Raw genomic sequence first — 57,671 nt, forward strand, 5'->3', positions numbered from 1 at the left:
AGGAGGTGCCTAAATTCATTCGGGAATTTGTCCCAAAACTATTGACAAGTTCCGTGTTCTGCACACCCGTTGACTACAAAGCTCATTGAGGATGCTCTCTGGCCCTGATGCAGGGGAAGGTCCTGTTCAAAGCGCTTTTAAAGCACTAAAGCCTTATATAATCAATAAAGGAGGAGAGAATTATGAAAAAGCTTCTGGTCGGGTTACTTGTGTTCATGGTGCTGTCGGCCCTTGTCCTATCGGGCTGCGGCGGCGGCAGCGGCGGCGGAGGGAGCGTCGGCTACAGCGGCGGAGGCGGCTCCACCGCGAATCCTTCCACTTCTGGAAGCACGACGACCTTCACCGGCACCAAGGGCTATGTTTACACCGTATCAAGCGGGAAAGCCGCATCAAGCCAGATCATAGTGCTTCCCACGAACTCAAGCGTGCCCTCTGGTTTCACTCCCGCCGTGGGATACACGGTCCGCTCGGCAACAAACTCGCTCATATCCACCATAACAGATGCAAAGGGCTACTTTGATCTCAGCACATCCAGCGAAACAGCGGTTTCCCAGGATGGGGAAGGCGTGGTCGTCGAGGATCCCGCCACAGGCACTTCAACTTCGCCGATATGCTTCCCGATCATGAGAGATCCCATGGCTCTCTCGGAGCTTACCGATGTGAGAATCGTGCCCCCCTTCGACACGACGCAGAACTCCTGGTCCCTTATAGCAAGCGCCTACGAGATGTTCTTCCTGATCGGCAGATCAGGCGACACCTGGCACCCCGTTTCTGACAGCGTCACCTGGTCGGTGAGCGACGAGAACCTGGGCTCATTTGTCGAGAATTACGGCCTTTTCAAGTCCAGCACCGACCTCTCTACCACTACCACGGGAACGGTTAAGGCCACATGCTCCGACTCCACCTTCTCGCTCTCCCTCAAGGTGGTGGCCATCAGTGATCTGGGAAGCATAGAGGGCACCGTGAAAGATGAAAGCGGCAATGCAGTCCCATGGGTAATGGTGAGCGCGGTGCCGTCATCGACGGCGACAAGCACAGTGGACAAATCATCACGGTCGCAGCATTTCCACCAGTTCCCCTATTATTCACGGTTCATGGCAATGACGGACAAAGACGGCGCCTACACTATTTCATATGTTCCCCCCGATACCTACACGGTAAAGGTAAGCTCCTACTATGGGTCAGGCCTTGCCGAGGACACTGTCACCGTCGCGGCGGGCAAGAACCATAAGGACTTCACTGTCTCGAGCGTCTCCGCTTACATAACAGGTGTGGTGAATTACGATAAATACGCCTACAAGCCGGGAGACACAATGAAGGTACAGGTGGTGCTCTGGAACAAGGGAGGAAGCTCTGTCGATATCAATTACACCAAAGTGGACTTCGCCCTCAAGTACTGCGCAAGACCAGCCAAGACCTCAACGACCTCGACGACAGTTCCCGAACCGGTCACCGTGGCTGCCGCTTCTGACACCACCGGTGGAACGGCAACGGTGCCCAAATACGGCAAGACCCTCATTCCCACCAGCACGGTCTCCCTGGCAATTCCCTCAGACCAGGCAACGGACGGCTACTTCTACCTCGAGGGGACTGTCACTACGACACCTTCCATAAAGGTTGAGCCCTGGTACGTGAAGATCACAAGCAGCGGTCCGTCTCCCACACCTTCTCCCACGGCAACAGTGTCGCCCTCGCCATCACCCACAGCTTCGGCTTCACCATCACCGTCACCAAGTTCGACAGCGTCCAAGGCCCCTTCCAGGAAAGGATAACCGGCCCCTTACCTGCGAAGAAAGGCTTTAAAAGATCTGGCCACAGGATTTCCCTGTGGCCCTTTTTTTGAGGTGCGCTCAGGGGTGTCTCTCAGTCTCTTATAGAAGGAGTAAGGACAGGCTCGAGCGTCCTGGATTATAATCATGACACCTTCTGCAAGGTCGCCTGACCCTCTGTTGAGACTGCAGGCAATGTTATGCCGAAGTTTGTCCACGCGCCCTATGTGCCTTTCTGTTCGGCATGATCAGCGCCTGTGAGGGCTGTGCTGCCACAATAGAGGAGGATTCCAGCGGGGAAAATACCTGAAAAAAGCTATTATTGTCACTTTATAAAGGGATCGCGGCGCTTAGGGAAAAGACTGCCGGGAGCGCGGGCACTGGCAGCGGCCCGGGTTAAGGCGTTGCGGTCCCCGGGCCGGTTTTGAGAAACTTTCCGCATTCTAAAAATTTTAACAGAATGCTTACAATTTGGCAATACAGGTATGGTATATTATAAACATAAAGAGATGTTGACAATAAAAAATGTCATCAATGAGGGGGAGGAGTCCACAGTGCATATCAGAGTCAAGGCTATCAGCATTGAGATCGGCACCGGTTCTCCGGAAAAAGAGAGAGGGAGCACCAAGGGCACGCACGGCTTCAGATGGAATTACACGCAGGCAGGCAACGCGGAAAAAGCGCCGCCTTCTCAGGGCGTGTATCACGGTTTCCCCCCCTCCCGGCCCCGTCTTGCAGGCCCGGACCCGGATTCCGAAAGCACTTTCGCCACAGGAACTTCAGGGGAGTCACAATATTTTGATGCCGCCGCCTTCAGGGGCACTGGGAGAGAATGTGCTGCGGGAAAACAGGGAGGGAAAGGCCTCATCCTCATGATTGTCGTCCCCTGCGCCCTGTTCTTCATGCTGGCTCTCTACAGCATGGTGAAGAACGAGGGCCCGATGGCTGCTGGACCAAGGGTTTCCCAGGACCTCTCTGCCCTCCCGACGGCCTATGCCGCCATGGAAGATGCTGCAAAATACCAGGCCGATAGCGACGCCACACACCCGGGAGTACTGCTGGTGAGAGAAAATTTCCGGGCCATCAATGCAAAGAATTTTCAGCATGTCTATTCCATCCGCGCAAGGAATATAAGAGAAAAGAGAGATGCGGACTTCTACAGGGAGCTTTATGCCAATAACCTCTCCATAGAGGTCACCGGCGCTGAACTCGGCTATAGCAGCAAGAGCCAGGCCCTTGTGAACATCAAGCTTTGCTCCCGGGACGAATACAGGAACAAAATGGAAAAGGCTCTCTACACGGGATGGTTTATCGTGGTGAAAGAAGATGACCGCTGGAAGATCTGTGATTCCCATATAAGGAAGGTCAATGACCCGGGCGGTTTTCTTGCAAAGAGCCTCTAAAGGCGATGCTGCTTCTTAACAAGAATAGACCGGAGAAAAGATGGTGACGTCTCCACAGGTGAGGGTGAGCATGCCGCCGGCGTATTCGGCCCTGAGAGAGGCCCTGTCGAAAATGATCCGGCAGAGGGTATCGACGAAGTCTGCCTCAAATGCCTTCACCACAATGGATGCGCCACCTTGCCTCTCCCTGAGGAAGAACCTTGCAAAGCTTTCAGCCTCATGGTGAAGCCTCTTGAAAACCACTACCTCTGCCTGCGGAAATCTGCCGAGGACTCTCCTGAGCTTTGAAGGAGCAGTGTCAGCGCATTCAATCCAGCGCTTTACGGCGCCCTTTTCATCAAAAACCGTCACGTCGGGCCGATATTTCCATCCCGTAGGATGCTCCACCTCGGGCTTTTCATGGGCATAGAGCAGAGAGGCGATAAGCTTGAGGACGACGTGATCCATCGACTCACCCGGCCTTATGGAAAAAAAGCGCTTGCCGTAATGTTCTCCGTTTACCGTGATAGTGAACTGGAATTCTTTTTTTCCCATGGAGAGGGTTTCCAGGGCCGGCCGGCTGTTCCCTCCAGGGCCTGCAAGGACATCCCGGTAGGAGCGGCGGGACCGTGAGGGCATAATGTGGAGAAGGCTTCCTGTTGACGACCCGCTGGGAGAGACTTTTATCTTCACCTCTCCATTCCTTACGATACTGCAACAGACGGCTACTTTTACCTTGAAGGGATCGTCAAGGTGAATATTGTTCCATTGTCTCTCTCCACCTGGATTTGGGCTGAAATCTGGCTGGAAAGGTCACTTACGAGCTGGAGACCCAGCGTGGAGCAGTTCTCAATGTTGACGGATTCGGGGAGGCCTGTGCCGTCATCGCAGACGCGAAGAACAAGCCGGCCCTCCTGTGAAGCTGTTAAATGCACTTTGATCTGGCCTTTGTCTCTCCCTTGAAAGGCATATTTCAATGAGTTTGATACGAGCTCAAGCACGATAAGGCTGCAGGGGATGGCCATGTCGAGAGAGAGCTCAGTGCGTTCTGCTCTCACGGAGTAGGTGATGCCCCTCTTGCCATAAGAGGCGAACAATGATGAGAGAATGCTCTTCAGATAATCCCCGAAATCTATCCGGGAGAAACTTTCCGTGCCATAGAGCTTTTCATGGACAAGGGCCATGGAGCGCACCCTCTCGCGGCAGTCCCTGAGGGCGAGCTTGAGCGTTTCATCGCTGATGGCTCTCTCCTGGAGGCTGATCAGGCTTGAGACGAGCTGCAGATTGTTTTTCACACGGTGATGAATCTCCTTGAGGAGCACCTCCTTCTCCCTGAGGGAGGCGCGGAGGGATTCCTGGGCCTTGAGCCTGGCCAGGGTGCCCCCGATCTGCAGGGCGATAGATTCAATGCCTATGCGGGCCATCTCAGAGATACCCGGACAGGTCCGCGAAGCAAGATTCAGCGACCCGAGAAATATACCGTCATTTTGAAAGGGCAGGACTGCAAGAGATTTGAGCCCCTCAGCCATGAATAATTCCGCCATTCCTGAAAAATTCTCTTCGCAGGTAATGTACAGAGGCTGGCCCTCTTTGACAAAAGCCGCCTGGGGTGTATCCAATGAATAAGAATCTGCGGCATTTACAAAGGCTTCCGACAGGCCCTTGTGCATGACGAGCAGGAACTCCCTGCGACCTTCATCGAAAAGGTAGATTCCTCCGCATTCAATGCCCTTGAGGGAGAGGGCGGCGTCCAGGATGAGAGAGAGGGCTTCATTGAGAGTGCCTGTCGATGAGAGTTGGAGGCCCAGGTCACGCTGGGCCGCCATGAGATTCTCCCTCTCGCTCTCTTCGGTGACATCACGGGTTATCGCGACATAACAGCTTCTTCCCTTGAGAATGATGCACCGGCCGGAAAGCTCAACTGGGAACAGGGCACCGCTCTTTTTCCTGTGAAGGCGCCTCAGGAAACAGGGCTTCCCTATTTTCTCAAGGGCTTCGGGAATCGACGCAATGTCAGCAGAGATTTCCCTGACGGTCATTGAAAGAAACTCATCGCGGGCATAGCCGTAGAGGAGGCACATCGCCTCGTTGACCTCCACGAAGCGGAGGGTATCGAGGTCTACTATGTGGACGGGCAGGTTAAGGGACTCAAAAAGGGCCCGGTATTTTGCCTCGCTCTCCCTGAGGGCTTCCTCTATCCTGCAGATCTCCGTGATGTCGCGGAGCACCCCTACCACCTGAATAACCGTTCCGGCGTCCCCGAGGATGGCTTTCCCCCTGCTCTCCACCTCCCTGATGGTTCCGGCGGGGAGCAGGATCCTGAATCTCAGGAGCCTGCTTTCACCGGTAAGGAGGGTCTCTGCAAATTCCCTGCCGACCCGCTCCCTGTCAGCCGGGAGCACAAAGTCCAGCAGGCTTTTCCCTGTCACTTCCTGCGGGGTTACCCCGTACGCCTTAATGCTGCCACTTATGAAAGCGATGGCTCCCTTGGAGTCAACCACATAAATGATGTCAGTGGTATTATCCAGTATGAACTCTGGTAAGCTGTTCTCTTCAACGATATGAGAGGATTCTTTCATAATAATGATAATTGCTTTGACTATTGCAGGCTTTTTTACTGCTCAAAGTATTCAACCAACGATGGAATAGTCCTTTCAGGAAACCATGGCTTTTCAATGCTTCAGCTTGATGATTATCTCGTTCTTCCCCATATAGGTGCCGGCATAGCCGGGCTTGGTGAAAAGCACCGCGGGAGTGAACCATGAGGGCACGATGTAGAGGAGGCTCCCTGCTGCCGATCCGCCGGGAGAGACCTTTGAATCCATGGGGAAGGCACCTGAAAGCACAGAGGACAAGTCCCCCATTTTCCCTATTGACTGGGTGAAATCCCCGTAAAAGTTGTTCTTGTTGGTGGAAGTCTGTTCGCTTCCCTCGTCGCCGCGAAGATAAAAATTCCCCGGCGACGCCGGGATTGTGCACCACCCTATGTTGCGCATCGAGGTGCTCGTGTTCTTCACTTCAGTGGTGACAAGCACGATCTTGGCCTCGCCCTTGTCCATCATTGCCTTGATAGATGAGAATGAAGCCTCCTTGGCAGGCGTGTAGCGCTTGCTGAAGGGAAGGGAAGACCAGGCGGTCACTTCCTGGACCTTTGAGACCTTTATCTTCACCTCGCCATTGTCAGCCCATTCCCCGACAACTGCCTTGTTGGTGCTCTGAACAGCGCCTTTTGACGTGCCCTTTGATGTGCCAGGGACCTTTGGTGCAGGTGACGCACCGAGGGCCTCGATGGAAAGTAAAAGGATGAGAGCTCCCGCGATAATGAGAGCCGGGCTTTCTTTTTTCATGTGCAAAGTGCTCCTTTCATCAATCTCATAGAAGGCAATTCATCACGGAGAGGGCCCGATGAGGAAGCCCTCCCGCGGAGCTAAGCTCCGGTGGGGGAAACGTGCCACTGCTCCCAGCCTCCGGAATTGGCGTTCGTCTGGAGCCCGAACCTGGAGGCATTCTTGCTGAGCCACTTGTAAGCGCCCGGCGTATTGGCGAAATCTACTGCCAGTCCCTTTTCATGGTTGCTTGTCCCCGGTTTTGCGGCCCTTCCGGGGCCATACTTGGCATAGAGGGCCTCCTGTTCCCCGCGAGACCGGAATCCCGATATAATGTCGAGGTTCACGCCGTCCTGTTTTGCCGCGGCAATCATTGCCTGCAGGTTGGAGGCTATGCCTGAGTCAACCTTCTCCCCCGAGACGGTGACAAGCTGTCCCGTGGCGCTCCCCACGCCGCCGGTTTTCCCGCCGCCGCTCCCCTGGTAGCCCTGGCCACTGGTGGAGCCGACGCCGGGGAAGCTGGGAAAGCCCACGCCGGGGAAGCAGCCGCCGTTCATGCCGTTGCCGCCTATCCCCTGAATCCCGCCAGGGTAGCCGCCAGACATTAAGCCCCCCGACACAAGCATCATCATGAGCAGCATGTTCTGCATCTGCATCTGTTGGTACATAAGGAAAAACATCATCATCTGGGAGTTCTGCATCATCATCGAGTTGAGATCGGGAAACGCGGTGCCGTAGCGGAGCTGGCTGATCGAGCTGAGGCAGCCGTTATAATACCCCTGGAGCCCTGCGATCTCCTCCATTGAGGGCTGCGCAATGGGACAGAGGGCATTTTCCGCAAGGACATTCTGCCGCTCCTGGAGGCGCTGCTGAGCAGCAACCTCCCCGTAATAGCCGGACTGCTGCACATATCCCGAGCCTTTGATTATGTCGCCGCCCATAACCGTTGCCTCCGCAATATTTAAACTTCTTGTACTGTAATCACTTTTTTCTGTCTTCTTAAGTATAACGTACTCACCTGATTTTGACAAGAGGATGTCGAACTTCCGGGCCTTGACCCTTTGGCATTTTTCTGCTACTATCTCCTCAGATGAAGGAGTTCCGATGCCTGCCATCCGAGATGGTCCGGAGGGAGTCAACCTGTGAAGATCGAATACGGCCCCAGAGAAAGCTCGGGAATTGATCGTCCGGCACCCAGGGAGAGAATCGCCGGGGAGCACACAGAGCCACGGGACATGGTGAATATCGGGGGTGTCCTGAATCAACCGGAGGGCCTCCTGTCATTGGCCCAGGCTCTCAAAGCCACGGCAACACCTGCAAAATCAGCCGAACTGGCGAAAAAAATCCTGAATACGCCCGAAATCACTCTGCGATCCGATCTGCCTTCCGGCAATCCCCCCAGGGGCTCAGACTCTTTGACCAATATAGTGGACACCTCGGAAGGAAAGCCTGCTCTAAGAAGCGATTACGGCACTGCCCCAGGGGGATCAGTGCCCCTTGACAAGAGAATGCTGAACGGAATGCTCGAGCTTCACGACAAGTATGGATTCAGCGTCAGGATCTCCAGTATCGCAGGAGGCTCCCATTCGAAAAATTCATTTCACTATTCGGGAACCGCCTTTGACATTGACAGAATCAACGATATAGAAGTCTCAAAAAAAGACGGGCTTCATGATAAAGTGATGGCTGCGCTCAAAAAACTCGGCGCCATTGAAATTCTCGGCCCGGGAAATGCCAATCATGACCATCACATCCACGTTGCATGGTCACGAGCCGATGGCAATGATGAACCGCCGAATGAACAGGATCAGCTGGCCAAATATGAAGATGGCTATTGAGGTTTCGAGGCTCTCCCAGGCTTAAATCTCATTCCCGTGAGGAATCCATATCTCATCCTCACCGGGAAAATTACAGGCACTCTTCCTGAAGGTGAAATGAAAGAACCTGCTTTCATATCCAGAATTGCCCTGCTTGCGAAGACTGCCCTGCTTCTGTTGCTGCTGGCCTTGTTTCCCCTGCCGCTCCATGCGGCCGAAGCCCGGAAAGAAGCCACTCTGCAGCAGCGCGAGGAGGACCTGGCCACCTGCTACTTCAACCTTATCGGCTCGTCACCGGTACGGTGCACCTCGCTCAATGGATCCGAGAGGAAACGGCTCTACGACTTCGTGGCGGGACACAGCGTGGCGCGGCTTTCGGAGCTGAAGCGCTATGATCCGAAGAACAAGATGGGATTCTGCTATGGCAGGGCCATGGCAGTGCAGCTCGCCGCCCGGCGCATGGGTCTCTCCCCGAAATCGATCGGCAAGATCTTTACCATCGGGAGGCTTGGGGAAGGGACCGTCCCCGAGTGGCGATGGCACGTGGCGGCACTGGTCCTGGGAGATGACAGCCGCTGGTATGCCATGGAGTTCAACCTTGCACAGGAGCCCTGCACCATGGAGGAATGGATCGGGAAGGTGCATGCTGAGAAGGACCGGGACAGAAAAGCCCTCTTCTACCTCACCTCCACCGATGCGGTGATGCCCGACCTGAGGGTCTTTCCCCCCATTGCTGAGGAGACAGGCAGACGTATCATAGAGCTTTCCTTCAATCCCGCCGGCAGGGTGGGCTTTGTGCCTCTCGACAGGGGTGAGACCAGGATTTTCCGGGTCTATGACTCGGTCCTGAAAGATTATTTCAGCTGCCTGGGCAGCAGGGAAGGAAAGAGCTTCGACTTCACCCAAGTCGTGGTAAACGGTACCCCACACTCCAGCAACAGCTATTTTGACGATCTTCTCAAATCTATCACCACGGCGCCGGAAGAGGATTTTTAGTGCCTGCGTATGCAAAGGCCCTCAGATACGATGGCCATACCGGAGATCAGGGCCCGCCGAGGGCAGCGCGCAGGGAGTTTCCCGCATCCTTGAGCTTCTTTACCGCCTCACCGGCGGTAAGGCCGGTCTTCAGCATCACGAAGGCAGTCATGGTATCCATCCCGGCGCTTTTCAGGGACCTGGACGCCTCCTGGTAACTTACCTCCGCGGTCTCCGCCAGGATGCGGCACGCCCTGTCCACCAGCTTGCTGTTGAGAGGCTTCACGCTGATCATGTAATTGCGGTATACCTTTCCCATCAGCACCATGCTTGCAGTGCTGAGCATGTTGAGCACCATCTTCTGGGCTGTTCCCGCCTTGAGCCTGGTGGAGCCGGTTAGCACCTCCGGACCCGTGGGCACCTCGATTGCCACGTCGGCCACCGAGGAAATCATTGCCGGGCTGTTGCATGCCAGGGCGACTGTGTGTGCGCCTTCCCTCCGGGCATAGGCAAGAGCCCCGGCCACGAAGGGAGCCTTCCCGCTTGCCGTGATACCCACTACCACGTCCTGCGCCGATATTGAGAGGCCGCGAAGCTCTCTCCCACCTGCCTCGCTGTCATCCTCGGCGCCCTCGACAGCATGCCGCACGGCAGCGTCACCGCCCGCTATGACGGCCACGACCAGGCCTTCTTCAGCGCCGAAGGTAGGCGGACATTCCGAAGCATCGAGAAGGGCAAGCCTTCCGCTCGTCCCGGCGCCCACGTAAATAAGGCGCCCCCCTCTTTTCATTGATTCTGCAATCATTTCAACGGCCCGGGCTACCTGGGGAAGCACGGTGCCCACCGCCTGGGCCACTGTCATGTCCTCGGAATTCATGAGCTGCACTATCTCGTATGCGCTCATTATGTCGAGATTGGCTGATTTCTCGTTCTGCTTTTCCGTGTTAAGTGAATTTACCGGCATGGTGCTCATAATGACTCCTTGCTTTTCAGGCGGCTGTTCCGGCGGCCCTGCGGGGACTGCCAGGGGCTTGTTATTTTATCTGATTGAGAGCTTCTTTAAAACCCGGTGACTCCGCATCGCCGGAGAGCTGGTGAGCCAGGAGGACGGAGCCCAGCACCGGGGGGTGGGCTATCTTCACTACTTCTGCCCTGTCATGGAGCCTGCCCCGGATCATCCCGATAAGGGGGCTCCCTTCATGGAAGAGCCCGCCGGTAAGCACTATGGTTATGCGCTGCCCCTCGGGAAAGCGGAGGCGCTTGAGGAGAACGTCCACAAGTCCGTAAAGCTCATCGGCCGCCTGGGTCAGGAGCTGCCTCGATATCTCGTCTCCCTCCTCGGCAGCCTCGAAGACAAGCTCGGCCACCGAGGCGATAGTGTTCCTCGTGAAGTCCTTGTGATATACGATGGGGACCATCTCGTTAAGAGAGGGAATATCATATTTTTTGAGCACTTTTTGCACCAGGAGGGTGTCAGGCCCGCGGTAATCATAGCAGCGCATCACTGACTGCAGGGCGCGCCTCCCGATATCATAGCCGCTTCCCTCGTCGCCAAGGAGGTATCCCCAGCCTCCTACCCTCCCCTGCTTTCCTCCCTCGTTGATGCCGAAGGCGAATGCTCCCGTGCCGCCGATAAGCACCACGCCCTCGAGCTTTCCTGACGCGCACATGAGGGCAGGTATCGCGTCATGGCCGAGGCCCACGAGAGTCCCCGGCCATTGCGCCTGGATGAGCTCATAGACATTGAGCCATGCCTTGGGCCGGTCCACCCCGGCAAGCCCGCAGTAAATGGCAGCCACTGATGCTCCCTGCGGCATCCTGGCACGCAGTGAAGAGAACAGCTCTTTCATTATCTCCTGGAAGCGCTCCCATCCATAGTGGTTAAGGTTGCTTCCCTGGGTTATCGTGTCCACAAAAAGGGTGCCATCGGAGGAGACCAGCACGGACCTTGTCTTCGTTCCGCCCCCGTCAATTCCTATATATACACGCATTGCTCCCATCCCTTTATATGATTCTGCGGATTAACCTCATTGGTAAGCCCTCGGAGAGCCCGGGGGCCTTTTCTCATGACTCTTCTCTCTTCAATGAACAAAGTCCTCGTAGAGGCGGCCCGCAATTAACCCCGCGACTGCAGCTTGAGGAACCGTAAGAGTAGCCTGCTCCGAACCGTGGCAAAATGTTAAACAAAAATTTCTTGAATTCTGGAGGGCGATAGGGTACAATAGGATAGAATCTGGATATATTTTACTACAGCGGGAGATAACTGCCATGGACATGAGAATAAATGATTCCACACCTTCCCTGCCTGCCAGGATGGCGCAGCATGGCGCTCCCTCAGGGCAGGAGGCCGAAAGAGACCTTTTTCAAAAAGGGGTGAGGGACCTCGACCCTGGCGATGCTTTAAGGCGCCAGCAGCTTAAGCCCGTGGACGGCAGCTCCCTCAACACAGAGTGGGGCTACGGCAAGAATGAGAATGCCTTCAACGTGGCGATACTTAACGGCATAAAAGAAAAGTGGGGCGATTTCCAGCCTTCCGTACCGCCTCTCATCATCAAATCTGACATTGCCCAGGAAAGTGCTTTTGACCCACGCGCCGTGAGCAAGACCGGTTACGTGGGCCTCATGCAGGTGGGGAAAAAGGAAGCCCTCGCCCAGGGCCTTTCCCTTGAGCCAGTGGATGAGAGGTACATCCCCGAAAAGAATATTCTGTGCGGTGTGGGAACTATGAAGACCAAGATAAAGGTCATCATTGCACCTCTTGATTTTTACGGTGCCGAGGAATTTGGGAAAAGCGTGGCCTCCTATTACAAGGACAAGGGAGACCCTTCAGAGATCCAGAAGTGGCTCCTCTGCCTGGGAGCTTATAACGGCGGGGGCGGAACGGTCCTGCGCGCGATGGATTATGCCATCAAAGATAACAAGGACCCGAGAGAGTGGAAAAATCTCATTGAGCCCAAGGAATCGCTCAAAAAATCCCCCCTGTACCGGGGAATCGTTGACGTGTTCGGCGAAAAGTTCGCCACCGGCAAATATTACGAAATGGGAAAATACCCGGGAGAGGTGATGAAAAGGGCGGGGCTCATCTCTTCCAGCGAGGCCTCCGAGCTGGAGATCCCTCTTCCCCCGGGCTATGAGAACGGCAGCCAGGTGCCGCCTGGCAGGGAAGATGTCTACTAGAGCAATCTCTCCGCATCTCACGGCACAAGGCTTCTCATGGCCGTGAGACTGGCATCAGACACGTATTTCCCGGGGTCGTCCAGGAAGTTTGACAGGGCCTGGGCAGGGTTCTCCATGAACTCCCTTTGAAGCTGCGGCGAGTTCGCCGCCCTGGTGCCTGTCACTCCGGGCTCCATCTCGTTACCTGTGAAGATTTTGAGCAGCTCAGCCCCCGGGCTGCTGGCGGCGTCGGCCCAGAATCCCTTGTTTACTTTTCCTGCATCATTGGGGGCCAATTCATTCATCAGCCCGTTCATCAGGTGGTTGACGCTGGGCTGATATTCCTTGCCGTTTTCGCCTGTCGCGTTGATCTTGTCGGGAAAAGAGCCCAGCATCCTCACGGTGTTGTCATCTTTGAAGGAGGGGTCTATGTTATCCTTCTTGATCCCGAATACACTGTCTGAATAGCCCTGGTAAGGCCCGTAGGCGGCAAAAGCCCTTAAAGCCTCTTCCTTGTGAGCCTTGTCTATTTCCTCTTTTGACGCATCGGGGTGATTCTTCAGGTAGTTCTCGGCAAAGGAGTCTTTTGTCCTGTCCAGGATGTTCTGCATATTCTGAGAGACGGCGTCCTTGCTCTCACCATTCTTTGACATTTTGGCGATTTCGTCCGAAACCTGGTCGCGAGTGGCCTCCTTGCCTGTCCTGGCTTCGGCTCTGTCGGCAGCGGCCTGCCTGAGCTCATCACCCTTGAGCTTGCTCACATCAACCCCTTTTTCCTTCTCATAGGCCTTCAGTGTTTCATCATTGCTTGGCGGCCTGCCGTGCTCCTTCATGTAATTGCTTCTGAAATCCTTCCCGAACTTGTCAAAGTCCGCTTTCTTTTCGCCCGGGGTCTTTTCCCCCTTCTCCTTGAGGTCCTTCGCCTCCTCCTTGGCCTTTTCCGCCTCGCCCTTCTCCTTCTCCGCCTCGGCTTTCTGCTTTTCCGCCGATGCAGGGTCACCGGCCTTGTCGGCATCAGCCTTCTTCCTGTCTGCATCTTCTATCGACTTATCGGCCTTGTCGGCCACCTCGTCGGCTTTTTGCTGCACATCCTGCGGGGAGGACTCCGGTTTCGACTCCTGCGATGTGGTGTTCATATCTCCAAGCTTGGCGAGCTTGTCATCAAACCATGACTTCGCGTCATCGGCACTGCCGGTCTCCTTGACCTCGCCGGCGCCTTTTTCTTCCTTGGAGCCGTCGCCTGCCTCGCTGCCGCTCCCTGCCGCCGACTTGCCGGAGCCGGCCGCGGAGGCCTCCTCTTTCTCGCTGGTTCTCTCTTCCTTGGCGTCGCTTGATATATCTGAAGAGTCCTCGGGATTGTTCAGGCTCTCGTTGATTTCTTTTGAATCGGCCTCTTCTGTCTCTTTTGTCCCGGCTTCGGATACCTCGTTGCCTTCGTCGAGCTGCGAAGAATAGTCATCACTGATGTCTCCCGCATCGCTTACTTCGCCGACTTCTTCTACTGCAGTATCGTCATCCATGGTATGCCCCCCCTATGCCGGTTTCTTCCCCGGACAATTAATGGCGTATACTTATATATCACATATCTTTAAGAAAAGTATAGGGCGAACTATTACCGCGATGTAAAAAAAATGTGTCCAATTACAGATTTATTGTTGCAATTCCGTAATAATTACAGGCCAGTGAAGCCGGGGATAGGCCCCACCTCACTGATTTTCCATTCTGGGTATATCAGGAGCTTATATTTCAATTGGCTCCTGACATCATTATCATGTCAGGTGAGCTTTGCAGCGGCACCCTGTTGGCACTGGGACATATGCTTGAGACAGCGGGAGGCGGAAGGCTTATCGGTGTCCATACCGGTCAGGAGAATATCTCTGAAGAGGTGCTTTCCACGCCGAAAATCAGCATTTTTTACGAAAGCTCAGAGCGGAATTATCAGGAAGTTGCCAGTTCCATCGGCGAGAGCGAGCGGGTTCTCAGTATCCCACCGCCCGCTTTATCCCTTGAAAATAATTGTAAAATTTATTGAAGAAGGAACAGATTCCCGGTGACAGAGAGGACTGGCAACGGGTACTGCAGCCTTTGTCAAGAGGAAAGAAAGAAATGATGGTGTATATTTATTACAATGAGTGAAGAGAGCACAGAAGACCGGACCGCACCGACAAATAAGAGAATTCAAAAGTGGAAGGCCTTCTTAACAGGCCCGGCTTTCCTTCTCTTCCTTGCCAGCTTTATCTCTCTTTTCCTTGAGCTTCTTTTTATCCGCCTGGTTCCCTCTGTTATCCATGTCGTTGGCTTCTTCACGAACCTGGTGCTTCTGGCAAGCTTCATGGGCATGAGCATCGGCATGTTTCAGCGTGACAAACGGACCAGCCCTGAAGACCAGATAATGCTCCGTCTCTTCATTCTCACAATTATTCTGAGTATTTTCATAGTGTTCCGTATCAAAGCGGTCATACCGACTCAGGAACACAATCTGAATGAAGTCTCTGAGATCAGAGCACCACATATGAGAGTGGGTCTTTTCTTCATTCTTACTGGAATATATGGAGTGTTGCTCTACGCCTTTATCCCCATCGGAGCACTGGTAGGCAAATGCCTGAAGGAATTCCCCCCTGTAAAAGCTTACTCAATCAACATCCTGGGAAGCCTGTTCGGCGTTCTGCTCTTTTCAGCCCTCTCATATTTTGGCTTCTCTCCGGTAAGCTGCCTTCTTGTGGGAACACTTGCCATACTCCCCTTTCTCCGCAAAAAACGCCTCCATGCCCTCCTGTCGGTCCTGCTCGTATGCATTGTTGCATCAGCCTATCTATATGAGGAAAAATCGAACTCCTGGAAGAATCTCTGGACTCCCTATTATAATTTGAAGGTATTCATCAATCCTCCTGCCCCGGATGGCTCATCAGGGGGATTCAGCGCCTTTGTGAACAACTTCTTTCTGCTTTCCGGAGTTCCTATCTCAGATGATAATGAAGTATATGGATTACCCTACAGGTACGTCAGGCCTGAAAGGATCCTGGTTCTCGGATCGGGAGGAGGAAATGATGTCGCAATGGCGCTGTCAATGGGAGCCTCTCATATTGATGCAGTGGAGATTGACCCCATGGTTTTCAGGCTGGGAAAGTATCTCAATCCACAACAGGCATACAATAATCCAAAAGTCACCGTGTATATTGGCGATGCACGAAATTACCTGAAGAACACTCAGGAAAAGTATGATCTCGTCATCTTTGGAACACTTGATTCTCATGGGCTGTTTTCGGCTTTCTCAAGCATCAAGATGGAGAATTTCGTCTATACAAGGGAATCCTTCGAAGAGGTGAAGCGGATTCTGTCCCCTCAAGGGATTATAGCCACAACAGTCGGCTTTGATCAGATTTGGGTGCCTCTCCGAATATACTCTACCATGCAGCAGGTGTTCGGGAAAAATGCCATTGTGCATCTTGGAATAAGCTCCCTGGTGACCGTCCTGGCAGGCCCCGGCATGGAGGGAAAGTCAATCCAGGAGATGAGCCGCTATAAAGGATTATCGCCGGCAGCGGTTCAGGATATCATTGCAAAAAATCCTGAGATTTCAATAATTCCTACGGACGACTGGCCCCATCTTTTCCTGAGAAAAAAGAAACTCCCGCTTGAATACCTGAAAATCATGGGGGCACTCCTGCTCATCTCCTGTTTCCCGCTTGTCCCCGCCTTGAGAGCATCAAAAAGAATATCAACCCACTTTTTCTTTCTTGGCGCCGGCTTCCTGCTTCTGGAGACCAAAAGCATCACCGAACTTGCCCTTACCTTTGGCTCTACCTGGATCACAAATGCTGTGGTCATCTCTTCCATATTATTTGTCGTGCTTCTTGCCAATCTCTATGTTCTTCGTTTTAAACCGGAGAAATATGATACCTGGTACACTCTGCTGCTCATCAGCCTTGTTCTTACCTACCTGATACCGCACAAAAGCCTTCTTGCCGGAAATCCTGCACTACAGGTTCTTATAAGCTCTCTTTTCTGTGGTCTTCCCATCCTTTTTGCCGCGATGATCTTCGCCATATCATTCTCACAGGTATCCAATTCATCAGAAGCCCTGGCCTGGAATATGCTGGGATGTGTCATAGGAGGATTATGCGAGTATCTCTCGCTACCGTATGGCTTTCGTTTCCTGGTCCTCATCGCCATCGGGATGTATCTGCTCTCCCTGATAGACCTCATCAGGAAGAAAGTCGGGGAGCATGGGCTGGCTAATTGACCTGCTTCTCATGTCCCGGACAGCTTATTTTCACCAGTTGAGGGAAGGATCAGACTATGAACATACTGTTTGTCCCCCATACCCATTGGGACAGGGAATGGTACCGCCCGCTGGAGGTTTTCCGGATGAACCTTTCAACGATGATGCTGTCACTGCTCGAGATAATGGAGCACGATCCCGGGTACCGCACCTTTGTGCTCGATGGGCAGACCGTTGCCCTTGAAGATTTCCTCGAATGGTTTCCCCATGAAAAGGACCGTGTCGTCTCGATGGTCAAGGCAGGCCGCATCAGGCTGGGTCCCTGGTATACTGAGCCCGATGAATTCCTTGTATGCGGCGAGAGCCTCGTAAGGAACCTTCTGATGGGGAAGAGAATCGGAGAGAAATATGGAGACTTTATGCGTATCGGTTATTGTCCCGACACTTTCGGCCATGTCGGACAGCTTCCGCAGATTTTAAAAGGCTTCAATATCGACCACGCAATCTTTACCAGGGGGATGGGCGATGAACCGAGGAGCACCGAATACTGGTGGGAAAGCCCCGACAAAAGCACCGTGCTGGCCACGTGCCTGCTCCACGCCTACAGTATAGCAGGCAACCTCCCCGAGGATATGGACAGCGCCCTGGAGCGGGTCCGGCATGAAGTGGAGAGACTGGCACCTTATCAGGCCGGCAGGTACGCCCTTCTTAATCAGGGAGGCGATCATTACCGGCCCCAGCCGTTTCTCCCGGGGCTTGTCAAAAAGCTGAATGAGGAAGGACCATACGAAGAGGTGCTCATAGGAGATTTTGAGCAGTATTCGACCCTGCTGAAGGCAGAGAACCTGGACCACATTCCGCGCATCAGAGGCACCCTCAGGGGCTCGAGAAATTATCCGCTTCTCTGCGGTGTTCTCTCTGCACATCGCGACATCAAGCTTCGCAATGAAGAGATGGAGATTCTGCTTCTCCTCAGGGTTGAGCCTCTCAGCGCCCTCAACAGGATTCTGGGCCGCCCTGCCGGGCCGATTCCTCTGCGGCAGGCCTGGAAACAGCTCCTCCAGAATCACGCTCATGATACGATATGCGGGTGCTCAGTGGAAGCAGTTACCAGGGAGACTCTTCTTCGTTTTGAAAAGGTGGAGCAGATTGGAAATTGTCTCAAGGCTGAAGCGCTGGCATCTTTCAGCAAGGCTTTTGATATTCCTTCCCGTGATCAGGAAGGGGCATCACCCTGGCTCATAGTGAATCCGCTGACCGAGCGGAGAACAGAAGCCGTTGAATTCACCATCACCGAGGAGGCAGAAGCTCCGGTGAAGAGATTCCGGTTACAGAGCTCCCGCGGGGAAGAGATTCCCCTGCAGATCCTGGAGACGCAGGAGCGGGAGGGATCCCATCCTCATCCTTCGAGGGCCATGCTGAGGGATACACAGCTTCTTTTTGTTGCGGAAAACATGCCGCCTGTGGGAGCATCGCTGGTGTATCTCATCAAGGAAGATATTGGTGCAAAGGACATGCCTGAAGAAGCGCCTCCGGGAGAAACCTCTCCCTGCATCTCCAATGATTTTTTCAGAATCTCGGCTGAAGAGGGAGGAGCCTTCTCCCTCCTTGATCTCAGGAACGGTAAAGAATATCACAATCTGGGCTTTATCGAAGACGACGCAGATGAAGGAGACACTTACAACTTCAGCCAGGTTCCCGGGGATTGGACTCTTCATCATCCTGTAATCAACATTGAATGGTCTGTGAGCAAATCGGGGCCACTCTGTCAGGAGCTCCTTCTCCAGGGTGATCTCCCCCTGTCTGAAAGCCTCGACGCGGACCGGAAATCCCGCTCCCTGCAGAGGGTGGCGTGCCCTCTCTCGATGGAAATACGCCTTTTCAGGGGAGTGCCGAGGATCGATATCCGGCTTGCAATCGACAACAGGGCAAGGGATCACCGCCTGCGTATCGCCTTCCCTCTTGGAAGCAAAGCCCGAAGCTGCCGCACCGATGAAGCCTTCGATGTGATAGAGATTCCTGAGGCTCCCGCCTGTCAAGACTGGATAGAAAGGCCCTGCGGGACCTGGCCTATGGGAAAATTCGCAGATCTCACCGGTGAAGATCGCGGGCTTGCCATACTTGCCAGAGGGATAAGGGAACTGGAGATCCGAAGAGAAGAGGGAGAGACTGTCATATTGCTCACGCTGCTCCGGTGCGTAGGCTGGCTCTCCAGGGAGGGAAACACTTACCGCAGCCCCGAGGCAGGTCCCAAATATCCCACCCCTTCCGCGCAGATGGAGGGAATCCACAGGTTCGAGATCTCTCTTTACCCCCATTCACCGGAAGAGAAAAATACGATTATTCACTACGCTCTTACCCGTCAGGCCCCTCTGGAGATAGTCCCGGTCTCTCCGCACAGTGGAATCTGCCGGCCGGGGGAAAGCCTGCTCTCTGTAGAGCCCGGCGAGCTCGTTTTCTCCGCTCTCAAAGAGAGCGAGAGAGGCGATGGCGTGATCCTGCGGGTCTTCAATCCAACCGATGCACTTCACACACTCTCTTTGAAGACACTCCTCCCTTTCAGGGGGCTTCGCCTTACGAACCTTGCGGAAGAAGCCATCAGCGGGGAGCTCCCCGTCACTGCAGCAATTCCTGTAGAGCCTCACCGCATCATTACTCTGGAGCTTCTTCCCTCTCTCTGAAGCTGAACCCGTGGAAGCTCACCCTTGCGGATTTCTATGGCTCACCTGCAGTATATCAAGAATACCTGCATAGAAACTCAGAGAATGGATGCGGGTGGCATAGAGATGAGCCGATGTCTCGGCGAGATCTGAAGGGCAGCGGGGATCGAGGATATGAAAAGCCTCATGGGCCAGCATGATATCCTTGAGAGGGCAGGGCATGGTAAGCCCTGCAGCCTGGCAGGCACTGCCCAGTTCCTCCAGGGCTTTTTTATAGATTGTCAGGCTTTTTTTCTTCACATCGACGGTTCCCCTCACAAGCGCGGAACCGTACCAGGGGTCTTCATCGCTCTCAACAACGGTAAAGCCTGAACTGGAGGACAGATGGGGACTCCATGGAGTTATCCCTATGACCTTATCCACCCTGGCATTGCATCGAGAGATGAGAGCACGGGGAGTTTTCTTATGAAAAAAGCTCCTGCACCGGGAAACCTGCTCATCCGGAGAGAGAGCCAGAAGCTCCGCAAAGTATTCCGGAGCCTGGTCAGAGCACCACATGCTTCACCAGCACGGAATACACGAGAGCAAGGAAGACAAATACCCAGACATAGGGCAGCGTTTTTTTCAGGAACTCCTCGGGGCTCAGCTTGGTAAACTGGGCTATCCAGACATTATGGGTATTCGTGGGATCACATATGCCCTGAATCTGCCCCACTGCAAGAAAAGCTGCCATGACAGCCTCGCTGGAGAGCATCCGGGCACCCAGCACGAGGGCGGCAAAGCCTGCACCGAGTCCGTACAGATTCAGCGGTCCCCTGTAGAGAGAAAGGGGTGCAAAGATCGTAAATATTATGATGTACAGCAGAGGAGTTCTTGGTATGACGGCCTTGATGAAGGGATCCATAATCTGTGTGGTCACCGGGTCCATCATCGCGGCAAGGGTCATTCCGATGCCGATGAAGAGCCCGAAGACAGGCGCAATATCCTTGAGGCCTTCCATTACGCATGCAGTGAGGTTCTGAATTATCCGCCCCGGCTCCGTCGTGATACATCCATAGAGTATGGCCGTTAAAAAAGAGGGTATAATCGGCCAGTGAAGGGATGGCAGCATAATGAGGGCTATGGGGATCACAGGGGTGAGCAGCGCATACCATGGCGTCTTCTTTCCGGGCTCGGCGGCGGTGAAGGACCATGTGAAACGCTCTGTGTCTTTACGGCCTTCTATGATGAGAAAAGCGACCGTCACAAGGCCCAGCAGAATGCCATAGGCGCCGGCACAGCTCCGGACAGTGGCGAGGTCGAGCTTCAGCACGTCGGTGTAGAAACCCATGTTGGCGCCGTTGAAAACCCCGCCGAGGGATATTGCAAAAAGAAAGATGCTCGCGGAAAAAACCGGTGAAAGCCCGCCGCCGATGAGAATCGGGAGGGCGAGAGAGCCCAGCATTATGACTGCCCCGAGGCCTGTGAGGGAGAGAAAAGCTACCGATATGGCGGCAGTCATCACAAAGGCGATGAGCATCTTCCTGTCCCCGGCAAATTCTGCCGCAATCTTCACGATTCGCTGGGCGATCCCCTGGCGCATGACCACCTGGGAGAGGATGGAGCCGAATATGGCATAAAGCATTGCCTGGGCCAGGCGCGCGGAACCGGTGGTGAGGATATCGTTGAAAAGAAAGTTGAACAGGCACTGCCCCTCTTCCGGTTTCCTCATCCACGGCAGGCCGGCGGCCAGGCCGGCAACGAGGCCGATCGAAAGCGCCATGACAGGAAGAGCCAGCAAGGCAGGCATACGCCTGGTCACCATAAACCAGGCGATGATGAGAAATATCAGTATGATGATAATTCCGGGAACCATAACGAGAGTTATTCTTTTTCCGGGAGGACATTCCTCCCGTGAGGACATTCACCCCTCCTACAGTGCCTTTTCCAGTATCTTGCGGCTGACGGCAGGGGTGACATCTTTCGTTTCAGAAAGGGCAGTGAGGCCTTTCTTTTCCAATTCACCAACCAGATCAACAATCTTGTCTGCTTTCACCCCATAATCGGAGAGACGGGTTTTTACTCCCAGGCTCTCGAAGAACTCGCGGGTTTTGCTGATTGCGAGGTCGATTTTTGAATCATCATCCCCGTCGGTGATATTCCATACCCGCCGGGCATACTGTAAGAGTTTTTCTCTCTTTTTTTCTTTTCTGACAGTCCAGATTGCCGGTTGCAGGATGGCAAGCGTCTTCCCATGGTCAATTCCAAACATCGCCGTCAGCTCGTGGCCAATCAAGTGTGTGGTCCAGTCCTGGGGAACACCGGCGCCTATCAATCCGTTGAGGCCCATCGTGGCGCACCAGACAAGATTTGCCCGGGCGTCATAGCCGGTGGGATCATCAATGGTTTTTCTGCCGATTTCAATCAGGGTCTGCAGAATGCCCTCGGCGGTCCTGTCCTGAAAACTGCCCTCGGCGGGAAAAGTGACATATTGCTCCACCACATGCACAAAAGTATCAATGATTCCATTGGCAACCTGCGTGGCAGGGAGGGTAAAGGTCAGAGACGGATCCAGGAAGGAAAACTTTGGAAAGGCCAGCGGGCTGAAGACGGGATATTTTCCATGCTCATAGCTGATGACCGCTCCTGAATTCATTTCCGAGCCTGTCGCAGGCAGGGTGACTACCGTTCCGAGAGGGAGGGCTTCAGAAACCGGAACGGGATTGAAGCCATGAAAAAGCAGGTCCTGCGGCTTGTCACCCTGGTATTTTGAAGCAAGGGCCACGAATTTCGTTCCATCCATGACAGAGCCGCCGCCCACCGCAAGTAAAAAGTCCACCTGCTCCTTTTTCACCAGTTGAACGGCCTTCATTAAAGTGGTAAACTGCGGATTGGGCTCGATGCCTCCGAATTCCAGCACCCGGCGGTTTCCCAGTGCTTCAATGACTTTCTGCAAGGTGCCGTGTTTCTTTACGCTGCCGCCGCCATAAAGCACGAGCACCCTTGACTCTTGAGGGATATAGGAGTCGAGCTCTTTCAGGCGATCTCTGCCAAAGATAATATGAGTGGGATTGTAAAAATTAAAATCCTGCATGTATTTTTTTCCTTTCCTTTCATTATGAGGCAGACCGGAAATCCACCATATCCAGGGAGACTTTTCTCTCTTACCATCCCATATTTATCGTAAAGAGATAAAAAACCTTTTTGTCCTCACTCCATGGAACTTCGATGAAAATCAAAGGAGCCGGTATAATCCGGCTCTTTTTCCATTTTTCAGGTGTCAGAATCAGGCCCACTGCGTCCAGGGCTGCTGTTGCGCCAGGTTGTTGATTTTACCAGCATAGGTGGAGCCGCCATTATAGTGATGAAGGGCTTCATTCCAGCTCCCATACTGGTTTTTGAGGTCTGAGAGGTACTTGGCTCCATACTCGATGTTCTTTGCAGGGTCAAATACATCCTGCGTCTTGGCAAAGTCATGGTAGCGGTCGTCAATCTGCATGACGCCTTTGCCATGCTGCCCGTCGAAAGAGAGGGCCTGGGGGTTCCAGGTGCTCTCCTGGTAGGCCACGGCTTTCAGGATGTCAGGCGGTATGCCGTACTTCTTCGCGGCCGCATCAAGCATCTCGCCTATTTCCTGCTTGTTTGCATCTTTTCCGTAATCAGGGATCTTCGTATTCTTCTTCGCTTCTTCACTGGCCGTGCTCCTCGCCGTCTTGAGGTCCTCTTTCGCCTGCTGCTCTGCCTGTTTTGCCTGCTGCAGCTCCTGCTGATCTTTCTGGAGCTGCTCCTTGGCTTTAGCCTGCTCCTGCTTGGCCGTATTCTCTTCCTGCTTGGCCTTTGCTTCCTCCTGCTTGGCCTTTGCTTCCTCATCCTTTGCGGCCTTCTGCTCGTTCTGCGCCTGCTTCAATTCATTCTGGGCGCTTTCAACACCGCTGTTGTCGGCCTGCTGAGGTGCACCGCCCTTCTGGTCTGACGCTGCCGCCTGCTGCTGCTGCGCTTTCTGCTGCTCAGCCTGCTTGACCTTATCTTCCGCCGATTTCACTTTGCCGTCAGCTGATTTAACTTTATCTCCTGCCGATTTTACCTTTTGCGATGCTTGCTTCGCTTTGTCTGAAGCCTGCTTTGCCTTGTCATCGGCCTGCTTGACCTTATCCTGGTCTTCCTTTACTTTCTGCTCAAGCTCCTGTACCTTATTGCCCGAATCATCAGCCTTCTGCTTGGCCTCCTGGACCTTGGGATCCTTTTCTACGGCAGGATCCTGGGCCTGGTTCTTTTCGTCGGCCGCAGCGGGATCCTGTTTTGACTGGGGAGACTGCTGGGGGTTTGCCGACTGCTGGGGAGCCGACTGCTGGGGAGCCGACTGCTGGGGAGCCGACTGCTGCGGAGCCGACTGCTGAGGGATCATGCCGAGGGGCTGGTTAAAGGCGGGATTCTGCTGCTGGGTGCCCTGGCCGGGCTGCTGCTGCCCCATGCCGTTCTGCATCATCATCTGCATCATCATCTGCATCATCATCATCATCATCTGCATCATCTGCTGCATCTGCTGCTGCTGCTGGGGGTTCATGGAGGAATTCATCCCGCCGAAACCGGGAACCATCCCCATGCCGTTGTTGAAGCCCATGGGGGATGACTGCTGCGCAAAGGCAGGCATGAAGCCGGCGCTGGCCTGATCACCGAGGTCCTGGGAGAACATGGCCATGTCGCTTCCGAAAGGAGAGGGCTGCTGCCCCACCAGGCCTTCCATTCCAAGGCTCCCAAGCCCCACAGCCCTCTGGGGGCCCGCCATGAACTGGGTAAAGTCCACGGCCATCGAGTCGGTCATCCTCAGCTGTGCAAGAGGGTCCATATCGTGCACCTCCCGGTTTATTACAGAGCAATGCTCATAGTACTCCTATCATCAATATACCGACATCAGGAAAAAAGTAAAGTCAAGGGATGAGCGGGTAAATTCTCTCTTCTATTGGAGCTCTCTCCTCCAGTTGTTGATGGCTCTCCGGCTTATCGTGAAGCTGAATCGCTCCCGGAGTCTGAGCTGGATGTCCTCATCAGTGAAGCGCCCGTCTCTTTTGCTTCCTCTATCACTCTCATCGGCAAGGACGGCTTTCATATATGACAGTCCCCTCTTTTTCCTGAGCTGTTTTGTGGAGATGAAAAGGTCCCGGAGGGCTACGAGGCGGTTTCTCGATTTTACATATCTTTTGCTCGACCTGCCCTGTATAAGGCGACATACCCAGGAGGGATCTGCCTGGATCCTGAGGGCTATGTTCTTTTCTTCCAGGACATTCAAATCGGCTGTTTTAAAGGATATAAGATAAGCTTTTTGAGCTTCCACTGCCTCCTTGATGATTTCATGGAGAAGATTGAACCTGAAGTTGATCAAGGCTAATCTGGCTCTCACTGCCTTGAACTCTTTTACCTCCTCCGGGCTTATCAAGCCCTGTTCTGTGAGGTTCCATAATTTTTTTTCATCAATCCTGTAGCGAATTCGGTCATAGGCGAAAAATATCTGAGGCTCTCTGCCAATGAAACTCACTTCAGCAATGATTTCCGCCCTCTCCACATCTGCATCGTAGAGACTGGTGGCGCTTTGAATGCCCAGAGAATCAGCAATGAGGGCCCTGTCAAAAAGGTCACGAAGAGCCCGGACCTCCGAAGAAGAAATGCCCAGCAGATGAGCAAGTTCCGTGTCCGTTCCTTCGCCATCAATAAAATAATAGGAGAAACGCTCAATTCCCATGGTTTTAACGGTATAAAGCAGCTTTATGTCCACAGCGGCACTGACTTTTTCGGCAAGAGACTCCAGGTCCACAGCATCCGCATGATTTTCCTGGTCCTCTGCAGACGACGATGACGCCTCTTTCTTGCTGTCTTCCCTGCTCCCCTGGACCAGAGGGAAATACCGCTTCACCGGGACCACTTCAATAACCCGTTTCTCTCCCGGTGATGAAAGCTTCTGGAATATCTCTGAGCCCTCAACGGCCCTTAAAAGCTCTGCAAAGCCTGCGCCTGACAGCTCTACACAGCTTGAGAGCGTGATTCCCATCTGTATTTTCTGCGCCAGTGTGGTTTTCTGCTGTTGCGTGAGGCCCAGATCCAATTTTTGTGTCCCCTGCATTTGAGATGAATTTCCATGACTGCATTCTCGTAAAACAGTGCTTCCCCTGTAAATATTTGATGATATATCATCTGATCCTTCATACTGACGCACATTACCCCCTCGAGCATGCTCTCTCAAGAGCCTGTTACCTCCTCTTTCCGGAACAACTCTCCCCGGTGGTTCAAAGTGCCCCACATTGAGCACTCTCTCTTCTTGCAAGAAAAAGAGCGTTGTTTTCACTTTGAGCGTCGCACTTCAATTATTTCATAGCTGTCAAGCCAATTCTTACAGGTTGTCTTACTTATCCCTCCTGGTACAAATGTTCGTGGCCAGGTGAATTTTTGGCACAATGATTGCAGATTATAAAGATAGTTTTCCAAGCATAAAAAAGGGGGATGCGATCATGGATACGGCCAAAGTGGAGCACAGGGTTAAAAAGTCCGTCTTGATGAATCAACAGCAAGAGGAGAAGAGAATTGAATACAAAGGCCTCTGTAAGACCTGTGAAAACCAGAATCATTGCACATTTCCCAGAGATGCCAGCAAGCCGGTTTTTCAATGTGAAGAGTTTAAGGGTCAGGAAATAAGCCCGGTCTCAACCATTGAGAAATTTGTCTCTTCGCATGCGAAGGCGAATATCAATAAAAAGCCTTTAAAGGATGATAACTGGAGCTACAGAGGATTGTGCAGGACCTGTGAAATCAGTGATACCTGCGTGTTTCCCAAGCCTGAAGGAGGCGTGTGGCATTGTGAGGAGTATCAATAGAAACCCTCGCGATATAACCGCTTGCGCCGGGCCTCCTGGCATCATTAAAAATAAAGGAGTTATCTGCCATGGATGCTGCTGCAGATTATGAGATGATTAAGTACAAAGGGCTCTGTGCCTTATGCAAGAATGAAATACAATGCACATTTCCCCGGTCCAGGGATAAGCGCATTTCCCATTGCGAAGAGTTTGAGGGTCTTGAGGGAGATTTATCTCATGTCAGGGAAATCGTGGACAGGGACGGGCTTATTGCGGCACTGGGAACTATTCAGTCAAAGTGCGGCTACCTTCCCGAGGAAGAAATGAGAGCCCTGGCAGGTAAGAGCAATTATTCTCTCATAGACATTTATGGCGTGGCAACCTTTTACAGGATGTTCAGCCTTAAGCCCAGGGGAAAGCACCTCATATCAGTATGCCTGGGCACTGCCTGCCATGTCCGTGGCGGGCCGGCTGTTGCCGGGGAGTTCAAGCGGCAGTTGGGCATCAAGCCTGGGGAGACCACTGAAGACGGAGAATTTACTCTGGAAACAGTGAACTGCCTGGGTGCCTGTGCGCTTGGGCCCATAGTCGTGGTGGACGGGCATTACTTTTCCAACGTGAATATATCCACCGTGGGAAAAATAATGGAGAAAGCCCGGCTCGGGCTTGATGATGCGGGAACGGAAGACCAGAGCGTTTTTCCCGTCATTGTCCGCTGCTCTCACTGCAATCACAGCCTGATGGACACCAGGTACCTCATTGACGGTTTTCCTTCAATACGCCTCACCGTGTCTTTTGGCAACAATCACGGCTGGATCAGGCTGTCCAGCCTCTACGGAAGCTATCAGATTCAATCACAATACAAGATTCCTGTTGACACCGTCGTCTATTGCTTCTGCCCGCACTGCCACACGGAACTTGTTGCTTCGTCAAACTGTGTGGCGTGCCAGGCCCCAATGGTTCCCATGGTCGTGCAGGGTGGAGGCATGATACAGATCTGTTCACGCCGCGGATGCAGGAACCACATGCTTGATCTTGACGGAGTCAATCTGTGACAAAAAATCCCTGGCATGGAATGGAACTTTTCACAAAAGGAGTTACCCAGGATCATGAAGAGAAGGCTTAAATCAATCAATGCTTTTAAAGAGCTTCAGGAAAGGCTCATCACCGACAGGGACCCTGACATTCCCGTTATTGTCATTCCTGCAGGAACGTGCGGCCAGGCTAGCGGTGCGAATGATCTGATCCGCATTGCTAAAAGAGAATTGCTGGCGGGGGGACTAGTAGATAAGATTCATCTCCGGATTACCGGGTGCCACGGATGCTGCCAGCTGGAGCCTTCAATTCTCGTCGAGCCGGGCAGAACCTTATATCCGAAGGTCACTCAGGATGCCATGGTGAGGATCATGGAGGCAGTGGCAACAGGAGCAGTCCTGGAGGATCTGCTCTTTGTGGATACCACTACAGGAAAGACTATTGAGAAACATGATGATATTCCCTTCTACAAAGGACAGACCCGGACCATTCTCAGCCGCGGCGAGAAAGTCGATCCCATAAGAATTTATACCTATATAGAAAACGGCGGGTATCAGGCCTTGACAAAAGTGCTTTCCAAGGCAAATCCGCAATGGGTCATAGATGAAGTGAAGGCATCAGGCCTTCGGGGCCGCGGCGGCGGGGGCTTCCCCACCGGTGTGAAGTGGGAGATGCTTGCAAAGCAGAATGGCACCCGCGGAAAATTCCTTGTATGCAATGCTGATGAAGGCGATCCAGGGGCATATATGGACAGGAGCCTGCTTGAGGGCAATCCCCACAGCATTATCGAGGGGATGCTCATTGGCGCCTATGGAACTGGTGCTCCGGAAGGGGTAATTTATGTGCGGAATGAGTATCCCTATGCGATCAAGCACCTTCTCATAGCCCTCCGCCAGGCCCGCGAGCTTGGGCTTCTCGGGGAGAATATCCTGGGGAGCGGATTCTCCTTTGAGATAAAGCTTGTAAAAGGCGCCGGCGCTTTCGTATGCGGTGAGGAAACCGCACTGATCGCCTCTATTGAAGGGAGGATAGGGGAGCCCCGCCAGCGCCCCCCCTTCCCTATTAAGAAGGGAATCAACGGAAGGCCGACGGTTATCAATAACGTGGAAACATGGGCAAATATCCCTGTCATCATTGAGAGCGGCGCCGCCCGGTTCAGGGCTGTCGGCACGGAAAAGAGCACAGGCACCAAGATATTCAGCCTCGTAGGCAAGGTGAAGTATAACGGGCTCGTTGAGGTGCCGATGGGGATAAGCATTGAAGATATCGTCTACGGTATCGGGGGAGGACCGGGCGGAAAGGCAAAGATAAAAGGAGTGCAGACTGGCGGTCCTTCGGGAGGCTGTATCCCCGCACACAGGTTTGATCTCCCTATTGATTATGACAGCCTGGCAGGCGCGGGCTCCATCATGGGCTCGGGCGGCATGATCGTGATGGATGAGAACACCTGCATGGTTGATATCGTCAGGTACTATATGAATTTCCTCAAGGATGAGTCATGCGGCAAATGCTTCACGTGCCGGAAGGGAACGCAGAGGATGTATGAGATTCTCGACAATATCACCAAAGGCAGAGCAGTCATCAGTGATTTGAATACCCTTGAGGAGCTTGCCCTTGTGGTGAAGGACACCACCATGTGCGGCCTTGGCCAGACCTCCTCAAATCCGGTCCTCAGCACCCTTAAGTATTTTCGTCATGAATATGAGGATCATATCCTCAGGAATAAATGCAGTGCATTGGTATGCAAGGATCTTGTAGGTGCGCCATGCCAGGCGGCCTGCCCTCTCGGCACTGAAGCCTGGCGGTATATTTCCCACATCGCGCGCAGCGAAAATGAAGAAGCCTACAAAGTCATAAGGGAAGCCAACCCCTTTCCATCGGTATGCGCTCGTGTATGCAGCCACCCCTGCGAAGAGAGATGCCGGGCATGCACCACGGGAAATCAGGCTGTTTCGGTAAGATCATTGAAGAGATTTATTGTAGACAGGGTAGATCCTTCGGTGTATACCCCAGAGAGGTCTGAAGATAAAAAGCACCGGGTGGCCATAATCGGCTCAGGACCGGCCGGTTTGACTGCCGCCTATTACCTCTCTCTGAAGGGGTATCACCCCACGGTCTTTGAAGCGGATCCAAAACCAGGCGGCATGCTGGTCAGCGGTATTCCGGCCTATCGACTGCCGCGTGAAAATCTCAGTAAGGAAATCAATTCCCTGCTGGCTGATAAGGTGACTCTTAAGCTCAATACGGTGCTGGGCCGGGACATGACACTGGACAGCCTGCTTGAAGAGGGCTTTAAGGCAATTTTTCTCGCCTTGGGAGCCCACAGGAGCCTGAAACTGAACCTGGAAGGCGAAGATGCCGCAGGTATTTATCCCTCAATTAAATTTTTGAAGACCTTTAATCTTCAGGGAAAGAACCTGGCGGAAGGCCGTGTAGGTATTATCGGCGGAGGAAACTCCGCACTCGACGCTGCAAGGGTTGCCGTACGCCAGGAAAACGTTAAGAGCGTGACGGTATTTTACCGCCGCACCCGCCATGAAATGCCGGCCTATGAGGAAGAGATTGAAGCGGCCCTCCAGGAGGGAGTGGAGCTCAGAACGCTGGCGGCCCCCGTTAAAATCCATTTGCGCGAAGGGCGGCTTACGGGCGTTGAATTCATTGATAACAAACCGGGTGAGCGCGATTCGAGCGGAAGGCGAAAACCGGTTCCGATACCAGGCTCAGAGCAGCTTGTTCCATTGGACACATTGATCGTGGCGATAAGCGAAAAGCCGGATATTGATTTCATTTCATCAATGGGCATCGGAATAAGTGCCGGTGGAGCTCTCGTTGCTGACCCCGAAACATCAGAGACTGCCAGGCCTGGTGTTTTTGCAGGGGGTGATGTAGTGACCGGTCCCGGCAAAGTCGTTGATGCTATAGCTGCAGGGAAAAATGTTTCTGTCATGATCGACCGTTACCTTAAGGGTGAACCGCTTCGCCAGCGCCCGCCGTTATGTCTGCCTCAGGTCTACGTTGAACCGGTAACCTTGAGTGAAGAGGAGACAGGGAAAGCTCTCAGGGCAATACCCCCTGTCATCTCTGTCGAAGCAAGGAAATTGAATTTCAATGAAGTGGAGAGGCCCCTTCCTGAAAATGAAGCGATTGGAGAAGCAAGAAGGTGCCTCAGGTGTGATCTGGAGTTCACGGATCCGGCAAAGGATGAAAGCGCAATATCAGCAGTGGGAGGCAATAAAGCATGATAGCGATGATAATAAATGGTCTCTCTGTTTCAGTAGAGAAAGGCACTACACTGCTTGAGGCGGCAAGATTCCTGGGCTTTCCCATCCCCACTCTGTGCCATATGGAAGGGCTTTCATCTTACGGAGCCTGCCGGCTCTGCGTGGTGGAGATTGGTGAGGGCCCAAGAGCGAGGCTGGTGTCTTCCTGCACCTATCCGGCCGAAGAGGGCCTTACGGTCCGGACAGCATCGGCACGCGTGGTGAGAGCGCGGAAGATGATCCTGGAGCTTATGCTTGCTTCCTGCCCGCAGTCAAAGATAATCCAGGACCTGGCCTCAGCCCATGAAATACGGCAGCAGCGCTTCATGCAGGAGCATGAAGAGTGCATTCTCTGCGGGCTCTGCGTGAGGATGTGCGAAGAGCAGATGATGGCAAAAGCCATCGGATTCAGGGGGCGGGGTGAGAAGCGCAGCATAGGAACTCCTTTTGACGTAAAGTCTGAGGTCTGCAGGCTATGCGGGGGCTGCATATACGTGTGCCCCGCCTGCCAGCTCAGATGCACCTATACAGAGCCCGATGAGGCCATATGCGGCGGGTGCGCCAACCTGAGCGCTCCATGCCTCGAGAAGGATAAATTCGACGATATGATGTGTTATATGGCACCGTGCGTTGCCTGTGAAATAAGAAAAGATTAAAAATTAAGGAGGAATTGCTCAATGTCTTTTACAAGAACAAATGCTTCAGCAGCGACTCTGACAAAGAACAGAACAGAGGGCTCAATTGTGTCATCATCGGGTATGTGCGTGACCTGCGTTGACGGGTGCATCGGCATGTGCGAGATCGGCAAGTCGGCATACCGCGGCCACGAGGTCATCTATCCTCAGCCTTTCGGAGTCATCACGACAGCAGGAGAAAAAAGATATCCTGTCGATTATTCTCACTTCAACATAATGGGCACCGCTGCCGGGGCCCATGGCATCGAAGCGGACAGCGACAAGGCCATCTTCCCTGCCGTCAGCATTGAAGTGCATTTCGGCCATGACAAGGGGATAAAGTTCCGGTATCCCTGGATTATCCCCGGTATAGGCTCCACGGATATCGCAAAGAACAACTGGGAAGGCCTCGCCATCGGGACTGCGCTGGCCGGCACCGGCCTTACCATCGGTGAAAACGTGGTGGGCATGGATCCCCAGTCGGTCATCAAGGACGGCCGTGTGGCAGATACTGTTGATTTGAAGCGGAGGGTGAAACTGTTTCAGGATCACCAGCATGAGGGATATGGCGCGATAATAGTGCAGGCCAACATAGAAGATACGCGCCTGGGTGTCCAGGAGTACGCCATAGAAAAGCTCGGTGTCAAGTGCGTTGAGCTCAAGTGGGGCCAGGGGGCGAAGGATATTGGCGGGGAGGTGAAGATCAGGGATCTGAAAAAGGCTCAGATGCTTCATGAACGCGGTTACATAGTCATGCCCGATCCCACAAACCCTGATGTGATAAGGTCTTTTGAACACGGTGCCTTCAAGGAATTTGAGCGGCACTCCCGCGTCGGCATGGTGACGGAGGAATCTTTTGCAAAAAGAATCAAGGAGCTCAGAGAGGCCGGCGCGCAGTATATTTTTCTCAAGACAGGAGCCTATCGTCCCGTTGACCTTGCGCGTGCGGTGGTCTTTGCATCAAAATATAAACTGGATCTTCTCACGGTAGACGCTGCCGGCGGCGGAACCGGCATGAGCCCGTGGAAAATGATGAATGAGTGGGGCATCCCACCGGTGGAGCTTCATACCCTTCTTTATCGGTATGCAAAACACCTCACTGAGAAAGGAAAATATTTACCGACTCTGGCCGTGGCCGGGGGATTCACCTTTGAGGACAGCATCTTCAAAGGACTCGCTCTTGGAGCTCCCTTTGTAAAGCTCGTGGGTATGGCGCGGGCTCCCATTGCGGCCGCCATGGTGGGAAAAACCATAGGGCTCGCCATGGAGAGGCAGCAGCTTCCTGTCTATGTCGAGCGTTTCGGCACCACAATAGACGAGATTTTTGTCACGGCAAGCTCGTTACGCAAAGAGATGGGAGATTCCGAGTTTGAGAAGCTCCCTGCGGGAGCCTTGGGACTTTTCACCTATTATGAGCGTCTTGCCCAGGGACTGCGCCAGATTATGGCCGGCAGCCGCAAGTTCTCCATGGAGTATATATCACGGGATGATATAGCGGCGCTGACCCATGAAGCATCTGAGATAAGCGGCATAAGCTATATCATGGATACCGACAAGGAGGAAGCCGAGAAAATCCTCAACAGTTGAAGCCTGTGGTATTCAATACAGAAAAAGCCCCGTTCAGGGGCTTTTTTCATGGGAGAGCCCCCCGATGACCCCCATTTCCTCTTGACTCCCCCTCCCTGGATATATATAATGATACTGTAGCCTCAAAATAAAATGAGCGGGAGCCTTATCACCATGTCAAACATTCCCTCCTTCAGAGCCACTCCTCCTCCAGGGCAGGAGCCAGAGCTGCCCCTCAAGGGGAAAAAGATCTGCCTTGACGCGGGCCACGGCGGGAAGGACGGCGGAGCCCACGGGCCCGCCGGCACCGATGAGAAGGACATGAACCTGGCGGTTTCCCTCAAGACCAAGGCTGACCTGGAAAAATGCGGCGCCGAGGTGATTCTCACGCGGGGAGACGACACCTTTATCTCTCTCCATGACAGGACAGAGATTGCTGAGAAGGAAGGGTGCGATATCTTTGTCTCGACGCATTTCAACTCGGCGGCGAAGAAAAAGCGCCTGGCCGAGGGCACCGAAACCTTCTGGTACACCAAGGGTGACAGCGAGGACAAGAAGCTCGCCACGGAGCTCCAGACCAACCTGGTCCAGACAATAGGGCTCAAGGACAGGGGCGTCAAGCAGGCGGGCTTCCAGGTCCTCCGTGAAGCCGATATGCCCGCGGCCCTCATAGAGCCTGCCTTTATCAGCAACCCCTCGGAAGAAGCGCTCGTTGTGGATTCCGCTTTCCAGGAAAAGATAGCGCTCGCCGTCACCAAGGGCATCCTGGGATTCTTCGGCTGCCCTGTTCCCCCATCCCTCAATCCCGGCCCTGATCCCGGCCCTGGGCCTGGTCCTGGGCCTGGACAATGATTGTCGGCATCGACATAGGCGGCACCAACACTGATGCCGTCCTTCTCAAAGAGTTCCGCATCGCACGGAAAGTGAAGTCCTCCAACGAAAAAGGGGGGATCCTCCCCTCGGTGACCAGCGCCCTGGGAAAGCTCCTGGAAAGCATTGATCCCCGGGAAGTCACAAGGGTCGTCGTGAGCACCACGCTCTCCACAAATTCCATCGTCGAGGGGCGCCTTGAGGAGGCCGGCATGATAGTCGCCGGCGGCCCCGGCCTCGATGCCTCGCTCTTCTCCTGCGGCAGCAATTTCCACCTCGTCAAGGGAGCCCTTGATCACCGCGGGCGGGAGCTTCTTCCCCTCGATGAGGATGCAGTGAAAAAGGCCCTCGGGTCCATAAAAGATGCAGGAGGCTCTTCCCTTGGGACCGTTACAAAGTTTTCCACGAGAAACCCCTCCCATGAGCTTGCCATCAGGGAACTCTCAGGAAGAGTCTTCCCCTTTGTCTCCATGGGCCATCTTCTCTCGGGCACCCTCAATTTTCCCCGGAGAATTGCCACAGCCTTTCTCAATGCCTCCGTATGGCGCCTTCACAGGGAATTCACAGAGGGGCTGGAGAAGGCGGCGAAAGGAATCGGCATCACGGCTCCCCTCTTTGTGCTGAAAGCCGATGGCGGCACCATGAAGCTCGATGCTTCATCGGAGGTCCCTGTATATACCATTCTCTCTGGCCTTGCGGCAAGTATCATGGGACTCCTGGCCCTTACAGAAGAAAAATCCTTTCTCGGCCTCGATATGGGAGGCACCACTACCGACATTTCCCTTTTTCACAAGGGATCGCCCCTCTTTCAGCCCCATGGCATCACTCTCGGAGGGCACCTGACCCTCGTGCGGGGCCTGCTTTCCCAGTCAATAGGCATAGGAGGCGACAGCGAAGTCACCTTCGAGGGCCCCTGCTTCAAAGTGGGCCCCTTGAGAAAGGGCCTGCCCATGTGCCTGGGAGGGCCTGCCCCTGCCCTTACCGACGCCCTCATGGCCGGGGGCGCGGCAGCCCCCGGGTCAAGGGAGAAAGCACAGGAAGCGATGGCACGCCTGGCCGGTGCAGCATCCCTCTCTCCCGATGAGACGCCGCAGAAGATCATAAGGCAGGCAGCCTCTCATATCGCCGCCGCGGCAAGGACTCTTGTCAATGATGTCAATTCACGGCCCGTCTACACGATTCATGAACTTATAAAGGGCGAGCACATCATCCCTGAATCCGCTGTCGCAGTGGGAGGTCCCGCGGAAGCAATGGCTCCTTGGCTTGAGGAAGCCCTTGGGATGCCGGTCCTCACGCCGCGGCACTTCGAGGTGGCCAATGCCCTTGGCGCTTCCCTGGCGCGCATTACGGCAGAGATCACCCTTATAGCCGATACTGAGAGAGGTTACGCGGCCATCGCCGAGGACGGATTTTATGGACCAGTGGAGCGGGGCGCCAGGCTCAGGGAAATGGAGGAGCTTGCAGCCTCCGCTCTTGTGAAAAAAGCCATTGCGCGGGGAGCTTCCGAAAGCGATGTCACTCCGGACTTCTTGGAATCCCAGGAGTTCTCGATGGTGAGGGGATACTCCACGGCGGGCAGAACCATCAGGGTCATGGTGCAGACAAGGCCGGGCCTCACGGGCTCACTGATCAAGGAGGAGAGCCCATGCTGAAATCACCGAAAAAAATGGCTCTCGTCTTCTTCCCGGCCTATGACTGGGCCATAAGCCCCACGCACCCGGAGAGAGAGGAGCGCCTCCTCTACACCCAGGACCAGATAGCCGAGGAAGGCCTCCTGGACATCGAGGGGATCAGGGAATACCGGCCCGACATCGCCGTGGAACGGGACGTGGAGCGTGTCCATTTCTGCGTGCCCGATGTAAAGAGCAGGACCACGGAGTCCCACATGATCTCCGCAGGCGGCGCCATCAAGGCGGCAAAGCTTGTATTGAGCCACGAGGCTGACTGTGCCTTTGCCCTGGTGCGTCCCCCGGGGCACCACTCAATGCGCGTCGTCCACGGGAACAGGGGCTTCTGCAACATCAACATTGAAGCCATCATGATAGAGTATATCCGCGATGCCTTCGGCGTGGACAGGGTCGCCGTCGTGGACACGGACTGCCACCACGGCGACGGCACCCAGGACATCTACTGGCATGATCCCGACACCCTTTTCATCTCTCTCCACCAGGACGGGAGAACCCTCTACCCGGGGTCAGGCTTCATCGACGAGCTTGGCGGCCTGGGCGCCTATGGCACAACCCTCAACGTGCCCCTCCCCCCCTTTACGTCCGACGACGGTTACCTCTACGTGATGGATCACCTGGTATTGCCCGTCCTTGAGGAATTCAGGCCCGAGATCATTGTCAACTCAGCGGGGCAGGACAACCATTACTCCGATCCCATCACGAACATGATGCTCACGGCACAGGGCTACGCGGAGCTGAACAGAAAGCTATCCCCCCACATCGCCGTGCTGGAGGGGGGCTATTCCATCGAGGGAGCCCTCCCTTACGTAAATACGGGGATTATCCTCGCCATGGCGGGGATGGACTTCTCTCATGTGAAGGAGCCTGACAGGGACCTGCAGTCCTTCAAGCCCCAGAGAGAAATCATGGACTACTGCAGGGAGCTCTGCGGGAAACTGACGGTCCTCTGGGAGCACCGCAGGGAAAATGCGGTGAGGCTCCGGGGCGTAAACCGTTATGATGAGCAGGCCCGCACCATATTCTACGACACCGACGGCATCACTGAATATCAGCAGGAAAGACTGCGCCTCTGCGGAGACTGCCCGGGGTCCTGGGTCATAGACTCGTCGTCTGCCGAAACCGGGTACCGTATCCGCGCCGTGCACGTCCCGCGCAAATCCTGCCCCGACTGCAGGAAAGAGGCTCTCGGACATTTCCAGGGTGCTTCGAAGAGTGACTTCGACAGGGTCTTCCTCCAGGACCGCCAGGATAAAATCTTTGAAACCAGGTGAGCATCTGGTAGAGAGCGGACCGGGGCCTCACACGAAAGGTGCGGGTGCTTTGCCGCAAGAGGAAATGGGGCCGGCGGGGAGAATTCTGTCAATATGACCGGTAAAGGAGAGTGCCCCATGAAAAAGAGCTTTCTTGTTCCATTCACTGCAGTGATGATTTTCAGCCTTTCATGTATAGTGCTTGTCACCGCGTTATGCGGCCCTGCCTCTGCCGACCGCGGCTCCTTTGTGCTGAGGCCGCCGACGATGAAGGAGAACATCGATGTCTTCGATGCGGGCCAGAAGGCCATAATATGCTGGAGAAACGGCGAGGAGCTCATGATCCTCTCTACCGACAAATATGCAAGCGCCAAGTCAAAGGTGCTTGAGTTCATGCCCCTCCCCTCGAAGCCGTCGCGCGTCGAGGAGGCAAAGGAGGAGGTTTTCCAGGGGATAGCCCGCCTTATCTCAAACCATCGCCCGGCAGTTCCAGAAGGGAAGTCCCCTGGCCGTGCACTTGAAAGTGCACAGAAAGATTCATCCCATGAGCCTTCCGTGGAAATTGTCTTTCACAAGAAGATCGGAGCCCACGACATCAATATCGCAAAAATCAATCATCTTGACGGCTTTGGCGAGTGGGTCAAAAAGTTTTACACGATGAATCAGCTCCAGTATATGCCGGAAGACGTGGCGCGCCTGCATCCCCTTGTAAAAGACTACCTTGACCGGGGCTATTCCTATTATGTCTTTGACGTGATAGAGCTCACCACGGAAAAGCGCTCCATCGCCCCTATCCTGTATCAGTTCAAGAGCCCCTCCCTCTACTTCCCCCTGAAGGTCACCACCCTCTCCGAAGGCGACACCGACGTGGCCCTCTACCTCTTCACCCCTTCCAGGACCGACATCTGGGGCACCGGTACAGGCTTCAAATCAGGATTTTACACCTTCTCCGGGAAGGCGGATTATGCCCATCCCATCAAGTTCCAGGTGAGCCCCTTGGAGATAAAGGCCGTATCCGATGAGATAGTGAAATTCATGGCGCCCGGCTATACCGGCGAGAAGGCGCCGGGAAAGCCGCAGACGGCGACCTACGGTGATGACGAAGCCATGAAGAGAATAACCCGTGAAGATAAGGAGCGCCCCTGGTTCTCGACGGCAAAGTTCACCGGCTCGACCAAGAAGCTCACCAGGGATTTCCTGCTGAAGCCTCGCAGCAGATAGGAGGAGGGAGCGCCATCCCGGCAGGATGCCTCATCCCTGGGGTTCCCGGCCGGCCCGGAGATTTTGGAGGTTCCTCCATGAGGGAAGCGAAGCCCTCATGGAATCAAGCTCTTGAGCGGTGAAGCACTTCAGGATGGCATAGCCGCTATCTTCGCCGCCGGCCACCCGGCCCGCCACTCTCTCCCGGATTCCCTTATCTGAGGATGCCGCGCTGATCTTCGCCCCTATCTCTTTCTCGTATTCCTCGATGGATTCGCAGAACTCCCGCACCAGCTTTGTGCGGTAGCGGTCGGTCTTCTGCTCCCTGTCGTCGCCCTGGTAGTCTTCGTAACGGCGCGCCGCCGGTATTTTTGTATTGATGCCTATGGCCTCGCGCTTCCACATCGCGTCGTAGTCGCGCACCACTTCGGCCTGCTTCTCCATGCTCCCGGGGTCATCCTCGTTGAAATAGACGATATCGTTTACTTCCCAGTTGTTGCGGAGCCCCTTGGCAGAGAAGTTGGTGCTCCCCGTGAGAATCATCTTGTCAGTAATGATGAGCTTGCTGTGATTCTTCCTGTCATGGGCGGGGCTGGTCCTGTCAAGGAGCGACCACTTCACCTCGACGCCGCCGTCTTCAAGGCGCTTGTAAGCTGCCTCGTTCGGGGTGCCCCCGTACCCGTAAAGGCCTGGATCCATGATGACCTGCACCTGGAACTTCTCACCCCGGGCCTCTTTTTCACGCTTCTTCTCGATGAGGAGCTTCGCCATGTCATCATTGAGTACGAAGGCCGACACCTTGATGAATTTCTCGGCTGAAGCGATTGAGTTGAGGACCAGGGCCTGGCGCTCGACGCCCGAGCTTCCCACGGCGAGGACATCCTTTGCCCTTGCTCCGTCCTCTACAGTGCCTTCCGGCGGAGCGCTGTCAGAGAAAGCGGCGACATTCTTCTTCTTGCTTATGCGAGCCACTGTTGACTCAACGCTGGAGGCCAGCAGCTCCTTACCGGCCTCGGTGAGCTTCACGCTCTTCCCGCCGCCCGAAACCAGGAAATCTCTCACGTCAATGGTGGAGACCCTCCCGTCGCCGTCGGTATCGGGGAACTCCCCCAGCATCGCCGGCTTGATGCCTCCCTGCTTTGCCGCCGCGAGAAGCTTTTCGACGCGCCCGGAACGGCTCTCGGCTTCTGTAAGCCCTGCGCGGGAGCCGTAGAACGACGAGAGCATGCTTTCAAACCCGAACTTCGAGAGCGACACCGAGGTCTCTTCGTCCCTCAGCAGCTCAAGCTGATTGCCGTAAATATCCTCGAGGGACTTTCCCGCCGAGGTGGCGGCATCTTCCCTGAACTCCTCTCCCAGCTTCTTGGCCGCAGGGCCCCTTATGGCCATGCCGAAATCTATGTTCTCGCCGGAGCCCTCGTTGGCGTTCATGCCGCCGAAGACGACCTCCTCCCCTACCCTGAAGATCTTGCGGTGCATTATCTCGTCTCGGCCTCCGAGCTGCTCCCTGTTGGGATAGAGAGTGACGGCCATGTCCCTTTCTTCGTTGTCCCTCAGAAGCTGCTCCACCGTCGAGGCACGGACCGCGAGAGAGGTGCCGTCAAAGCTCTTCTTCCCCGTCCCCTGGAGGTGGCCGGGGTCAAGCACGACGCGGACCTTTGCGCCTGCCTGCGCGGCGCAGGTCAGGCGCCCTATCATCGCGGGGCTGCTCATCTCGTAATATTCCGCGTCTATCTCGACAGGCTTTCCCTCTTGTACGGGCTCCTTCACGGCCCTGTCAAGGAGGGACATCTTCCTTGCCCAGATATCTCCCCTCATGAGAGGCGTGGTCTCGTTGCCCTGAAGCTTCATGGCGGAGCCCGGGCTGTTCAGATCCCCGGCAAGCTTCAGTATCTCCCGCATCTCCCCGGCGGGGACCTGGGTCTCCCTGAAATAATGCTCATAGGTCGCGGGAATCTCTCCGCCCTGCCCGGCGGCAATCTGCTCCCACTGCGTGGTCCTGTGATTTTTTCTTATTCCCTCGAGGGAATCTTTCACTCCCGCCTCGGCGAGGCTGATCCATTCAAGTCTTTTCCTGTCGGAGGGAGCAATGTTTTTCCACTCAGTGGAGGTAATCTCGCCATGGAGCTCCTTGAGCTCCCTTCTTATGGCTTTAAGCTCCTCCTCGCTTGCCCTGAAGCCCCTGGCCTGTTTCAGCTCCTCGACAGTATCCTTCACATCGCCCAGGTTGAAGGTTTTCTGCTTCACAAGGGAAAGCATTTTTTCAGGGTCCATGAGAGCGGGCTTCCCCTCTCCTGACTCATAGGCGTCGGCCTGGGGCTCCTCGTTTTCCTTCTCGAGCTTCTTTTCTTTGTCCTTGATGACGCCCTGGTCTGCTACCAGGTGGACAAAACGGGTGTCATTGATTTTCATGGCTCCCCCCCTTAATCAATTCCCGCGGGCGCGGGCAAGCAGCTTCTCCACATAACTGTAAAGGCCTGGATCGAGCTTCTTGAGGGTCTCTCTTTCCCTGTCACTCCCGAGATAAAGACGGGTCCCTTCGGCAAAGTATTCGGAAGGATCCTTTGCCGCATAGTCGCTCCACACGAGGGAGCGGTCGCCCTGGCCCAGGCTCTCTGCTCCTCCCCCGCCGGTGGACATACCCATGTTCATCATATCCGCGGTATTCATGAGGCCTGTCCTTCTCTTGTAATCATCATAAATCTTCCGCAGCGCAGGATCATTCGTTGTCGCTGAAAGAGGGCTGTTCCTGTCCTGATCGGGCACAAGCATGTCATCGAGGGCATGGGCCATTTCATGGCGGGCCGTTCCCAGACCGCTGAGGCTCCCGCCGCCTCCAAGGTCCGTCTCCCTGAGTGTGATCCTCTTTTCCCGCTCCTGGTAGAGGCCCCTCGCCGTGCGGGGCCACCCTCCCGGTGCCTGAGGGCCCGTGTGGTCGAGCACATCGATGCGCACGCCTTGTTTTTCCAGGGCTTCCAGAGTCTTGAGGTCGTACCGCGAGAGGGCCGCGGTGAGGTTATAACGCTGTTCCTCGGTGAGGGCTCTTGTCCCACCGCTGTTATCCTTGAAAGAGGCCAACCTGTCCACGATCTTCCCGTAATCGGCCATTGACGGGTCAGCGGGCCTCGTTTCCGTCACTTCGCCTCTCGCATTGAGGTGTCTCGTGCTGCCGTCAGAAGCCGCGACGGTGGTTCTTATGGTTTTTCCTTCACGGTCCTGCTCCTGCTCTGTCACGTTTCCCCGGGCATCCACGGTATAGATGGTTTTGGTCTCGCGGTAAAGATCTCTGTACTCAATTTTGCTGCCATCCCTGAATATTGCGTATTTCTTGGAGCTGTCATAGTAAGACATCCTGTTCCCGTCATCAGAGCGGATGAAGGATCTGTGGGCATGACCCTGAAAGGGGTCCAGGCCGGAACCTGTTGAGCCTGTCATCACCTGCGCAAGCTGTGCCTGAGAGGTCAGCTCCTCTGAAAGCTCAAGGATTCTGGTTTCACCGTTTTCATGCTTCCTCTCAAGGATTCTCGACGGGCCGAAATCCGGGTCACCACTCGTCACGAGGCGCTGGAGGGTGGCATAGCGGGCCTTGATCTCCCTGTTCTCACTGTTATCGTCAGTGTTTCTCGTAAAGGGAAGGGGCTGAGGGGCTTCCAGTGCCGCGAGGCCTGCGGGACCTGCCACCATGGCGGCCCCCGTTCTTTGCGCATCAGTGGCTGAAGGCTGCGGTGCCGCTGGAGCCTGCGAGGAAGGTGGCTCCTGTGAAGCATCCTCATCAATCGAGGTGCCGGTGCCTGCCAGTGATGCCAGATCGGGAAAAGCAGTGCCATAACGGAGGGACTCGATGTGACCGAGGGCTCCGTCCATATAGGCGGTGCGCCGAAATGCCTCCTCAACGGTGAGGCCTTCGTCGGAAGGCTGAACAGCATCATCTTGGCGCTCCGTGCGCCCGGCGCGCCTGCTCTGCAGGACATTGATCTGTTCCTGGAATGACAGTCCCCGGGCCTGGATCTCGTGAATATCAAAACTCATCATCTACCCCCCCTCTGCGGCGACGATTTTTAATAACACCAATTACTGCTTACATTATTTACTTCTTTCTTTAGTATACCTTACTGCAGCTTTCATGTCAATATGGCAAGGTGAGGCTCCTGGGCATCGAAGGCCTTTCATAGCAAGCCCTGGCAGGGAGAACGGTCTCCGCTCTGGCTCATGGCGCTGAGGGCACCCATGGGTCATCTGAAATCTATGGCGTGGTTGAAGGACCTGAGGGCATCAACGACTGAGTGCTCCCACCTGTCGGGAGGAAGCTCGCCTGTCCTGTGCCAGTGGTGGGTGATTCCCCGCGAGCTGTTAATCCTCACGAGTGATAGCTCATATCCCGCCGATCTCAGCGTGTGAGCTGCTTCCCTTGCGGTCCCATGGTGGCTTCCCACTCCTGGAATGAGGAGTGGAATCTTTTTGTCATGGTAAAAGCCCGCGAGGTCACGGAGCTCTGGGAGCGAAACGGCGCCTATGACGGCGCCGACACCGGGGTGCTTCTCGGCCCACTCCGCGATCTTCTCCGCCACGGCTTTGTATAAGGGCATCTTTTCTTTTCCATGGACCGTGGGGAGGTCCTGGAAATCCTTGGCTCCCGGATTGGAGTTGCGGTTCAGGACATAGATGCCTTTTTTATCGCTGTGGCTGCAGAAGTGAGAGAAGGGGGACACCGAATCGGAGCCCATATAAGGTGAGACCGTCACTGCATTGGCCTGCCAGACGGTAAAAGCTTCCAGGGCATAATTTGCCGAGGATTTCTTGATGTCTCCCCTCTTGGAATCCAGGATGACGGGGATACCGGGGAAGAGCTCATTGATCGCCTTGATGAGCCTCGCCAGGACCCTGCTTCCGCTGAAGTCATCGTCAAAAGGCCTGTCGTGCACGAGGTAAAAGCCCTGATTCAGCTTGAAGGCCCCACAGAGCACCTTTTCATTTTTCATCATCTGGAAGATCTCCAGGAAAAAATGAAGGGCCCCCACAATGCCCTCTTTCCTGAAAGCCTCCGGCAGTGCCTCTACGACGGGATCCAGCCCGAGGCAAACCAGGCTCCTGTTCTTATGGGCGCTTTCTCCGAGAATATCCAGGTAACTCATTGGCAGCCTCCTTGACCCTGAGAGGGCAGTTCTATCCTGTCTAGGAATGTTAACCCAGGCAGTCCCCATTTCCTTTTTGTTCACATTGATGTCACAATGATTTTACAATTTCAGTTTTTTTTCAACGACGTTTCAATGTTTATTCACCATCCGGCGGTAAAAGTGAGAGAAAGCCTTACCATGAAGGAGATGATCCGATGACTGGAAATCCACTTGATACCACCGGCTTTTTCCCCGGCCCGCGGGGTGCTCTTCTTCCCCGGTTTTCCCAGGGATGGCTTCCGGGCCCCCCCTCGTCTGCAGGGCTGATGAATACCCTGGGGGCATCGGCAGAAAACACCATGCTGGGCAGGGAAGCGGGCTCTTTCATCTTGTCTGGCGGTTTCTTTCCGCAGGCGGCATCGCTTGAGCAGCAGTCCATGGCCCAGGGGTATGCGGCCAGCGTATTTTCCAATGCGGCACAGAGCGCTATGCTCAATTCCCTCCAGAGCACCATGGCAACGATGATGGCGATTATGCAGTATCTCAAGGGACTTGCCAGCAAAGGGAATCAGACAAACGGTGGCAACGATGCCAATGGCGGAAACGATGCCAACGGCGGCAATAACACTCCCCCCGCTGACAACGGCACGGTGAACACTGACGGCGGAGGCAGTGCCGGCAAGGGAGGGGTGGCTGACGTCGCCAGGGAGATGGCGGGGTACAGATACCAGTTCTATTACGACGACAAAAAGTCTAATTCCCAGACCATGAGTGAGAAATCGGGGAACTGCAGGGACCTCGCGGACGTGGCGATGCAGAAGCTCAAGGATAAAGGGATTCAGTCCAGGCTTGTCCTGGGAGACATCAAGTCCAAGAGCTACAATGGCGGCCATTACTGGGTGGAGTACAAGGATCCCTCCACAGGGCAGTGGAAATTCTTCGACCCCACGGCCTGCGCGTCGAACCGCTCGGCCGAGAGGGGTTTCACGGGGCTCCAGGCCTCGTACAAGAAAAGATAACAGGGATCATGAGGGAAGAGAGAGGTGCCGCATAGCAGACGACTCGATAAAGCCCATAGAGAATAATAAGAGAAATGAAGAGCCCGCCCCGGTGGCAGGCGCTGCCACGTTACGCGATGAGAAGGCTCCCGTTGAAAAGGGTGCCGGCGATGCCCCCGGCGCAGAGGAGCACCCCGATGAGTGTCGGATGGGAGCGGAAGCCACGGCGGGAGCCCCTGAAGGCGATGAAAAGCCCCGGGGCGCCTCTCTGCTCGACAGCCTGAAAAATGGTCTCGGCGGCCAGGTGCAGGCTGCCCTGGGGAAACTCCAGGAGCGCCCCGCCGGTGAAAAAGGCAGATCGCTGCTGCCTTCACCTGGTCCAGAGCCTGCCATGAAGCCCCGGTTTCTCCCGCAGGATCCCGCAGCCTCCATGAAGCAGGAAGGATCGAAGCCTGAGGCGCAGAGGGGCGAAGCCTCAACAGATCAGCAGACATCACAGAGCACCAGCAATATCGCCACTGACGCCATGAAAATTGCGAAAAACATCGGCGCCAATCCCGCCTCCCTCGTGGAGAGCGCTCTTAAAATCAAGCAGGGCATCGAGAGCGGCGATCCCCTCAAGGCGCTCACCTCGGGGGACTCCCTGGCAGGCAACATCGGCACCCTGCTCAAATCGGCCGACGGAGCCGGTTCCATCGCGGAGTTCGCAAAAAACTACGCAGGGCTTGGGAAAGACGGGATATTGAGTATGAAGAACGCCGGCCAGTTTACCGATGATATTCTCAATGCCGCCAAGAGCCCTGCAGGAGGGCTCCTCAGCAAGGCCGGGTCCCTCTTCGGAGTAGCGGGTGGCGCGCTTGGAATCGCCAATGGCCTCAACGAGATGAAGGAGGGGAAAACCCTTGACGGCTACCTTGACTGCAAGGCAGGGATCTTCTCGGCCGCAGCGACAGTATTCCCCCCCGCCGCCATCGGGGCTCTTTACACGTCGGGCTTCAAGGCGCTCCACGAATGGAACCCCGCCCTTGCCGAGCAGGTCGGCAGGCTCTCACCGATGACAGGGGCGGACATGCAGTATTCGAAGGCCATCGACAATTTCAAAAACGGGAATGTGCTGGAAGGGCTCGACAATATCTGCACCGCCACGGCATACAATATGCCGGTCTTCGGCCCCGTGATGGGGATAACCCAGGAGGCGATGCAGCCTGTCATCAGTCAGACCAGGAAGCAGATGGTTGACCGCGTTGCAAAGGCCGTTTCATCGACATTCTGAGGCCGGCTTGCTCTATGCCTCAACAGGCCGTCCCTGCAACCCTAACGCATGGGCATGATGCCCAGGTGAAAGCACACGCCAAGAGTTACAAGCGCTGCCCCTATGATGAAGTAGAAGACCCTCGCCATGGGCCTGCCGATAAGCTTCACCAGGGCCCTGGCCTTGCGGTGGTTGAAATACCACTCCCAGTTGAAAAGGGCTCCGCATATTGAAAAGAGCCCCGCACAGATCACGAAGATCTTGATAAAGGTTTCCATGGCATCGCTCCTTCTATTTCCCCTTCCCGTAGAGGAACTCGAGGACGTCGGGGATCCTGTCGCGCCAGCATACCCAGTGGTGGCCCCCGGGGAACTCGATGTAGAGGTGGTCGTAGCCCTTGTCCCTGAGCAGGCGGTCAAAAGATCTGTTGGCCCTCAGAAAGGAGCTGTCCTTGCAGACAAGGTCGTAAAGTCCCACGTCGGTATATATCTTGAGAGGCTTCTTTTCAGAGTCGGTGAAGTCCTTGACAAGCGTGGTCCCCTGGTGCGCCAGGGCGCCCGACTGGCTCGCCACCAGGCCGAACAGCTCGGGGTATGCCGAGGCCAGGGACAGTGAGATCAGGCCGCCCATCGAGGCCCCCATCACGCCCGTATCGCCGGGGTTGCCTGTCACGCGGTACTCTTTCTGTATGAGAGGCATCAGCTCTTCCTTCACAAAGCGCATGTAATCGGCGTTCTGTGCATACTCCTTCGTGCGCTCCACGGGATCCGCGAAGACAATGACAAGCTTTTTGATGGTCCCGGCCTCGATGAGATCGTCAACGATATCGGCGAACTGGGCGCTCTTCAGGTACTGCGAGCCGTCATGGACTATCAGAAGAGGATACTTTTCACCGGCAGCCCCGTCGTAGCCCGGGGGCGTATAAACCGTGGCCTGCCTGCTTCCCTTGAGGATCTCGCTCTTTATCTCGAGAGGCTTGAGGGTTCCCTTGGGGCCTGTGGCGGGAAATACCACGAGGGGAATATAGCGGGGCATCGAGAAAAATGAGTTTTCCCCTCCCACGCCGTTGTCATTGCGCCGGGGATTGAGAGGGTCGAGGACCTCTTTGCCGTTCACCTTGAACTTATACTCAATCCTGGCCTTCTGAGGCATATCGTCCATGGTGTAATAATAGAAGCCTGTGCCTTTTATGGTCTGCATCGCGACGGGCTTGAACCACCCGGTGAAATCGCCGGTCACCTCGACCTTCGGGGGAGTCTTTCCCTCTCCTTCGTTGAAATAGACAAAGGTCACCCTTTCACCGAAGGGGTAAGGAAGCGCATAGGTCTTTATCTCATCGACGAATTTCTTGACAATATTGAGCCTGTCCTTGTCAGTTTTCGCCGCCTTCACGTCGGTATTGAATTTCCTGATAAACTCCGGAGTATCCTTCGATGCCTCAAATGCATAAAGAGTGGACGCGGAGAGAAAAAGCGAAGCGGTCAGAAGCCCCGCGAGAAAGAGCCTTGAGAGCGCTCTGAATGAGATTGATAATCCTTTCATTGCCACACCACCTTTCGCTTCATGGATTTCTCCCTCTTGCCCTGCAACCCCTTTCACCCTGCGGGCAGGAAAAGTACGAAGGGCCGCAGTAAAGAAAATCAGAACCATCACCAAGGAGATCCCCAATGGAGCATTTTCATGAGCCTCCAGGTAAAACCGTCACCTGCCGCAGGGCCACCTCTGAGCATGATCTTTCCGAAGCCTTTGCCATAAGGCTCAAGGTCTTTGTCGATGAGCAGGGGGTTCCGGATCACCTTGAGAGGGACTCCGACGACAGCGGCGCACTCCATATGATGGCTTATGTGGACGGAGTGGCGGCAGGTACGGCGCGTCTTGTGGCTACTATGAAAGGACAGGGAAAAATCGGGCGTGTTGCCGTGCTCAAGGAATACCGTGGTATCGGGCTTGGAAAGCTCATCATGGAGGCCCTCCACCGCGAGGCGGCCCTGCAGGGCATTGAAACCATAGCACTTGACGCCCAGGTCATGGTGATTCCCTTTTACCGCGCGCTGGGTTACAGGGAACAGGGCAGGGAATTCATTGATTGCGGGATACTCCACAGGACAATGACCCTCGCCATAGAAAATAAATAGTATTAAACTGAGAGGGGTAAAGCCGCCATGCAAGACCGCCGTTACAAGCTCATCAGAAGCAGGTTTCTTCTTCCGTTCAGTGATAAGCTCGGGAGGGAAAAGAGGATAAGTGATGGGTACGTCCTCACCGAAGGGAGCGTCATCAAGGAAGCCGGTGAGTACCGCGACGAGACCGGCGCAAGGATCATCAGCCAGTGCGGCAGTGAGCTCACCGTGATAGGGGCAAAGAAAGAAGGGGGATACGATCCCCCGGATATTCCTTGCCTCAGGGGCGTCGTGATGCCTGGATTCGTGAAGGCCCACGGCCACGACCACGAGTCACCCCTGATAGGCATCGCCAAGGATGAGCCTCTTACCGAATGGCTCGATCACGCCGTGAACCTCTTCACAGGGTTCATGAACGAAGAGAGGCCGCAGCTTGAGAAGCACTTCGGAAAATCTCCCAATTTCATCACCTACATCAAGGCCAGGCTTGACGATATTTACTACGGTATCACCTCGTCTATGGTGCACCATTGCAACCACAACAAGTACAGGGTCGAGGAGATTGTCGAGGCCAACAAACAGGCCGGTACCAAGATGATCATCGCTGTCGGCGGCCAGGACCGTAATTATGACGCCAGGATCCTCGACAAGCCCGGAGAGGCGGTAAAGCGCCTCGATGACTATATCGCCCGCTTCGGCCCCATGGAGCACACCTGGATTATCCCCGGCCCCGACCAGGACTTCTCAAACGGCCCCGAGCAGCTCAAATCCCTCAAGCAGTGGGCCCGCGATCACGGGACCCTCATCCACATCCATTCCTCTGAGGAGCCCAACACCACCCGGTGGTTCAGGAAAGAGTATGGCCAGACACCTACGGAATATTTCCAGAGCATCGGCTTCCTTGACGGGAACACCATCATAGCCCACCAGGTGAACAACACGGACCATGACCTTGAACTGCTGCGTGATACAGGCACAAAGATTGTCCATAATCCCCTGGCCAATACCATCATAGGCTCAGGCATGCCCCCCCTTATCAAGATGATGGAGATGGGTATCCCGGTCGTCATAGCCACTGACGGCTCAGGGAGCGCCGACAACCAGAACATCCTGATGGCAGCAAAGAGCGCCGCCCAGTACCAGAAGGCGTTGAACCAGAACGCGAGGCTTCTACCCTCCCAGAAGCTCCTGGAGCTCATCACCATCGAGCCGGCTAAATTCCTGCGCTTCAATACGGGAAGCATTGAGGCCGGGAAGGACGCCGATATCATATTCCTGGACCTCACGGTGCCGAACCTCACGCCCACAAGGCTCGACAACGTGATGGAGAACCTCATCTGGGCTTCCAACGGCAACGAGGTGCGCCACGTGATAGCGGGCGGGAAAATCCTGATGCGTGACGGGGCCTTCACCACCCTGGACGAGGAGAAGATCAAGAGGGAAGTCCAGGAGCTCTCGGAGCTTTTCACGGTATACAGGGAAAAAGCAGCCGAGATAAGGGGGACGGGAGCCCACCGCTAGGCCGGGGGAAAGCAGGCCGCCCACCCCTCACATGGGGAAATTCATGGCAATCTGCCCGGCGCTGTCGAGCAGTTCCTGGAGCACCGGCTGATCGATGAGCAAAAGCAGGAATGTCGCCTCAATGCTGCCCATGAGCTCGGAAGAGGGATTCTTCAGGGCAATCACGTGCTTCTGCGCCAGGCTTTTCACCCTGGTGAGAAAATCCTCCATGGATGTCTTCGGCGCTCCTTCCTGGATGGCGCTCCTCGCAACTTCCTTAAGGGTGCGCCTTCCATCCATCCGGCAAAGCAGATCGGCTTCCTCTTTTGTGAGCTCCTCTTCCTTCAGAAGGCTCTCCTCTTTGAACTGCGCGAGGTGCACCTCCTGGCCCTCAGGGGTACGCCCTTTCCAGAGAAAGCGCACATGGCTGTTGATGCAGGGAATGTAGGAGAGAATCGCATCGCCCTGCCCCGACCTGCGGAGCGTCTCGATGAGCCCCTCGACCTCTTCGGGGAAAGGCCTGTTGGGCATGATGACCTTGGCGAGGCGGTGCACCGAGGGGCAGCCCTCATAAGGCCTTGCGCAGACAATGAGGCCTTCGGCAATAGAAGTGATAGCGTTATTATAGGCGCTCACGAGCCACTCCCCCATCTTCCTGCGGTATTCGGCGAAGGTATTGTCATGCTTGAGGTGGCCTATGACATAAAGCTCAATGGGCACGGTGTTTCCCTGGAGGGCCAGAATGTCAAAATTGCTGCCCGCCCAGCGGGCGACCTTCTCAACATAGGAGCACTCACTGCTCTGGACGAACTCGGTGAATATCACGCACTTTCCCTCATCGGCCAGGTATCTGTCAATTCCCCCCATAATTCTCTTCAGCACCTCTTCACCCGTGACACCGCCGTCACGGAAAAAGACCTTCTGCCTTCCCGCGGGGGCAGGCACGAAAGGCGGGTTGGCCACAATGAGATCGTATTTTTCTTCACCAAGGGGGCCAAAGAGATCGCCCTCGATGAAGTCCACATTTTCCACGGCGTTGAATACCTTGTTGAACTCTGCGAAATTGATGGCCCTGGGATTGATGTCAACACCGGTGACGTGCTCTGAGTGGGAGGCAGCGAGAATGGCCTGCACTCCTGATCCTGTGCAGAGGTCCAGGGTCTTTCCCGCTGCCTTCCTGGGTGTGCCGCGAGCCAGGGTGTAGCTGTCCTTGCTGAGGTACATGACGGAGCGGCCGAATTTCAGGTTGCTGAAATGGTGATCAGTGACGATAAAGGAGCCCATCACCGGGTAGATGTCCACATTCGATGAAATGAGGTCCCTTTCCGAGGTGAGAATTCCCATCGAGGTGAGGGATGCCACCTCCTCACTGGTAAAAAGAGCCTCCAGGACCTCTTCCCCGGGGAGCGCCTGGGAGAGGAGGAACAACTTCGCGACGGCATTGAAGGGCGAGCGGTCCTTGAGCCTGAAATCCAGGAAAACGGGGAGCATCTGGAGCGTGATCATGTTGAAATAGTCTATTCCAAGCGCCTTATAGATGTTCTCCTCGCAGTAGCCGCTCCCGGCCAGGATCTCCCTGAGGCGGGCCAGGGCCGCCCTGTCAAGATTCTCCAGGTTAAAATGTCCCCGTGATGCCGCTGCGATCTGCCCTGCCGTTATCATGCCTCTCTCCTCCTCACTTCACTTCGAGCTTCACGCTCTCCGAGTGGCTTGAAAACTCCGGGGCGTACATGCACTGGATGGTGGCCATCCCGTTCTGGTAAGCTCCCCTGAGCTGCACCCTGAGGTCGTATTCGAAGACATACGTGCCCTTGGGCAGGTAGTCAATATAGAAATGCGTCGCCGTGTCCCTGGTGGACTCGTAGTAACGGAGGCCGTCCTGGTATTTGTACCGCGAGAGGACGTTCACAGGCTCAAGGCCGCTGCCGCGCTGGTCAGCCATATGGACATATTCCATGTCGCGGTCGGTGCGGAGCACTATACGGATCCTCAGGAGGTCGCCCACCTCGAGGGAGCCCTTTACCGGCTCGATGACGGGGCCGCTGCCAGTTCTCTTCACCACGAAGACCGACTTTTCGAGCTTGAGAGGGTTCTGCACATGGGGGGTGATTTTTGCCATGTCCTCCATATACTGCCAGTATGCGCCGCCCCATGCGATGCCCTTGTCCTTTTTCTTCACCTCTATCTGGCCCATCGAGGGCTTCACCTGGGGGCCGTCATAGCGCTTCTCGTAGAAGCCTGTGCCGGCCTCGACCTTTTCAGGATCAAGCTTTACGCCGCCGAGGTCTACCTCGACGATCTCGCTCGAGGCGAGGAGGTTGTCCCCCCGGCAGAGGAGGCCGTAGACGGCGTCGGCCGTGGCCTTAGTGGTCTTCCAGTCCTGCGTCTGCTTCTGCTTGAGGAGCCACACCTTGCACTCCTCTACCGCCTTTGCATCGCCCATTATCTCGTCAAATGCCTCTATCATGAGGGCCTGGGCCTCTATGGGCGCCCTGTACCACCACCATGAAAGCTCGCCTTCGGCCCAGTACATCCCGAGCTCTTCGTCGGTGACGCTCCGCTCCCTGATGGATGCCATGATGTCATGGGAGGTCTTCTTGTCGCCGAAGCGCTTGAGGGCGATGGCAAGGTACCCCTGGCCCATCCTGCAGTCCAGGCGGAGCCAGTATTTCCTCGCCTGCCCCAGGAAGTAATCCAGTGCCTCCTTCGCAAAGGCAGGAACAGGCTTTTCGGCAAGGTAGAAGCTCCGTCCGTAAAGATAGAGGGCAATAGTCACCGAGAGGTGATTATCATCCTTTCTGCCTTGTTTCAATATCTCGCGGTATACGTCCACAATCCACCGGTCAAGGCTGTCGAGGGCCCTCACGGCGAGGTCATGGCCCGAGGCTTGCACTCCCAGGTGCTTGAGCCTGCCGAAGCCCGTCACGATGTATAAGGTGATGTAGCTGTTGGGATAGCCGCCGGGGAACCATGGCCACGAGCCGTCGGAGAGCTGCATGTTCCTGAGCTTGTCATAGGCACTTGAGAGCTCTTTTTTCATGCGGCCGTCTTCGAAGAGGATGCCCACGTTGCGCTTTGCCTGGGACTCGCTCTTTGCCTGAAGCACCCAGGGCGTCTCCATGAGCATGACGCCCTTGAGCTCTGCGTTCTTCTCCAGGTTCGAGAGGAGGGCTTCAGGAGATATGGTGCGCCACTCGTCAAAAACCTTCCTGATTTTTGGATCTGACGAGGCGATCTTCTGGGCAAGGGCATTGGCGTAGAGCCTGTTGAAGACCTGCTCGGAGCACTCGTGGGGGAACTCCATCAGGAACGGGAGGGCCTGCACGGCATACCATGCTGGGTTGGAAGTCATCTGCACCGTGTAGGACCTGTTGATGAGCGAGTCAGAGCCGCCGGACTTCGCAAGCTTCTCGAAGGTGAACTTCCGCTCGCCGGGCCCTCTCACCCAGAGAGGGATGGATTCTGTCACGGCAATGCGCCGGGAAAGAACCGGTATTATGCCTTCCTCGCCGTCGCTCTGGGCGCCTGCCTTGGCCACGGCTTTGAAAGCCACGAGAGTGATGTTATCCGGCACCGAGAGCCGGAAGTAATAGCTCTTGGATTGTTTGGGCGGCACGGCTATCTCTTTATCTGCCTTTGTGATGCCGAGCTTCTCGTCAAGAGGCTGCGATGTGGCGGGATCAAAGAGGGAGAGGGCCACGGCTCCCTTGAGCTCCTGCTCTGTCATGTTGGTCACTTTGACGGCAAATTCCAGCTCGTCGCCTTCTCTCATGAAGCGCGGAGGGTTGGGCTGCACCATGAGATCCTTCTGGGTCACCGTATGGTTTTCCGTGAAGCCGCTCTCAAGGCCCTTCCCATGGGCGAGGGCCATGAAATGCCACTTGGTGAGGGCTTCGGGAATCGTGAAGGTTATCTTGTAAGAGCCGTCCTTGTCGGCGAGCAGGCAGGGGAAGAAAAATGCCGTCTCATTGAGATTTTTCCTGGCCTTGACATCCTTGAGATCGACGGCGGGCTTCTTTCCTCCCCCGCCGGCCCGGTTTTCGGCTTCAGTATCGCCGTCGGCTTTCTTTCGGCCGTTTTTTGCCGCAAGACCTTCTTCCGCCTCGCCCTTCTCCTTTGCCGCCGGCTTCGCCGCAGGAGGCGGTGCAGGCGCTGCGCTCTCGCAGGGCGCCACGTCATCGCAGGTCGCCATGGAACGCTTGTAAACAGCCCCCGTTTGATTCATATACCCATATCCGAAAAGATTTTCGGTGATGGCTCCCAGGAAGTCAGGGTAAACCCTCGAGGGCACGCCATGGCGGGGATTCCAGCTGGAGTGCCATGCCTGGAAGCTTTCGGCGGCGTCTGAGAAGCGCTGCTCCATCACCAGGTAATTGCTGGCAAAGAGGGACTGGAAGGTCTGCCAGAAATGGGGCGCAAAGGCATCAAGGGACTCGTCGTAGAGAGCGGCCACAAGCTCTGCGGCCTTTTTCTCGGCGCCGGGGCCCTTCACCCGGAGTGACCAGGTCTCGTTCTGGCCCGGCGTGAGCTTCGAGCGGAACGTCTCTATGGAGACCTCGAGCTTCTTGTTGGACCAGGGGACTATCACTTCGCTGCGGTAGCTGTAATAGCGGTTCTCCCTCACGTACGTTGTCACGACGGTGAAACCGCCGCGCAGGTCGTCGCTCACGGGGAACTCGATAAGGCTCTGCGTGGCAGAAGAGCCTGTCCAGAATTTTTTCAGGCTCCGGCCGTTCCTGAACATCTCGATAAAGGCACGCCCCTGGCCGTACCCCGTGCCCCAGAGGGCCCTGAAGGTCCCCCCGGTATCAACAACAGAGGACTGCGCCACATAGTAGGAAGGCACTTTCACCGTGAAATCGCTGCTCTTCAGGTTCACCACCGTGAGGGGAAGCTCTGCCTTCACAGCATTCCCGTAGCGGTCCTTCGAGGAGAGGATGGCACGGTATGCGCCGGCCTTGAGGTTGAAATTGAGAGCTGCGGGCTCTTTCCCGCCGGTGGTGAAGCTCCCCTTCTCGGCGACATCGCCAAGAGGCCAGCGCACCGCTTCCGCGGACTCGCTGTCATTTTCCAGGATCTCCCCCTCGTCGCTCATGAGCTGGCCGCCGCCCAGCATGTCCTTTCTCACCGCTTTCGGCGGCTCTTTGAGGCGGTATACCTGCACAAGGCCTTCGGCTCCCACGGGCACCCCGTCAAGGGTCGTGGTGGAGACCGTCATCTTCACGGGCGTTCCCTCGGTCTGCCAGTTGCCGGCGCTCATCCTGGCCTCCATGGTCGTATAGCCGATCCTCACCGAGGCATCATCACTTCTTGTCTCCCCCGCGCTGTCCGTTACATCGGCATAGACCTGATAGACAAAGGAGGGCTCCTCCTCTTTCGGCACGCTTCTGTCGGGGTCTGCCACGAATGATATGCTGAACTTTCCGCTCGCGTCGGTGGCGGCTTTCCCGTGGGCAATCTCCCTGGACTCTCCGATGGCGCCGTACCTGCCCCTGCTCCAGAAGAAATACCACCAGTAAGGCATCTGCACCTGGCGCACGACGCGGTAACTCACCTTCGCCCCGTCAACAGGAGCGCCCGTATAACCCATTGCCGAGCCGCTCACCGTCACCTTGTCACCGAGCCTGAGGCTCTCCTTGGGCATCACGATCTCAACGCTGAACTTGGGACGCTTGTATTCCTCGACACGGAAGGAGACAGACCCTGAAGGATCGTGAGTCTGGAGGGACATGGTTCCCGTGAGCCTGTCAGCCGGCGCCGCAAAGCTCCCCTGGACAGAGCCGAAGTCATTGGAGGTGAGGTTGAGGGTTGAGATTTCCTGGCTGTTGTGATCAAGGAACCTTACCGTCACGTTCCTGTTGGGAATCACCTGGTAGTTTTTCTGCTGCTTGTCAACATTGATGAGAACGCCCTTGAAGTGAACGGTCTGACCCGGCCGGTAAATAGCCCTGTCGGTAAAGAAGACCGTTCTCGTGTATGCCGCATCGGCACCGCGCTCGTAAGGATAAAGGTCCGAGAGGTCAATATACTCAGAGCCTTTCCCATCCTTCGCGTAAAGCCTGATGCCCCGGTAATTCCCCGACCGGGCCGCCTTGAAGGAATAACAGCCGTTCTCGTCGGTCTTCTGCGTATCCCTCACTTCGTATCTCGGCGCGTTGTAGTCCTTGAGCCAGTAAAGGCTCACCGTGGCTCCCTGGATGGGCTCGCCGCTCATGGAGTCAGTAATGATGCCCCTTACCGTGTCGTCAATCTTCTGCGTGACGACGCCAAGGGTGCTCACCTGGATGATGGCCTGCTGGAGCATATTGTCGTTCTTTGAGAAGTCGCTCCTGTGGCTTGCGAAGATCCTGTAAAATCCGGGCTCCAGGGCAGGGATATCGACCTTTACCTTTTTTGCCCTGTAATCTTCCGTGGGCTTGAGCTTTATAGTCCACTGGGCCACAGCAGGCCTCGCAAGCAAGGCTTCCGTCTCCTCGCGGCCCATGGGGTTCTTGCGGGTCTCAAGGTAGCTCTGCCAATTGTCCTTGACAATCTTGAAGGTCACGCCGGTAATGTTGGCATAATTGATAAGGACCTGGCTCTTGATCTTCGGCGGTACAGTGCGCTCAGTGGTAAGGGAAAGGCTCTTCGCAGTGATGGTTTCGATAAGGCTAAGGCAGAGGGCGGCGCCATATGACTTGGGGTGCATGGTTCTTCCCTTGTCGGCTGCCGAATATGCCGCGGTATATTTCCCTTTCTTGTAAAGCAGGTTGGCCTTGTGATAAAGAGCAAGACTTGCAAGCTCAGATGAGGGATATTTCGCGGTGATATCTTCAAGGGCTGCCTGGTAGCGCTCATCCTTCTTCTCGCCCACGGAGCTGTTATAGGCATAGTGAAGCCTCAGCAGGTCGGCATCTATGAAGGCATCGGGGCTCCCGTCACCGCGGTGGAACCTCAGCAGTTCCTGGAAAATGAGAAGAGCCCGGTATTTCGGCGAGGCCGTGTCCGTTGTCTCGGGCTTCCAGGCCAGGAACCTGTCGGCGCTCTCCAGGGCGGGCGACGAAGCATCTATCTCAAAGGCATCCTCGGGCAGCGCCCCTGCCTGCTCGCCGGACATGTAGAACTCCAGGGCAGAGTGGGCCACGACATCATAGAGCGTAGGCCTGATGGCGGGCGGCACATTTCCCGGGTCGATGACATCCTTCACCTCGGCAAGGGTGGTTTTCTTGAGGACATCGCCCTTGGTGAGAAGATCCTGGTATATCGATGAGATTTCCTTGAAGAGCTTGGGGAGATCCCAGGTGGTGAAATCCTTGTCATCAAGGCCTGCCGTCTCGGTCCTGTTCATGAAGCGCCACTTGTTCCTTGAATAATAGTGCCAGTACCACTGGGCCAGAATCGACTGCATGAGGGGCTTCATCGAGGGGGGGGCCTTGGCAATCTCATCCTTGAGCCTGATGACCTTCACCTCGGGCTTGTTGCCTGCGATGTTGGATTCCGCCACGATGCGGAGGCACAGGGCCTTCAGCGCCTCGCCGGGCCTATTCTCCCTGACGGCGGTCTTTTCTATCTCCTGGAGGGCGGCGATGGCCGACTTGGGAAGGCCCTTCTTCTGCGCTTCGATGTAGCTGTCCCAGAGCTTCTTCGTGCTGCCGCTCTCGGCCGAGAGAGGTGAGCTCATAAGGAGCAGCACCGCCAGCACAAGACACCATAGAATTCCATGCCTCCGAACCATAATCATGCCTCCTTTGCTTCGTGACGCTCGCGAGGGGGGCACCCTGTGTGAGTGTCCCCTCTCATTTCTTTTTCGTGTAAAGTTTCGCGGAACGCTCCCGGGTCACATAGGGCGCCAGGGCCTCCAGAACCTCTCCCGGCACCTTCTTTTCCTCCAGGGCTTTCGAGAGCTTCACATGGGCAAGGCTTGAATAGGAGTCCCAGAGCCCATGGGCTTTCAGGATCGCCTCAACGTCGGCCCTGCGGGGATCGTTCCAGGGAGGGAGAGAGGTCTGGTCGTACCACCAGACCCTTATCCTGTGCCTGGTGCCGGAGAGATTCTCGAGGCCTTCTCCATCGGCATATTCTATTATGGCTTTCGAGAGGAGCTCTTTCTCCCTTTCAAGCTTATCGAGCTCCTCGCTCACTGCGGCATAACGGTCCACAAGAAGGAGGCCGGGCTCTGAGCCTTTCTCCTCATCTGACATCGCTGCCAGGGCAGCTTCATGCCTCCACGCGGGACAGATAGCCTTGTAGCTGCACCAGCCGCAGAGAGGGCCCGTCTTTACCGGGAACTCTTTCTGGGACGCTATGGTGTCGATCTTCCCAATAAGGGAGCTCCGGAGCTCTTCAATCTGGTCACCGGTGCGCTCTGATCGGAGCTCCTCGTCAAAGGCAAGATAATGCCAGACAAGGGCTACTTCCCGCACATGGGGGAAAAGCTTCCCGAGGGCAAGCTGGTAAATGGCAAGCTGGGTATCGCCGTCAAGCTGCTGCTGCGTCGGCATGGCAGAGCCGGTCTTGTAATCATGGATCTCCCAGCAGCAGTCAGAGATTTTGCTGAGCCTGTCTATCACGGCAGTGAAGGGGTAACGCCCCTCATCGTCAAGATTGAAATCAGCCTTGTATTCAAGTCCGATAGTGATGGCGCCGTGGAAAGGCTTATACCGCTCGTAATACCTCACGAGGCACTTCTCGCCCAGTGCCCGGTAATGATCGCTGGTGAGCTCACTGTCAGCAATGGTCACATTGTCGCTCCATGCCTCTTCCCAGCGCTTTCCATAATAAGCCAGGACCTCCTCGAGAGAGGGCGCCACAGATGATGCGACTCTCTTGTAAAGGAACTCAAGTGATTCATGGACCCTCGAGCCCATGAAGGCCTCGACACTCTCGAAATCCTGCCTGATCTTCTTTATGTAAGTGAAATGATACTTGGCAGGGCAGGTCTCAAAGGCCTGTATCCGGGAATAGGAAAAACGCTCCATGGAAGTCACTCCTCTTCTACCCCGGAAAGGGCGATTTTATTTCACAGGGGCTCTTACTT

The 57,671-nt window shown here is 55.3% G+C and carries 41 protein-coding genes (1 of these 41 running past the window's edge); 20 read left to right on the plus strand and 21 right to left on the minus strand.

What is annotated here, in order from left to right; all coding sequences use genetic code 11:
* Positions 1–182 precede the first annotated feature (182 nt).
* Entirely contained in the window at positions 183–1,772 is a 1,590-nt protein-coding gene (locus RDV48_27375; GenBank protein ID MDQ7826554.1) for a carboxypeptidase-like regulatory domain-containing protein, read from the plus strand.
* Positions 1,773–2,323: 551 nt separating this feature from the next.
* On the plus strand, positions 2,324–3,172 hold the full coding sequence (locus RDV48_27380; GenBank protein ID MDQ7826555.1) for a hypothetical protein: 849 nt from the start codon (positions 2,324–2,326) through the stop codon (positions 3,170–3,172).
* A gap of 15 nt (positions 3,173–3,187) precedes the next feature.
* On the opposite strand, the gene RDV48_27385 is transcribed toward RDV48_27380, so the two are convergent.
* The 4 genes from RDV48_27385 to RDV48_27400 all read right to left on the minus strand — a co-directional run bounded on the left by RDV48_27385 (position 3,188) and on the right by RDV48_27400 (position 7,418).
* Entirely contained in the window at positions 3,188–3,844 is a 657-nt protein-coding gene (locus RDV48_27385) for a YaeQ family protein (GenBank protein ID MDQ7826556.1), read from the minus strand.
* A 38-nt stretch (positions 3,845–3,882) separates the two neighbouring features.
* Positions 3,883–5,730, minus strand: coding sequence for a PAS domain S-box protein (locus tag RDV48_27390; GenBank protein MDQ7826557.1), 1,848 nt, complete (start codon positions 5,728–5,730; stop codon positions 3,883–3,885).
* Positions 5,731–5,823: 93 nt separating this feature from the next.
* Complete coding sequence (locus RDV48_27395; protein ID MDQ7826558.1) at positions 5,824–6,498, minus strand: hypothetical protein; 675 nt, start codon at positions 6,496–6,498, stop codon at positions 5,824–5,826.
* A gap of 80 nt (positions 6,499–6,578) precedes the next feature.
* Positions 6,579–7,418, minus strand: a complete 840-nt coding sequence (locus RDV48_27400) for a D-alanyl-D-alanine carboxypeptidase family protein (GenBank protein ID MDQ7826559.1) — start codon at positions 7,416–7,418, stop codon at positions 6,579–6,581.
* A gap of 201 nt (positions 7,419–7,619) precedes the next feature.
* On the opposite strand from RDV48_27400, the gene RDV48_27405 reads away from it, so the two are divergent.
* Together RDV48_27405 and RDV48_27410 are read left to right on the plus strand one after the other, a co-directional pair.
* Positions 7,620–8,315, plus strand: a complete 696-nt coding sequence (locus RDV48_27405) for a hypothetical protein (GenBank protein MDQ7826560.1) — start codon at positions 7,620–7,622, stop codon at positions 8,313–8,315.
* A 96-nt stretch (positions 8,316–8,411) separates the two neighbouring features.
* A complete protein-coding gene (locus RDV48_27410; GenBank protein ID MDQ7826561.1) occupies positions 8,412–9,290 on the plus strand; it encodes a hypothetical protein in 879 nt (292 codons plus the stop codon).
* A 46-nt stretch (positions 9,291–9,336) separates the two neighbouring features.
* On the opposite strand, the gene murQ is transcribed toward RDV48_27410, so the two are convergent.
* Both murQ and RDV48_27420 read right to left on the minus strand, forming a co-directional pair.
* The gene (gene murQ / locus RDV48_27415; GenBank protein MDQ7826562.1) at positions 9,337–10,233 is read right to left on the minus strand and encodes an N-acetylmuramic acid 6-phosphate etherase; all 897 of its coding nucleotides are present in this window, start codon (positions 10,231–10,233) and stop codon (positions 9,337–9,339) included.
* 70 nt (positions 10,234–10,303) lie between these two features.
* A complete protein-coding gene (locus RDV48_27420; GenBank protein ID MDQ7826563.1) occupies positions 10,304–11,260 on the minus strand; it encodes a BadF/BadG/BcrA/BcrD ATPase family protein in 957 nt (318 codons plus the stop codon).
* Between the two features lie 277 nt (positions 11,261–11,537).
* Here RDV48_27420 and RDV48_27425 point away from each other — a divergent pair, with 277 nt between their 5' ends.
* Positions 11,538–12,446, plus strand: a complete 909-nt coding sequence (locus tag RDV48_27425) for a transglycosylase SLT domain-containing protein (protein ID MDQ7826564.1) — start codon at positions 11,538–11,540, stop codon at positions 12,444–12,446.
* Positions 12,447–12,463: 17 nt separating this feature from the next.
* On the opposite strand, the gene RDV48_27430 is transcribed toward RDV48_27425, so the two are convergent.
* Complete coding sequence (locus RDV48_27430) at positions 12,464–13,945, minus strand: hypothetical protein (protein MDQ7826565.1); 1,482 nt, start codon at positions 13,943–13,945, stop codon at positions 12,464–12,466.
* 1,037 nt (positions 13,946–14,982) lie between these two features.
* On the opposite strand from RDV48_27430, the gene RDV48_27435 reads away from it, so the two are divergent.
* Positions 14,983–16,668, plus strand: coding sequence for a hypothetical protein (locus RDV48_27435; GenBank protein MDQ7826566.1), 1,686 nt, complete (start codon positions 14,983–14,985; stop codon positions 16,666–16,668).
* A 56-nt stretch (positions 16,669–16,724) separates the two neighbouring features.
* Complete coding sequence (locus RDV48_27440) at positions 16,725–19,328, plus strand: glycoside hydrolase family 38 C-terminal domain-containing protein (protein ID MDQ7826567.1); 2,604 nt, start codon at positions 16,725–16,727, stop codon at positions 19,326–19,328.
* 18 nt (positions 19,329–19,346) lie between these two features.
* Here the strand turns inward: RDV48_27440 and RDV48_27445 are convergent, their stop codons facing one another.
* The 5 genes from RDV48_27445 to RDV48_27465 all read right to left on the minus strand — a co-directional run bounded on the left by RDV48_27445 (position 19,347) and on the right by RDV48_27465 (position 25,383).
* Positions 19,347–19,865, minus strand: a complete 519-nt coding sequence (locus RDV48_27445; protein ID MDQ7826568.1) for a hypothetical protein — start codon at positions 19,863–19,865, stop codon at positions 19,347–19,349.
* Entirely contained in the window at positions 19,852–21,162 is a 1,311-nt protein-coding gene (locus RDV48_27450) for a transporter (GenBank protein ID MDQ7826569.1), read from the minus strand. Before RDV48_27450 ends, RDV48_27445 begins: the two co-directional genes overlap by 14 nt.
* 57 nt (positions 21,163–21,219) lie before the next feature.
* Positions 21,220–22,380: an iron-containing alcohol dehydrogenase gene (locus RDV48_27455; protein ID MDQ7826570.1), complete on the minus strand. Its 1,161-nt coding sequence runs from the start codon at positions 22,378–22,380 to the stop codon at positions 21,220–21,222.
* Between the two features lie 192 nt (positions 22,381–22,572).
* On the minus strand, positions 22,573–24,132 hold the full coding sequence (locus RDV48_27460) for a transglycosylase SLT domain-containing protein (protein MDQ7826571.1): 1,560 nt from the start codon (positions 24,130–24,132) through the stop codon (positions 22,573–22,575).
* Positions 24,133–24,243: 111 nt separating this feature from the next.
* A complete protein-coding gene (locus RDV48_27465; GenBank protein MDQ7826572.1) occupies positions 24,244–25,383 on the minus strand; it encodes a hypothetical protein in 1,140 nt (379 codons plus the stop codon).
* 403 nt (positions 25,384–25,786) lie between these two features.
* On the opposite strand from RDV48_27465, the gene RDV48_27470 reads away from it, so the two are divergent.
* The 9 genes from RDV48_27470 to RDV48_27510 all read left to right on the plus strand — a co-directional run bounded on the left by RDV48_27470 (position 25,787) and on the right by RDV48_27510 (position 37,692).
* Positions 25,787–26,149, plus strand: a complete 363-nt coding sequence (locus tag RDV48_27470) for a hypothetical protein (GenBank protein MDQ7826573.1) — start codon at positions 25,787–25,789, stop codon at positions 26,147–26,149.
* A gap of 68 nt (positions 26,150–26,217) precedes the next feature.
* Positions 26,218–27,183 carry an NAD(P)H-dependent oxidoreductase subunit E gene (locus RDV48_27475; protein MDQ7826574.1) on the plus strand — a complete coding sequence of 322 codons (966 nt, stop codon included), beginning with the start codon at positions 26,218–26,220 and terminating at the stop codon, positions 27,181–27,183.
* A gap of 54 nt (positions 27,184–27,237) precedes the next feature.
* Complete coding sequence (locus RDV48_27480; protein MDQ7826575.1) at positions 27,238–30,405, plus strand: NADH-ubiquinone oxidoreductase-F iron-sulfur binding region domain-containing protein; 3,168 nt, start codon at positions 27,238–27,240, stop codon at positions 30,403–30,405.
* Entirely contained in the window at positions 30,402–31,079 is a 678-nt protein-coding gene (locus RDV48_27485) for a 2Fe-2S iron-sulfur cluster-binding protein (protein ID MDQ7826576.1), read from the plus strand. The genes RDV48_27480 and RDV48_27485 overlap by 4 nt, the downstream gene beginning before the upstream one ends.
* 21 nt (positions 31,080–31,100) lie before the next feature.
* Positions 31,101–32,684 (plus strand): FMN-binding glutamate synthase family protein, encoded by a 1,584-nt coding sequence (locus RDV48_27490; protein ID MDQ7826577.1) that lies wholly within the window; start codon positions 31,101–31,103, stop codon positions 32,682–32,684.
* Positions 32,685–32,837: 153 nt separating this feature from the next.
* Positions 32,838–33,515 (plus strand): N-acetylmuramoyl-L-alanine amidase, encoded by a 678-nt coding sequence (locus RDV48_27495; protein ID MDQ7826578.1) that lies wholly within the window; start codon positions 32,838–32,840, stop codon positions 33,513–33,515.
* Positions 33,512–35,185 (plus strand): hydantoinase/oxoprolinase family protein, encoded by a 1,674-nt coding sequence (locus RDV48_27500; GenBank protein MDQ7826579.1) that lies wholly within the window; start codon positions 33,512–33,514, stop codon positions 35,183–35,185. The genes RDV48_27495 and RDV48_27500 overlap by 4 nt, the downstream gene beginning before the upstream one ends.
* Positions 35,179–36,492 (plus strand): histone deacetylase, encoded by a 1,314-nt coding sequence (locus RDV48_27505; protein MDQ7826580.1) that lies wholly within the window; start codon positions 35,179–35,181, stop codon positions 36,490–36,492. Before RDV48_27500 ends, RDV48_27505 begins: the two co-directional genes overlap by 7 nt.
* A 117-nt stretch (positions 36,493–36,609) precedes the next feature.
* The gene (locus RDV48_27510) at positions 36,610–37,692 is read left to right on the plus strand and encodes a DUF2330 domain-containing protein (GenBank protein MDQ7826581.1); all 1,083 of its coding nucleotides are present in this window, start codon (positions 36,610–36,612) and stop codon (positions 37,690–37,692) included.
* Between the two features lie 30 nt (positions 37,693–37,722).
* On the opposite strand, the gene RDV48_27515 is transcribed toward RDV48_27510, so the two are convergent.
* The 3 genes from RDV48_27515 to pyrF form a co-directional block, all read right to left on the minus strand.
* Positions 37,723–40,083 (minus strand): phospholipase D-like domain-containing protein, encoded by a 2,361-nt coding sequence (locus RDV48_27515; GenBank protein MDQ7826582.1) that lies wholly within the window; start codon positions 40,081–40,083, stop codon positions 37,723–37,725.
* A 15-nt stretch (positions 40,084–40,098) separates the two neighbouring features.
* A complete protein-coding gene (locus RDV48_27520; GenBank protein ID MDQ7826583.1) occupies positions 40,099–41,703 on the minus strand; it encodes a hypothetical protein in 1,605 nt (534 codons plus the stop codon).
* Positions 41,704–41,903: 200 nt separating this feature from the next.
* Positions 41,904–42,803 (minus strand): orotidine-5'-phosphate decarboxylase, encoded by a 900-nt coding sequence (gene pyrF / locus RDV48_27525; GenBank protein ID MDQ7826584.1) that lies wholly within the window; start codon positions 42,801–42,803, stop codon positions 41,904–41,906.
* A gap of 197 nt (positions 42,804–43,000) precedes the next feature.
* Between pyrF and RDV48_27530 the strand changes: the two genes are divergently transcribed.
* Together RDV48_27530 and RDV48_27535 are read left to right on the plus strand one after the other, a co-directional pair.
* On the plus strand, positions 43,001–43,804 hold the full coding sequence (locus RDV48_27530; GenBank protein MDQ7826585.1) for a transglutaminase domain-containing protein: 804 nt from the start codon (positions 43,001–43,003) through the stop codon (positions 43,802–43,804).
* 91 nt (positions 43,805–43,895) lie between these two features.
* Positions 43,896–45,056 carry a hypothetical protein gene (locus RDV48_27535; protein ID MDQ7826586.1) on the plus strand — a complete coding sequence of 387 codons (1,161 nt, stop codon included), beginning with the start codon at positions 43,896–43,898 and terminating at the stop codon, positions 45,054–45,056.
* Positions 45,057–45,097: 41 nt separating this feature from the next.
* Here the strand turns inward: RDV48_27535 and RDV48_27540 are convergent, their stop codons facing one another.
* On the minus strand, positions 45,098–45,313 hold the full coding sequence (locus RDV48_27540) for an immunity 17 family protein (protein MDQ7826587.1): 216 nt from the start codon (positions 45,311–45,313) through the stop codon (positions 45,098–45,100).
* Positions 45,314–45,326: 13 nt separating this feature from the next.
* Positions 45,327–46,577 carry an alpha/beta hydrolase-fold protein gene (locus RDV48_27545; protein ID MDQ7826588.1) on the minus strand — a complete coding sequence of 417 codons (1,251 nt, stop codon included), beginning with the start codon at positions 46,575–46,577 and terminating at the stop codon, positions 45,327–45,329.
* A gap of 125 nt (positions 46,578–46,702) precedes the next feature.
* Between RDV48_27545 and RDV48_27550 the strand changes: the two genes are divergently transcribed.
* Together RDV48_27550 and RDV48_27555 are read left to right on the plus strand one after the other, a co-directional pair.
* The gene (locus RDV48_27550; GenBank protein ID MDQ7826589.1) at positions 46,703–47,170 is read left to right on the plus strand and encodes a GNAT family N-acetyltransferase; all 468 of its coding nucleotides are present in this window, start codon (positions 46,703–46,705) and stop codon (positions 47,168–47,170) included.
* A gap of 27 nt (positions 47,171–47,197) precedes the next feature.
* Positions 47,198–48,676 (plus strand): amidohydrolase family protein, encoded by a 1,479-nt coding sequence (locus tag RDV48_27555; GenBank protein ID MDQ7826590.1) that lies wholly within the window; start codon positions 47,198–47,200, stop codon positions 48,674–48,676.
* 27 nt (positions 48,677–48,703) lie between these two features.
* On the opposite strand, the gene RDV48_27560 is transcribed toward RDV48_27555, so the two are convergent.
* The 4 genes from RDV48_27560 to RDV48_27575 form a co-directional block, all read right to left on the minus strand.
* Positions 48,704–50,317: a class I SAM-dependent methyltransferase gene (locus RDV48_27560; GenBank protein ID MDQ7826591.1), complete on the minus strand. Its 1,614-nt coding sequence runs from the start codon at positions 50,315–50,317 to the stop codon at positions 48,704–48,706.
* A gap of 13 nt (positions 50,318–50,330) precedes the next feature.
* On the minus strand, positions 50,331–56,369 hold the full coding sequence (locus RDV48_27565; protein ID MDQ7826592.1) for an alpha-2-macroglobulin family protein: 6,039 nt from the start codon (positions 56,367–56,369) through the stop codon (positions 50,331–50,333).
* 61 nt (positions 56,370–56,430) lie between these two features.
* The gene (locus RDV48_27570; GenBank protein MDQ7826593.1) at positions 56,431–57,612 is read right to left on the minus strand and encodes a PD-(D/E)XK nuclease family protein; all 1,182 of its coding nucleotides are present in this window, start codon (positions 57,610–57,612) and stop codon (positions 56,431–56,433) included.
* Between the two features lie 53 nt (positions 57,613–57,665).
* On the minus strand, positions 57,666–57,671 hold the final stretch of the coding sequence (locus RDV48_27575) for a hypothetical protein (GenBank protein ID MDQ7826594.1). 594 nt of this gene lie beyond the right edge of the window; the window shows 6 of its 600 coding nt (coding positions 595–600); the start codon falls outside the window, past its right edge — the gene reads right to left on this strand; it ends in the stop codon at positions 57,666–57,668.

Source organism: Candidatus Eremiobacterota bacterium (assembly GCA_031082125.1).
In the GTDB taxonomy this organism is placed as follows: Bacteria; Vulcanimicrobiota; CADAWZ01; order CADAWZ01; family Ess09-12; genus Ess09-12.

Excerpts from the sequence above, each read along its gene's own strand:
- RDV48_27375 (MDQ7826554.1), top strand. The coding sequence starts at position 183 with ATGAAAAAGCTTCTGGTCGGGTTACTTGTGTTCATGGTGCTGTCGGCC.
- RDV48_27390 (MDQ7826557.1), bottom strand. The coding sequence starts at position 5,730 with ATGAAAGAATCCTCTCATATCGTTGAAGAGAACAGCTTACCAGAGTTC.
- RDV48_27395 (MDQ7826558.1), bottom strand. The coding sequence starts at position 6,498 with ATGAAAAAAGAAAGCCCGGCTCTCATTATCGCGGGAGCTCTCATCCTT.
- RDV48_27400 (MDQ7826559.1), bottom strand. The coding sequence starts at position 7,418 with ATGGGCGGCGACATAATCAAAGGCTCGGGATATGTGCAGCAGTCCGGC.
- RDV48_27410 (MDQ7826561.1), top strand. The coding sequence starts at position 8,412 with ATGAAAGAACCTGCTTTCATATCCAGAATTGCCCTGCTTGCGAAGACT.
- murQ (MDQ7826562.1), bottom strand. The coding sequence starts at position 10,233 with ATGCCGGTAAATTCACTTAACACGGAAAAGCAGAACGAGAAATCAGCC.
- RDV48_27420 (MDQ7826563.1), bottom strand. The coding sequence starts at position 11,260 with ATGCGTGTATATATAGGAATTGACGGGGGCGGAACGAAGACAAGGTCC.
- RDV48_27425 (MDQ7826564.1), top strand. The coding sequence starts at position 11,538 with ATGGACATGAGAATAAATGATTCCACACCTTCCCTGCCTGCCAGGATG.
- RDV48_27430 (MDQ7826565.1), bottom strand. The coding sequence starts at position 13,945 with ATGGATGACGATACTGCAGTAGAAGAAGTCGGCGAAGTAAGCGATGCG.
- RDV48_27440 (MDQ7826567.1), top strand. The coding sequence starts at position 16,725 with ATGAACATACTGTTTGTCCCCCATACCCATTGGGACAGGGAATGGTAC.
- RDV48_27445 (MDQ7826568.1), bottom strand. The coding sequence starts at position 19,865 with ATGTGGTGCTCTGACCAGGCTCCGGAATACTTTGCGGAGCTTCTGGCT.
- RDV48_27450 (MDQ7826569.1), bottom strand. The coding sequence starts at position 21,162 with ATGGTTCCCGGAATTATCATCATACTGATATTTCTCATCATCGCCTGG.
- RDV48_27455 (MDQ7826570.1), bottom strand. The coding sequence starts at position 22,380 with ATGCAGGATTTTAATTTTTACAATCCCACTCATATTATCTTTGGCAGA.
- RDV48_27460 (MDQ7826571.1), bottom strand. The coding sequence starts at position 24,132 with ATGGACCCTCTTGCACAGCTGAGGATGACCGACTCGATGGCCGTGGAC.
- RDV48_27470 (MDQ7826573.1), top strand. The coding sequence starts at position 25,787 with ATGGATACGGCCAAAGTGGAGCACAGGGTTAAAAAGTCCGTCTTGATG.
- RDV48_27475 (MDQ7826574.1), top strand. The coding sequence starts at position 26,218 with ATGGATGCTGCTGCAGATTATGAGATGATTAAGTACAAAGGGCTCTGT.
- RDV48_27480 (MDQ7826575.1), top strand. The coding sequence starts at position 27,238 with ATGAAGAGAAGGCTTAAATCAATCAATGCTTTTAAAGAGCTTCAGGAA.
- RDV48_27485 (MDQ7826576.1), top strand. The coding sequence starts at position 30,402 with ATGATAGCGATGATAATAAATGGTCTCTCTGTTTCAGTAGAGAAAGGC.
- RDV48_27490 (MDQ7826577.1), top strand. The coding sequence starts at position 31,101 with ATGTCTTTTACAAGAACAAATGCTTCAGCAGCGACTCTGACAAAGAAC.
- RDV48_27495 (MDQ7826578.1), top strand. The coding sequence starts at position 32,838 with ATGTCAAACATTCCCTCCTTCAGAGCCACTCCTCCTCCAGGGCAGGAG.
- RDV48_27500 (MDQ7826579.1), top strand. The coding sequence starts at position 33,512 with ATGATTGTCGGCATCGACATAGGCGGCACCAACACTGATGCCGTCCTT.
- RDV48_27505 (MDQ7826580.1), top strand. The coding sequence starts at position 35,179 with ATGCTGAAATCACCGAAAAAAATGGCTCTCGTCTTCTTCCCGGCCTAT.
- RDV48_27510 (MDQ7826581.1), top strand. The coding sequence starts at position 36,610 with ATGAAAAAGAGCTTTCTTGTTCCATTCACTGCAGTGATGATTTTCAGC.
- RDV48_27515 (MDQ7826582.1), bottom strand. The coding sequence starts at position 40,083 with ATGAAAATCAATGACACCCGTTTTGTCCACCTGGTAGCAGACCAGGGC.
- RDV48_27520 (MDQ7826583.1), bottom strand. The coding sequence starts at position 41,703 with ATGATGAGTTTTGATATTCACGAGATCCAGGCCCGGGGACTGTCATTC.
- pyrF (MDQ7826584.1), bottom strand. The coding sequence starts at position 42,803 with ATGAGTTACCTGGATATTCTCGGAGAAAGCGCCCATAAGAACAGGAGC.
- RDV48_27530 (MDQ7826585.1), top strand. The coding sequence starts at position 43,001 with ATGACTGGAAATCCACTTGATACCACCGGCTTTTTCCCCGGCCCGCGG.
- RDV48_27540 (MDQ7826587.1), bottom strand. The coding sequence starts at position 45,313 with ATGGAAACCTTTATCAAGATCTTCGTGATCTGTGCGGGGCTCTTTTCA.
- RDV48_27545 (MDQ7826588.1), bottom strand. The coding sequence starts at position 46,577 with ATGAAAGGATTATCAATCTCATTCAGAGCGCTCTCAAGGCTCTTTCTC.
- RDV48_27550 (MDQ7826589.1), top strand. The coding sequence starts at position 46,703 with ATGGAGCATTTTCATGAGCCTCCAGGTAAAACCGTCACCTGCCGCAGG.
- RDV48_27555 (MDQ7826590.1), top strand. The coding sequence starts at position 47,198 with ATGCAAGACCGCCGTTACAAGCTCATCAGAAGCAGGTTTCTTCTTCCG.
- RDV48_27560 (MDQ7826591.1), bottom strand. The coding sequence starts at position 50,317 with ATGATAACGGCAGGGCAGATCGCAGCGGCATCACGGGGACATTTTAAC.
- RDV48_27565 (MDQ7826592.1), bottom strand. The coding sequence starts at position 56,369 with ATGGTTCGGAGGCATGGAATTCTATGGTGTCTTGTGCTGGCGGTGCTG.
- RDV48_27570 (MDQ7826593.1), bottom strand. The coding sequence starts at position 57,612 with ATGGAGCGTTTTTCCTATTCCCGGATACAGGCCTTTGAGACCTGCCCT.